Source organism: Vibrio thalassae (assembly GCF_900089835.1).
GTDB lineage: Bacteria > Pseudomonadota > Gammaproteobacteria > Enterobacterales > Vibrionaceae > Vibrio > Vibrio thalassae.
In genome coordinates, this window is the sequence record NZ_OANU01000073.1 from 9810 (window position 1) to 67480 (window position 57671).

A 57671-nucleotide genomic window follows, 5' to 3' on the forward strand; every position below is an offset into this window, starting at 1 on the left:
CAACGACCATTGGGATGATGGTGTTATAAGAGTATGACTTATGCTGTATTTACTCTGCCGCGGAGCGGCTTCGTTCAACAAGCGGGTATGAATCACATGGCTATTGTTGGCAGCCCTCACCTTCACAGAAAAGATTGGTAAAACAACTTTAAGTTGTTAATGGATGAATTTACAACGTAAAAGTTGTTAAGAGGGGTTGGAACAACTGGTAGGTTGTGTGGTGGACAGAATGAAAAGCGTAGAAGAAATTGCAACCTTGCTTACTGGGCAACGCAGAAAGATCGGTATCGAGCAAAAAGACATGTACATGCGGATTGGCATGAAGCAGCAACAATATCAGCGCATTGCAGCGGGCAGTGATGTAAAGCTATCCACTTTGCTTAGGGTATTGGAAGGGCTCGGCTCAAGAACTCGAACGTTATCCGCTGCATATGAATCGAGCGTGGGTGTCGGGTAAGTCTCTGATGCAAATCTCTAGTTAAGCTTAATGATAGTTGAACATTATGCTTGCGCAATCTCGCCTTTAAGGGCGAGTCAAGTAAGAGGTAACTAGTCTTTTTGCTGTAAACACGTTCACCAGGATAGTTTACGAATTCGGGCCTATTGTTCAAAAAGCTGTTCCACCGTTTTCATTGGTAAGAACATACGAATACGTCCATTATATTCACACAGTACTTCAAAGCCGAACTTGGTATAAAACGCTTGAGCAGAATCTGTCAGACAGTCCACAACAATGGCGTATGCCCTCATGTGATGATTCACTTCCCACAAATACTTCAGTGCACGAATTAGACTCACCTTTCCGAGTCCAGAGCCATGAAACTCTTTGTGCACAGCTAATTGAGCCAAAAGAAAAACAGGGATTGGATACCTAGGAAGTGTCTTTGCTCGTTGTACCGGTAATGTTTCTCGGCTGATAGAGCTCGGTGCAACACTATAAAATGAACAAATAGCGAATTTTTGATTTAACAATGGTTGAACACTAGGTAAAACCATTGTTCGGCTAATGCCTGCTTGCATGTGCTTTGCAGCTTGAGTTTTGATAAATGTGTTTAGCTCTTGCTCACCACAGTCAAATGAGTTGCGATCATGCTTTGATTTACTAAGTTCAACAAACTCTTTGCCCCAACTCACTTAATGCCACTCTCATCTGTAAATTTGATCGCTTCAAGCAAAGCTTGATTAGGTGCTTTTGCTTTATTACACGCAGCCATAAACTCGTCAAAGACACTATCTTTAACCATAATACTTTCATGCTCCTCAATAACTGAAGTCGCATCTTCGTCCATAAGCCTCACGACATATTCCGTGAGACTTTTTAAACCAAGTAAAGCCGATGCTTTTTCGGCTTTGGCCTTGATTTCTTCATCAAGACGGATATCTAAACGTGCTGTTGCCATAACCCCCCCTATGTACGGATATATTCCGTAATTTTAGGAAGTATAGTGTAAACTTGAATTACATTCAATTTGTACGGATAGTTTACGGATCGAGATAGAATGTTACGGCTACGGCACAGTAAGTATTCACCAAGCCCTATTGACATAAAAAATCTAAAAAGAAAGCCATGAGCGAAAAAAACTGAAAGCTCTGGTGGTCGCAATTCGATAAGAGCGAAACAAGACCACACAGGGCATCAACGAAAGCTCTCATCACCAAAATGATGAAACGAGCCTTCGTTGGGGTTGGTTAGTGGCCAGTGATGATCTTGTCTATGAACAAATACTCTATTCACGCTCAACCCCTCAGCAGAAAAGGTCATCGATGAAGACTATACAGATATTTTGGTCAGCGACCAGTGTCCAAGCTATTAACTGGATAGCCGCAGACCGTCATCAATTATGCTGGCACATGTGAAGCGAAATCTTCAGCAAATGGCGGATTATAGTGGTGGTGGCCACACCGCTTATATTGGCAAACATCTTTGTTTGCTGACGAACGCCATTTTCCATACTCGACATCGTTTTGAGCAAGGTGAATTGGATGATTCACTGTACTTGCGGCGAATGCACAGGCTACAAAAATTGTTCGATCATTGGTTGAGCAAAGGGACATATGCGATGGTCAAGTGGTATCGGGGGCGATGCAAGTTACTGCTCAAACATAGAGAAAGCTTGTGGGTTTTTCTCAAGAAAACCTCAATCCCCTTAACCAATAATGAAGCTGAGCGATGTATTAGGGGCTTTGTCATTCAAAGGAAAATCAGATTCGGAACGACCTCGGATGCTGGCGATAAATTCCGTAGCCGCATCCATACACTTATCGAAACCTGCACAAATCGCGGTCTATCAGCATGTCAGTGTTGAGTGAGATCATCACGTCAGTCGTTGAGAAGAAACCGTACCCGAATGTTTTTGATCTATAAACTGCACATGCTTCTTCAGGCGTGGTAAGTCAAGATACCTCGGTGAACGTGTACCCTTTCGGCTTCTTATATGAGAAGCCATGGTGATGTAGCCACTTATTCATGCCAGCAACGGTATAACGAATACCAAACTCAGCTTGTACATAAGCCACAATTTGGTGGGTGTGGAAGTACGTTTTCTCTGCCAGATGTTCGATAAGCTGCATAGTTTGCTGAGCAGAAAGTCGGCTCTGGCTACCACCATTTTCAGGCTTAAGCTTTTCAGAGAGAACATAATCACTGAGGTGACGAGCGACCGTCGATTCGTGAATACGAAGAGCTTGAGAAATCATCGTCTGACTCCACCCTTCAGACGCGAGTAAAACCGCTTTGATGCGGTCACGCACTCGACCATCACGAGTTGAATCGTGCATCTCTTCGAGTTGTTGTTTCTGTTGAGGAGTCAGTATTATTTTCATGGTGCGTAGCATGATCCTGCTTTAAGGAAAAATCAAGCATCTTCAATGATAAGGGGTATAAGCTGCATTTTAGCAGCTTAACTTTTTGCAGCCTGAGGTTGATTCTTGAAAGTGCCTATTTGTCAGTTGCTTCTGTATTTTTAAAGTTTGCTCACTGGTGGTCATGATGACTCAAGCTCGCTTAACTCAAATCTCTCTTCAAGAAACGGCGTACTATCACTGCATTTCATGGTGTGTACGCCGTGCTTTTTTATGTAGCGACGATGCCTACTTGGGTCAAAGCTTTGAGCATCGCCGAGTATGGTTTTTTGAGCGTATGCGATTGCTTAGCCAGGTGTTTGCCATTGATGTATGTGCATACGCTATTATGTCCAATCACTACCATTGAGTGCTGCATGTTGATACCACTGCCGCGGAGTCTTGGAGTGATGAAGAGGTGGTTCAGCGTTGGACTACGTTATACAAAGCACCGCTGCTAGTCACTCGTTTTCTCAAGTGGGTTCCCACGGCATCGGCAGTAAAAAGTAGCGCCAGTCATTGACATGATAACAATGCGCAGTGGCTTGATAACGAAAACAGACGCTTTCCTTTTTCGCAGCTGAAGTGGTGACAATTGAACTGGCGCTGTAGCACAGCTGCGAATCTGGGGCGCGCGAGTACTCATACAGAGCTAAAGACAAAGCGCGGCAGTAGGCGAGGTGACGGCGCCATAACGGTTCTTTGTCTGTATTTCGGCTGGCTTTCAACAGTGCGCCGTAGTATTTCAGTAGCGGCAGTTCAGGGTACGCGAGATGCAGGTCAATATCCTCAAAGGTGAGGTTATGTGCGCCACAAAGTGCGGTTGCATAGCGATTGAGTGTCCATCTGAGCCCACAGTGACATTGCGCCTGCCGCCAGTGGGCACGGGCGGCGGCCTCGACCTGCGCTTGACCGTCAAGTGACGTCAAGGCATTGGGGTGCGTGCTGACGATGGTATGGATGGCCGGGTGTTGAACGCCCAGCGCAAAAGCGCGCAACCATTCAAAATTATGCTGTGTATCATAAAGCTCTGCCGCCAGAGTGAACGAAGGAATCATAACGGTGACCCTCCCATTAGAGCATCGAACGCTCGGCCATCTTGACGCGATGCGTTGGCGACATAAGGCGCATACACTTCAAACAGCAGCTTGGTGTTACTGTGGCCTAACATGTGAGAGATGTAGAGTGGGTTTTCATGCGCGGCGATGTGCAAAACGGCCGCGGTATGGCGCGTCTCATATGGGCGGCGACGTTTAAGCCCTGCTTTATCCAGGGTTGGATACCACAGCTTCTCGCTGACATAATGGGTATCGAGACCACTGCCTTTCGGGTGAGGGAACACAAACGCCTCGTCTTCATGGTTGACTTTTGAGCGCTGTCTTAGCATCGCTTGATACACCGCCTCACTCATTCTGAGCTCTCGTCTGGATTTTGGCGTCTTCACATCCCCCATCTCTCCATTGACATAGTTTTGCCTCACACGGATCAATCGATGGTCAAAATCGATGTGCTTCCAATACAGGCCGTGAATTTCGCAGCTGCGAAGCCCCGTCCAAAAACGCACCAGAAAATAGTCGCGCCAATCTGGGTCGACAGCGGCCAAAAACGCCTGCACTTCGTCAATGTTCATCGGGCTGGATTCGGCGCGCTCTTCTTTGAGTGCTTTGTAGCGTCGAAACGGATAATTAAACTGATACTCTTCCGCCCCAAGGCTTAAGATGGCGATCAGGGGCCATAAAATGTGGTTGATCCGTTTATTGGTGAGTGGCGTCTTACCGTCACGCCCGCAGCGACCGCGTAAGTCTTGACGAAAATAATCCACGTGTGAGAGTCGAATGTCACTGATGCGCATATCGCCAAACTCAGCAATCAGATAGCGATCGAGGGTATTACGCACCGTGTTTTGATAACTGGGTTTCCAGTTGGCTTTGCTGCGCTCAAACCATTCATTGGCGTAGTTGGACAAAAACGGATAATGATGATCGGGAAAGCGCTCTCGATGCAGGGTTTCAAATTTGGCAACTTTTTTGCTCTCGGGGAAGTAGTCGCGGTATTGAAACGTGCCCAAATCGATTTCGGCGTTCATTTGCTTAAGCTGCGCTTGGGCGGCTCGAAGATTTTTGGGCGTGGCCAGTAACTGCGTGCCTTCGCGAAAGCGGACACCAAACATGTGCAGATCGAATTGAATGCGCCCATTGGGGCGAATGCGAATGTGAGCCATAGTGGCCTCCATCAGTTAGCGATCTATTCACCGAGCCCTCTGTCTGCCAGAAAGGCCCTGCGGCGCGGCGAAAGCCGGCCATCAAATAGATCTGTCCCTTACCGATGGAATTGGTTAAAATCGTACCATCGGCTGGGTGTGGTTTAAACGTCGTCGCAGCCGGTACGGGGTAGGGAGGTTGCCGCCTTCCTATCCCAACTGCTTGTCCATTTTCCCAATAGGTCGATAAATGCCACCCATTGGTTAAAATCTCACCTATCACTATAGTTAATGCTGTTTATTTGTCCAGTGTTTTTTGGCGCCGCCTTTCGCATTGGTGCGCATCACGACACGCCTTACTTCACCTCTTGTGCGATCGCCTTTGTTGAACGCTCTGACTCGAGCTCTTTCATTGTCACCAGCCTGCTTTTTTCTCACCACTCATTACTCATCATCATAGCCAAGCAAATCCCCTTGCGCTTCGATGGAACACGCGCCGCCGGACTCTCGCTGTTTACGCTCTAGTATCTCTTTGGCTTGTAAAGTATCGGCAAACCTATCCGGCGCTGGCGCCACATCATGAACGCTTTGATAAGGATGATCTTTATTCTTCTCATTATAAAAGCCGAGCTTATAGTCTCCTTGCGGGCTTTTTAGCATTTGAACTTTCACACTATCCATTGAGGTAATGTCTTTGATAGGGATTTTTGAGAGCTCACTTAAGTTAATACGATAGACCGTTGGCTGAGTCACTTTGATGTCTTTGACTTTAAGAAAACGGTTTTCACCGGTTTCTGGCACGAGACTGGCGAGCATCACGCACTGCTTATCAACGTACAGTAAGGCTTCATTACTTTGTTTGAGTAGCGCAATACTTTGGTAGCTTCGAACTTGGTCGTTGAATCCTGCGATTTCAATGATCAACCGCAGCTCTTTTTTATACTTGACGATTTGTCGTTGCTTGTAGGCTTGCAGAGACAGCAAAGAGCTCGAGAGCATGCGATTGCCATCGCTGAAAATCGCACGTTCATCATCGGTATAAATCTGGATCGCCTTAGTGGTTGTTGTCTCACACAGGTGAGCGAGCTGAGCGGCGCTTTCATGATTAAGCATCAAATCACAAGCCGGTTCAATGCGCTCTGGCAGAGCATGGGAGAGTTTTTGTTGATCGCACTCCGTGGTAATTGTGCCTTGTTGTTTATTGATCTCGAAGGCGTCAAAGGGGCGATAGATGTCTGCGATGTCTAAGAGGGTTTTGATATCATCCACTTGAAAGCGGTCATGGGCGTCGGCTTGAGAGAATGCCAGAAAGTCCAGATGCGCCGCAGACGCTTCTTTGGTGCGAATATAGATCAGGGCATCATCAACGGTAAGCGCTCGAAGTGTCGGGTAACGACGGTCTTCATCATAGTTGACCTCCAACTCGCTGCGTTTGTTTGCGTCCGTAAGACTCTTTTTCTTGTTCCAATATTCTTTAAAACTGCTGGCAGACATGGACCACTGCCCTGGTTTTAATTTCCAGGTGTTGTCGACGGGCAGAGTGACCATTTGAGGGTAGTCTTGTGTGCCACCGATTATCTGGCAGTACTCCTTAGTGATGTTACAGGTGAGATAAGCCTTGCTATCTCCTGACTTGATCGGAGCGAGTAAATAGTCAATATCTTGATGGTGATGGGATTCAAATGCGAGTAGTGGCATGGTGTCTCTCCTTAATTGGAATCAATACGTGAAGAAAAATAGTCTGACATGGGGGCAATGAGCCCTTGGGCAAGGATCGGGGTAGTGAGCATGATCACCAGTTTGGTGTCACCGGGGTCAATAATCTCGCGTAACAAACGATCAGAGGCTCGCTTGAACGCGGCTTCGACGAGCTCAAATTTGCCGCTTTTCAGGGTTTTTCGATTTTGGTGCAAAGTCAGAGTGGCTGGGCAGCGCTGAAAGGGGCCTTCATGGAAAAGCCGCTGATACGCGCTTTGTGTTTTTTTATTGCAGCGGCAGGTCCAACTCAACACCACGGTGGCGGGCGTGTTGTGAGAGAGAGTGACACGCACCGGCCCTAAGAGGGTCAGTGCCTTCTTGTCTTCTTTCGTCAACTGTAAATGAGACAGATGGTTTAAAGCATGCCATTGTTGACTCAGTCGCGAGAAATCAAACGGGGCGACTTTAGAGTTGGCGAGAGTGTGGCGATTGAGCAAGCGAAAACGGCCAAGTGATGTGTCGTTAAAAGTGCTCGGTACCCCTTTCGCCCATAAGTGATAAAACGCATTCGGTTCATGTGTCGAGAGGGGAGGTTGAGTGCATGCACCTTGTGAGCCTGCTTTTTTAGCACGTTGAGAGCATGAGCTCTGGGAGGCCTCAAGTGAGGATGCATTCAGCAGGCGAGAAAGCAGCTGAGCGTCGCGTAAGGCGGGTTGATACTGTTTTTTTTCTAACGGCTCGAGCAAGGCGTATTCTGGATCCAGCGTTTCCAGTACGCGAGCCACGTCATTGGAGCCGACGGGAATATCAAGCAAGTAGCGCAACATTGCTCTGTCCGTGGTTAATGAGGGGGAGCGAAGCAAGGGAAGGATCCGCTCCATACCATGGACGTAGTGTTTACGAGTCGTGGCATAGTAGGTGTGTCCGAGCTCTTTACCAATGATGTCCAGTAACGCACCATCATTGAACCAATCAAAGGGATTGCCCTCAATCCAAAAGTAAAACCGTGCCTCGCAGACCTCTTGGCTGAGCATAACGCGAGTGTCATGGTCACACACACCGTCATCGAGATAACGGTTGGGGCACTGATGCGCGAGATGCAGGCCTTGCATTAAAAGAAGATCGGCGCCGCTGTGTCTGAGATGATGAAATCGCACGCCTTTACCAAAATGCGCTTTTAATACTTGCGTCACAGGATAGAGATAGCGCTGCTCGCGTTGAGAGTAGCGTTCATTGAGCCAGCCAAGTAAAGGTACGTCGGGTGGGCATTGGTCTTTTAGCTTTAATAGAATGCGCAACAGTTTGGCGCTTGGGGCGCAGAAATAAGCGTGGACGAGGCGATGTTTTCCGCCTTTGGGGCCACCTTCATCCGTCGTGGTGATGTGAAGATCAAAGCGCTGCTCGTCGACGGTGCAAGGGGCAATGTCACAGAGTCTAAGGCGAAGGACTTCCCCACGACGAAGTGCACCATAAAAGCCAAGCAAGACGGCCACACTGGCAAACAGGCGCTGTAGGGGATCGCCTTTCGCACAGTTGAGAAGGGTGTCGATCGTTTGATGGATCTGTCCAACCTGCAATCGGCAAGGGTCGACCAAAGCGGGAAGGGTCGGTTTTTCAAACTGCGAGAGATCCAAGTGGTCAGTCAGCGCTTGGTGTGCCATGTGTTGGAGAAAGGTATACAAATGAATGGTATTGCTGGTGCCATTGAGGCGTTTGAACTGTTCATGGCCCCAAGCATGAAGTGAGTCAGGTGAGAGCGCTTCCTGGAGACTCAGTGGGGAAAGGCGTTTATAGAAATTGGTGTATCGCTCAATGCTGGCGGCAGGGAGGCGATCTTTTTGAACGCCGCCGTCTTCAAATAAGGACAAGGTACGCGTGTAGAACAGCCATGGGAGGAGATTACCCTCTAAATAATGCGGCGGTGAAGGCTTTTGTGCGCGTTTTCCTCGGTAGTATTTGATGAGCTGAGTATGAGGCCAGATAAGGCGAGTGGACGCACAGGGCTGAGCGGGGTCTATATTTTGTTTTTGCCCAGCGTTCGGTGGCTGAAAAAACAGGTTTGAGTCTGCAAGGGGCGGGGTCGCAGTACGAATGGACGACAGCGTGGCCACATGGCGCATGGGATCGGACAAGTCACGCAGCAGCGGTGCAGGAACGTTATCACGATAATGCCAAACGCATAAGAAGGTTTGATGCCATTGAGCTACCCCTTGTGAGGGGAGGTAATACGGCGCATGTTCACACCAACGGTTGAGCTGCTGGCATAAATACTGGGTGGACAAAGAGACTGAGTCGGAAGATAAAGAGCGGTAAAAGTCGGACAGAACGCGATAGGCAAACAGTGATAAGGGATAACGAGTAAAGCTTGGGTGCTCGGGACTGTCATAGACAGCGATGGGTTTAGGATGAGGCACTTTCAGCGTAAATTGCCCTTCAAAAAAGGCGATAGACGACGGCTCGGATAATACCTTGACCCAATAGGACAGAGGGAGGGGGGCGACGTCTAGGTTCATGACCAAAAGCACCCAGCCGATGTCGTGCCATCGCTCTTGTGTAAACGTTTGTCGTTGCTGCGTGTATAGCGTATGGAGTTGACCGGCGCTGTGACTGTGTTTGAGTATTGACAGCATCCATTGCATCGCACGATCTTCATAGTCGGCTTCTTTCTTTTCGGGTAATTGCCATTCACAGACGGATTTTAAATAAAACAGGACATCATCACGGGCATGAAGAAGCGCGCGTCGTCGCCCACTGGGCACAGTGGCAATACGGGCGTTGAGGGTATTGAGTGCATCAAGGGGTAACTCTCGTGTGGGCAGAGAAAGGGCGCTGATAGCGGTGCATATCCAGTCTAGGTTCGGTATATCGGCGCACTCGACACCGGTTTCTTGGTGGTAGTGGCGAATACGACGCCCGTTAAAATGATCATGCATCGTCTTTCGCCTTCGTATGCGTGAGCGAAGGCAATCGCAAATAGCTGGGGAGCGCGTTTAAAAATCGCGTCAGTTTATGCTGCTTAGCGAGGTAGATGGCATCGCTACCCAGTTGTTCACCATAGGTGGCGTGTCCCATCAGTCGGTCAATGTCGACAGTGGTGAGCTCAGCGTTCGGAGTATTCAGCGCATGTTGAGCAAAAAAATGTCGCAGTTGATAGGGAACCGCGCTGCAATGTGGGTTGGCCTTTGACCACCACGTGTTCATAAATGCTCGAAGTGATCTTGCGCACAGTGGAACACAAAGGTCGGCGTCATTCACTTCAAACCATAAATAAGAATGTTCGGTCATGGTTGGGATGCGAAGCTGAAGTTGATGTTGAAACTGGCTCAGACGCAGCAGTGCATCGCGCAGGTAATCGCAGAGCCAAACCGAGCGATAGCGACCTTTATCGAAGATAATGGCAAAGCGATGATCAAAACAATATTGACGCTCAATTGAAATGGCATGAGTGGGGCGTGCACTGGTCAGCACGATAAACAAAAGCGCCAGTTGATTGGTTAAAAAATTATGGAGTGTTTTGAGCGATTCCAGTGAGTGAGTGGGCCCATTGAGTTTTTGGGCTTGCTGCTCGAGGAGGTGAAAGAAGCGGCGAACCGCTTTCACATCGAGCTGTCTGGAAGAGCCGATGACGACGGGAGGGATCGGCGTATAGTTTTTGGTGGCTTTTGTGAGTTGCAGGTGAAATGACTCGATGAGGGCGGGCTGCTCTAAGTAGGGCTGCAGTTGAGTGCGGTGAGCCAATAACGGCTGCGTATTTCGAGTGACAGGCAGCGCCGGGCTAAGCAGTGGTAGAAAGCAAGCGGGCAAGGCACGCGCGAGTCGGTCTAGATAACGATTTTGCGCCCAAAAGAGATCATAACGGATTTGATTGCTGTTTCGTGTTTGATACGCAAAGGCGCTGTGATGGGAGATGTGTTTCCCTTGAAGGCTGATGTATTTGCTGGTGATGGGCAAGGTGGGATCGCACCGTACCATGGTCTGGAAGTATCGATAAAACGTATCACGCCGCACCAGTGGACAGCCCAGTAGCGCAACTGGGGTGCGCCATTTGGTGTGAAGAAATGCGATAAATTGTGTTTTTTCATTCGCGCAGAGGTGGAGTGAATGGTCACCTGTTTGCATGTGTGACAGTGCCTGGTAAAACCAGGGATTTAAAGCGGTAGGCATGGGTTGCCAGTGCCATTGGAGGCCAGAACGAGTGAGATAAGGCTGAGCGTATTCCACCCAAGAAGGGTTGTTACGCCTCACTCGGCGAAGTCGATGTGGCCCACATGGCTGAGTCCCGCTGACGAAGCAGAGATCCGGCAGATCGCGTTCATGTTGGCACGCTTCGATGTTACCGGTGATCCATAGGTATAAAAACATCAGCAGCGCTCGATCGTAAGCATCAATGCGATCGCTCTGGGTGGGTTTAAATCGCTGTTTGAGTCGGATAAGCGCCGCCACTAATTTGAAAACATGGGAACGAGCATTGGGGGGAACGCTACCGCTGCTTTTCAAGCGATGATGAATTTTAATGATGTCAGACATCGCAAGACTCCTTGTGAGACGCAGGCGTTGTCGTGGTTATGCGTATCGCTGAAGGATTCACATTGGCAAGCTTAGCCAGTGTGGATTTTTTAGGATAAGTGACGTTGAACGGCGAAGGGGTGGTTTTTGCTGCCGCCAGTCGCTGTGCAAGTTGTGACAATGTGGTGGTCTTGACGCGATGATGGAGGGCTGGCCCCGTGAGCATGAGAGTGGGTATTGCTTGCAAAGGATCGTCATAAAGACGCAGTGTGACGTTGAGATGTTGGGCATAAGGATGGCATTTAATGAGCTCAAATAACGGTACGGGCATTAAAAGTTGATAAGGGTCGGTTTGACCGGAGAGCGAGACGGGGAGTATCAAAGCGTCGAGAAGGGTGGCGATCTGCTCATCATGTAATGGAGTCAGAGTGTCGTGGGAACCAAGCTCAAAGCGCTCGCGGCGAAGCAGCAATTTCGTCAAAGGATGATAATCATAACGAAACTGAGAAAGTCGTACCTGTTTGATAGCGGCGATAAGCACACTCCTTGTGGTCGCGGTTTTGGTCAGATCAGAGATATAAATACTGTATATAGTATATTTTGATGCCTTTGTGTCTACATCTTGTGGTTTATTATAGGTGTCAATGGACATATCACGTCAAGAGGTGAGTGGCGAATAATGGAGCAATAACTGTGCTGCCGATCGCATAATCGAACAAAAAACCGTCTTGATAATGAGACTGGCAGGCAAAAGTGGGCATGTGAGGGGGTGTTGAGCACACACTGTGATTATGCCTGCGGGTAGGCCTGGTATCGAAGTGGCATCGACGTGGTGTCGACGATGGGATCGGGAGATGAACCGGTGAGGAAGGGAGCATGAAAACGATGGGGCAAAAAATTGACGCGTACGTGGCGTGGTGTGAGCGTCATCTTGTGCGCATTGCGTATGTCGGCGGGGTGGTGGTGAGCCTCGTGACGGTCCTGCTGAATCTGGGGTAACACCCTATGTGGGAACACCGTGGTCGCGATGACGCCCAGAGGCGCCCCGTTTATTCAATGGGCGGTCACCAAAGCCGGCGCCATTTTTCATGGGAACAAAACACCGAGCATATCCCTTCTTTAATGCCCGATGAGCGACCTTCTGTTCAATCGTCTGATATTAGCAGCGTTGTGATCTTGATAGAGAGTCAGGTTATCGCGGTGTGATAGATTTTTGGACTAAGAACGTTCTTTGTTTTTGCTGAAAAATCGACAAAATTCTCGTTGAAAATGGTGCAAAAATGCATCATTCGAACTCAGGTTTTTGAGTGCTATATGTCGCGATTGGTCATTTTTAGAGCGGGTGTTTTATCTGTTAAATTGGACGTCTAGATGGCTTATTTGAGTGTGTTCCCAATAGTTAAATAAAAGGTGTCTTGATAGTGATATTTGAAGGAAAAATGGGCCTATGGCTTTTCATTGAACGCTTAATACGATTAAGCCAGTGGGTCTCGTAGTGGTGTCGAATACCGTGATGGTACTCAGTACGACAAGTCAATGTAACTGCCGTTTTTTTTGGCGCTTTTTCTTTTCTGGAAGCTGGAAGCGGCAAGAGCGAGCCACTAAGTTGGCCACTGTGCTGAACGCTGTCTCAAATGGTCTTTGTGAGTTGTGATAATGTCTCATGCTGAAATGGATTTCAGATCTCTACAAAAGGTCATGGGTGATCAGGAGTCAATTTAACCTATCCTAATTACGTGTTAATCCAATTAACACGTCACGGACGATATGTTAAAAATTCTAGAAATAATTAACCTATACACTTTAACTGTTAGTTTAGATTACCCACAATGCACTACATGTTAGTTTTTAACTAAAAAATTAACCTATCAAACCAAGTACACTACGCTAGGTAATTGAATGTTTAATCCAGAAGTTCCTTACGATATCCCTCCGCTACCTGTCGATGGTATAGAGACTGTAAAAATCCTGAAGAAAGTGACACCTGCCGCGAGAGCACTATCCGCGTTGAATCAGGTTACTAGGCTTCTCGCCAACCAAAACCTATTGGTTAACCTAATCCCAATATTAGAATCGAAGTCGAGTTCTGAAATTGAAAATATTGTGACTGAGTTGAAGGCTCAGGTCTGATTTAGGTAGTAAATCAGGCTCTATCTGTAACGGAACAAAATCAGGAGCGGACGACTTAGAGGGAAGTTGCTTGCGCCAGTCATTGATCTGGGTGGTGCAGATCCGTAGTGCTTTGGTCACGTGACTGATCGGATATTCTTCAAGCAACTTGAGTGCTAAGCAGCGTAGTTCATCGGGGATGCTGGCATGTTTATTAATAAGAGTTTGTCGCCAGTGCTCAAAGTCAGCAGTGGCCTGAATCAGGTTTTTCTGGTTTTGCATGGTGCCGCAGCCTTCCTTATGTTGGATAAGCACTTAGTAAACCAAAGCTGGCGAGTTAAGTTGAGCTATGCTGCCGTAAGCTCACCATATATTTCGTATCTACCAGCAATAATTCTCGGCTGCTTCGCTCTGAACGATATTTAGTCAACGCTTGTATCATGGTGCGCAACGGGCTACACTTCTTTCTATGATAAAAAGCTTCAAACATAAGGGTCTCAAAAAGTTCTATGAGACTGGCAGTAAAGCTGGGATACAAGCAAAACATGAGCGTAAGCTCAGAGTGCAGTTAGCAGCCATAGATACTGCAACTATCGTTGACGATATTGATTTGCCGGGTTTCAAGTTACACCCATTGAAAGGTGACAGAGATGGTATTTGGTCAATTACAGTTAACGGTAACTGGCGCATTACTTTCGAGTTCGTCGACGGCAATGCATATATCTTGAACTATGAGGATTACCACTAATGAGTATGCATAACCCTCCACATCCAGGTGAGTTCATCCAGGATATTTACATGGAGCCCTTTGGCTATAGTTGCCGCTTTGTTGCAAAGCAGCTTGATGTGTCTCCTTCAACTCTGAACCGAGTGTTGAAAGGGCAAAGTGCGGTGTCTCCTGAAATGGCTTTACGTTTATCTAAAGCACTTGGTCGCACTCCAGAAAGTTGGCTAACGCTGCAAGATAATTACGATCTCTGGCAAGCTAAACAAAATGTAAACTTGGCGAAAGTACACACGATTAATTTTGCTCTGGCGACATAGATGTAGCAAATAAGGATTAAGCGCGGCTAAGTCGGTGCCGAAGAACTGATAGAGCTTGCGAATGAAGTGATAACCGACACGCCAGAAACCGCGTTGAGTTATTACTCGCGGGTGGTGTGTGCCACGATTGAGCGAACCAATAATGGCGCCTACGAACAAGCCCTGCGCTATCTACAATCTCTCGAAAAGAGGTTGGCGTACTCACCAGAGATGACTGCACGCTTCAACGCCGAGGTTTACCGTATCGCGCAATTGTACAAGCGAAAAAGAAACATGTTCGCGCTGTTCAAGCAGCACTATGCACATTGTTAAATGGTGACAGCAGAATCATGATGGTTCAAACTACTATGCCATGTTAGCCCCAATGCGTTTCTATTGTGACGATTTATGAGTAATGACCCCCAACTTGCCCAGATCGAGCTTACCGCTTTACAAACCAATGCCTTACTGGCCATCGTGCTCAGTGTCAGTCGCCGTCGCAGCGATGTCTATCTGTCATACGTCAACCTGACCTCTAAGAATGAGTCGACTATTGAGTTTAATCAGGTCATCAGTGAGCTTCATTCTCTTGGTTTGGTTCGATTGGTTAACGGCGAGAGGGAGGGCTTTATTCATTTTAGTGCGCAGGGCCTGAGCTTTTCGATTGTGGTTTGTGAGCAAGAAAGTTATCGAGTGGAAAGGCGTATCGAGTTAGCGGTGCGTGCGCCCGGAGCTCATTATGCACGTTTTATTGCCTCCGGTTTTTCTCGTAATCATTACTACAGCCTCCAAACTAACTCAGAACTGAAGGAGCAGAGCGTTAATGATGGCCTACTGCTACTCAGTCAAAGCTCGCTGTTGTGGCGGCTAGTCCAAACTGTCGAGGTCGCCACTGGGTATGGTGACTACTTTCTGCAAACGTGGCTGGACTTAATTGCCGGCGCACACTGTCCAAGCGTCTACCAATCGCTCACAGCGGCGCTTCCGAATCATGTTAAAGCTAGGCTGCCGGTCCATGTTGTGGGGGATGCCCCGCTGTTTTCTAACAAACCGAAAGACGCGGCGCATTTTTTAAGCAAGCTTGATGTGGGGTATTTAGAAACCCGGGCTCAGCGTTTTTCGATTAATCATCATACGCGCCCTAGCTTATCTTCGTTGATTGATCTTTTTATTGTTCGAAACTTGCAGCCCGAACAAGCGAGTGAGCTGGTGGCTCAATATCAGGCGCTGCCATTGGCTGAGCGATATGCGCTTGGTTTTTACTCATGGGAGAGAGAGCTTCAGTATCTTTTGATGAGCGATGATGAGCTCGCCGAGCTGTTTTTCGATGCCAATATGTGGCTTGAGTCGTTGGTGGCTGATGAAAAAGTAAAGTGGGGGCGATTAGTCTTAGAGCTGCTACAAATGTGTCGAGTTAACGATAGGCCTGAGTTGTCGGCGTTTTTTGAGCAGTTGGCAGCGCATGCATTGACACAGCATATCCTCGCATTGACGCCAACGTTTAACCTGATGCGTATGGGACAGCTGCTTTTAAGGCACCTTACCAACCTGGAGTTAATGATTGATAAGCCAGATAGTTGGGATTTGTGGGTAAGAGATGTTGAAAACTTATTTAATGTCGAGATGCTGGTTGGTGATGAACGCGTAGCTTGGGTGCTCAACGACGATAACAGCGTCTGTGCAAAAATGCAGAAAAAAGGCAAAAAAGGTTGGAGCCGAGGCCGGCAGGTGACGCTTCAAAACCTTAAATACAGCCACTCAGAGCTGCTCTCGGAAAGCGACATTGCGTTAATTGCCTATTTCGAGCGAGATCCCTACGGCTGGCGTGATCAGTATGTGTTATCCAAGGCATCGTTAAGCCTGCTATCTCGGGCAAACAATGTCTTGGATCAGCAAGGTCTTCCAGTGTCTATCGTGCCAGAGCCTTCTTTGCTGGTGGTGGGGGAGTGTGATGGCTTGCTTAGTCTCGAGTGCTTCCCCGAGAGAGAGCGTTCGGAGTTAGAGGTGCTTAAAGAGAGAGCTCCGGGGATCTTAACTTTTGACGCGACCTCCGACAAGGTAAAGCGCTTCTTCACTCTATCTGAAACCATGCCATCGGTGCCGGCAGGGTATGTGGATAATTTGATCCCACTGCTTGGTAGCGATATTGATTGGTATAGCTCGTCTGAGCAAAAGGGCAATATTGATGTTGGTGTATGGGATAAGCGTCCGCACCTGTGGTTGAACTTAGTGGACGGTCAGCTTGAGCTATCGATTGAGCATCAGTCTCTGAAAGGGACGGTACGTGTGCCGTCGGCAAGCGGAGAGCGCTGGGTTCACCAAGATGGGAAGACATGGTTTGAGCGCGATCTTGAGCAAGAGAAGGCACAGTTGGCAAGTCTGTGTAAGGCGTTAGGTATTAAAAATCGCAAGGTGATCAGCTCGGTTGTGATCTCTGAAGATCTCGCTGAGCTGCTGATCGCTATTGATGCATTGGATGATGTGCCTGTGCACTGGCATGCTCATAGCAGGCAAGTGAAGACCATTAATGCCCAAGATGTGGATCTCGAAATCAACCAAAAAGGTGATTGGTTTGGTCTTTCTGCTGAGGTGGTGCTTGATGGTGGCTTGGTCTTGGATCTGCAGCGTCTATTGGAGTCACGGCGTACGGGCTATATTGAAATCAAAGAACAAAACTTGACGCTGCTTGTTAATGAGGCACTGCGTAAGCAACTGGCGCTCCTTGATAGCGTGCTCAATGATGAGCTTGAGGTAAACAGCAAGATGGCGTATCCACTACAGAAGTTAGTGGAAACCATGTCAATCAGCAGTGACCAAGGTTGGCAAGCGCTTGAGCGGGAGTGGGCGAAGCCTATTGAGTTAGCTCCTCAATGCTTGGAGGTACTGCGTGATTATCAACGCACCAGTGTCCACTGGGCGATTCACCTGTTAACCCACGGTTTTGGGGCTTGCCTAGCCGATGACATGGGCCTAGGTAAAACCCTTCAAGCGCTGAAGATCATCGAGCATTTTAGTTCATTAGGGCCAAGTTTAGTGGTATGCCCTAAATCGGTGCTGCTCAACTGGCAGCAAGAAAGTGCGCGTTTTACGCCGGCATTATCGATCCTTGATTTGGAGGCCTGTGATGATCGCCCTCAGATGCTGGCACAAGCAAAGGCGGGCGAGGTTGTGGTGATGAGCTATGGCATGGTGACTCGCCTAGCGAAAGAGCTTGCCGAGGTTGAATGGCAGAGTGTGGTGCTTGATGAGGCGCATCAAATCAAGAACCCTAACGCGCAGCGTACCAAGGTGTTAGTCAATCTCAATGCAGAGCGCCGTCTTACTCTATCGGGTACGCCGGTGGAAAACCATCTGGTTGAACTTTGGAGTCAGTTTTCGTTCCTAAACCCAGGCTTACTAGGGGCGCTCAAACAGTTTAAGGCTAAGTATGGTCAGGCTTCAAAGAATGCTGAGGATATGCTCAGACTGCGGGCGCTCGTTAGCCCATTTATTATGCGCCGCGTGAAAAAAGAGGTGTTGACGGAATTACCTGAAAAAACCGAGCTGATACATCATATCGAGCTGAGCGCGAAAGAGCGCAGTGCCTATGAGGCAGTGCGACAAGATTCTCTGCGTATCAGTGAGACGCTCAATGGTGGCACAACGATTAAGTTGTTTGCGGCATTGACGCGCTTGCGTCAGGTATGCTGCGACCCACATTTGGTGTTTGATACCATGTCAGAAACAAGTAGCAAACTCAAAGAAGCGCTGCATATAGTACATGAAGCGCTTGAAGGTGGGCACAAGGTATTAATCTTCAGCCAGTTCGTGCAGTTACTGAAGCGATTTGCCGCTCTACTCGAGGCCGAAGCGTTGGCGTTCAGTTATTTGGACGGTCAGTCAAGTACCAAGCAGCGTAAACAGGCCATTGAGGACTTTAAGTCGGACAAGCATGCGCTTTTCCTTATTAGTCTTAAGGCGGGTGGCTCTGGGCTTAACTTAACTGAGGCTGACACCGTTATCCACCTCGACCCTTGGTGGAACCCTGCTGTGGAAGATCAAGCCAGTGATCGAGCTTACCGCATGGGGCAAACCAATCCGGTAACGGTATATCGCCTTGTTGCAACGAACACCATCGAGGAGAAGATCATTCAACTGCATGAGGATAAAAGAGACTTGGCAGATAAGGTGTTGTCTGGTCAGTCTGAAGCCAGCCACCTCAAACCAGAGGTGCTGTTGGACCTGCTTAGCAGTGACTAAGATCCACTTTTAAGCGAGCGCTGTTGGGGGGGGAAGTGCGATGGTAACGCAACACAAACAGAACAAAAAGCAGACGAAAGCACAAAAGAAAGCGCGGGCAGCGGCCAAGCGCGAGCGCCAAAGGAAGTACCGAATGGTTATGATCAATGGCAAACAAAAACGTGTCAAGCGAGAGCCGACGATTGATGGGATGTCTGTTGATGAGTTTATTTTAGCAAATGCCAACGCCATCTTTTTGCATGAGATGGGCGCTTGGGAGCTGATGAGGGACAATAACTCAAGCTTTGTGGCGGAGCTCGATGATGTCATTGATGAAGACAAGCTGTTTCAAGACCCTCCTTGTTAACTCAAGAGCGTCACTCGTCTCCATATCCTTTTTATGTAAACGCGACTCTTTGAGTGCCTCCTCACTCGCAAATTGAACTTTGCCTCACGCCAATGGCGGTGCTGCTTCTTATGCTCAACAACGCCACAGAGCAGGAGGCAGCATGCTATTCATCACTAACCGCACACCTAACCAGTCTGCGCGTTCTAGGAAGAACAGGTCCGTTTATTTTTTTGAAGAACCCTTTTTTATCCAATGGACTGCCTAGTGGCACTTTTCCAGAAACAAGAGCGGGTATTACTTCCTTATAAACAAAAAGAAGCCCTCGGCGAGGGCTTGAAAAACACTCAGAAGTTTTGTGCTCTTAGTTGCAGAAGTAAGAGACAAAATTGATAATATAGTCAATAGTATCTTGTGTCATATAGTGTTTTGGAAGCTGGGGTGGAAATCACATTTTTATTTCGCTTGAAAGCGTAACAATAAGAGGAACACAACCCTTTGTAGACAGGGCTGTGTTTTAAGTAACGGACTTTTCTGTTAAATCAAAGCACATTCGTCTCAATCACAGCTTCCTTTCCCTGTATCTTCCGTATGAAGCGCGTGATTTTCCACGCATAAGACAGACACAATGCATAGCCAATAAAACAGGCAATAAACATATAGAACATCACGGGCTCTGAGATCTGCTTAATCTCACCGTAGATACCGAAACCCGTAAGCATAGAAGCAAGCAGACATATGACAGCAAGCGTCTGTCTTGAACTTAACCCTAGACGTTGGAAGATATGATGAAGATGTTCACGATCGGGTTTGAATGGTGAGTCACCACGTTTCACTCTACGGATCATAATCGCTGCCATATCCATCAGTGGCAACGCAATTAACCAAAGCGCAGTTACAGGCCTCATTAATGGTTCACTGGCGTCTTGACTCGCGCTAAGCAACAGCCAAATGACGGTAAAACCAATCATCATACTGCCCGCATCGCCCATAAAGACTTTGCGCTGTGGCCCCAACAATCCCAGATTCATCGCGATGTAAGGGAGTATTGCTGTGATAAACACAATACAGAGTAACGTTAAGGTAGCGTGATCGTTACTATGGAGTAGCCAACCTAACGCTCCGAGGGTGACAATTGAAAGCCCACCTAACAGACCATCAATACCATCCACCATGTTGAACGCATTGATAGCACCAATCACGGCCAGAATAGTAATTAATACGGCGAATCCCCCTAAATCCACATGTCCTGAGCCAAACATATCGCCTAATGTAGCGAGCTCTAAACCTGCAAAATGCATCATCGCAAGTGAGAGCAAGGCTTGAACGATCATACGACTCTTGAAGCTAATATCGTATTTGTCATCCAATGCACCAAGCAAGGTCAGCAACGAGATGGAAGCAAGAAATAACCCAGAATCTTTCAGATCGTGTTCAAAGAGGCTGAGGGTGAGAGTGACGGTGATGCAAATGGAAATCCCACCGACTAGAGGGATCGCGCCGCAATGGCGTTTTCGAGCGTTAGGTTTATCGACTAGACCGATATGCCTTGCGATTCGTCGGTTCACAAGTAGCGTGCAGAACGACAAGATGAACACGAAAGATAATAAATACAACATGAAGAGCCACTGACAAACTAAGTGAGAAAATAGGATTTTTTTATTGAGTTATTGTTAAAAATTCTACCGTAAATTTGACCGTCTATGAAGCGAGAAAAAGCGGATGGATCTCTCTTTTTGTTAAATTGCCTTGATAATCACTAGCGGTGAAGAGTACCAACCAGTGCGGCGCAGCCCACATTATTGCGGAGTAGATGTTATTAAAGCGTTCGTATTACTTGTATTGAACAGGCTCGAGAGCCTTTTTGCCACGTTGCTCTTTTTTGAGTAAACGTAAGTAGGCGGTAAGGTGCCAAACTTTACTGAGCAGCACGTAATAAACAGCGAAACAAAGAAGAAATCCATAGAACATGGCAGGCTCTGAAATATTGTGGATCTCTCCATAAACACCAAAAAGTGCACAGCATGCCGCAATAGCGCATATGATCAAAAGTGTTTGTTTACGATCAAATCCGATGCGTTGCAAAATATGATGCAAGTGCTCTCTATCTGGAGTCATGGGAGACACGCCACGTTTCATGCGTCTCGCCATTATCGCCACCATGTCCATCAATGGAACGGCGATGAGCCAAAGCACAGTGACTGGCCTAATGGTTTCGTAAGCTGTCCATTTATACCAAAACAGAGTGTCCGTTGTGTTTGAGCCTGGTTGGCTTATCGTGAATAACAACCAAATCGCTACAAACCCGAGCACCATACTTCCAGCATCACCCATGAACACCTTTCTCGCGTTACCTAGCCAACCCAGATTCATGGCAATATAAGGCAGTAGCGCGGCGATCATGGCGCCGCAAAATAGTGCGTGTAGTGGGTTGTTAACTAAGGTAAATAAAACACCTAGGCTAGCAAAGGTAATGCAGGCTATGCAGCCAAGTAACCCATCCATGCCATCCATCATATTAAACGCGTTGATTGCGCCAATCACAGCAACAATGGTGATGGGCAACGCTAACCACCCCAGTTCCGTGTAACCAAAACCAAACGCATTGCCGAAACTTAACAGCTTAATATCGGTCGAGAACACGACCAACGCCGTAAGGCAGGATTGAACAGAAAGGCGCAGTTTGCTGGATAAGTCGTACTTGTCATCAATTACCCCCATGATAAGGACGACCAGTATCGAAGCGATGAGAACGGACTCATATGGAAGGCTCTCTGATGAAGTGAGCAGATAACCCAATATGGCGAGAGTGACAGCAATACCCCCAACGAGCGGTACTAGCCCCGAGTGACGTTTTCTTGCATTTGGCGCATCGACTAGGCCGACGTGTTTGGCTACTTTGGTGAACACGAAGAGAAAAAGCAGCGCTGAGGCACTGACGCTAAAAAGTTCCAACATAATACCAACATCCATTGTTGTGTTTTTCGCTACCCAATTGACATTGCTTTTTGGTAGGGGGGGGTACGAGATTTAGAGCGCACCCAGGAAGTTGTAGTACGGAAAATCTAGGGTAAATATGACCTTGTCACAAGAGAACAATGGACAATGGGATGCTTTAGCAGACCTAAGCTACCGACATATTTATAATGTTTAAAAATAAAATCAGGGAGTTATGGAACCGTATGCTTTTTTGGCTGATTTTGTAAAGACGTGATCTTGATCAGCCTTTCTGTTCTGGAACGAATTGAGAACAGCCGACCCGCCTACGTGGTGTGACCTTGAGATTGGCCACAGGTGGGTTTAGTTCGAGATGAATCATTGCAGATTAATTATTTTGTCGGAAATGGTCATAATTTTGTAATGTTGAAGAGCGTCAAACTTTCGTCATAACGATGATATCAAGAGAAAGATGCATGGTTAAACGATAACTTTTTTACTAAACAATGCGCGGATAAGTGGAAATTTGTAGTGAAAAAAAGCCATATGAATACTTTTCACTCATAAAAAAACAGTCGATAGAGCAACTTAGTAGCATAAATGCTTTTACGCTCAACCTGATGTCAGTGGTAGTCGTTAGCCGTGCAACCTTCTTTTCCCTCATACAATAAACCGCCTGTGCCGTTAGTTTCCAGTCTAATGGAGGCTGAATTTCTCATCTTTGGTTTGTCAGGTATGCTATCGCAGTTGAACTTGGTTTCCTATATACTCTTCGCAAATTATCTTTGTGGTGCTACGTCATAAGGACTTATCTCATAACATAAAGGCTTAGCTTTTGAGGGCTTGACTCAAGGGCGGTAGCGTATTCAATTTTAAGGAATATTTGATGAAACTACTTGTTACTGGTGGCGCAGGGTTTATTGGCTCTGCGGTCGTTCGTCATATTATCAACGACACTTCAGATGAGGTTGTTAATGTCGACTCCCTAACTTACGCAGGTAACCTGGAGTCGCTTGAGGATATTCAATCCAATGAGCGCTATGCGTTTGAGCAGGTTGATATTTGTGATCGAGCAGCATTGGATCGAATTTTTGCAGAGCATCAACCTGATGCTATTATGCACCTAGCCGCTGAGTCTCACGTTGACCGCTCTATCGATGGTCCTGCTGCGTTTATTGAAACCAACATTGTTGGTACCTACACGTTATTGGAAGCGTCACGTGCTTACTGGAATACGCTAAATCAAGATAAGAAAGAAACCTTCCGTTTCCACCATATCTCGACCGACGAAGTGTATGGCGATTTAGAAGGTACTGACGACTTATTTACAGAAGAGACATCGTACGAGCCGTCATCGCCATACTCGGCTTCAAAAGCATCGAGTGATCATCTGGTTAGAGCATGGCTAAGAACGTATGGTCTGCCAACAATTGTAACAAATTGCTCTAACAACTACGGCCCGTATCATTTCCCTGAAAAACTTATCCCATTAATGATCTTGAATGCGTTAGATGGAAAATCACTGCCTGTTTATGGTGATGGAATGCAGATCCGCGATTGGCTATTTGTAGAAGACCATGCAAGAGCGCTCTACAAAGTAGTCACTGAGGGCAAAATTGGTGAAACCTATAATATTGGTGGTCACAATGAGAAGGCGAATATCGAAGTCGTTAAGACTATTTGTTCTCTGCTCGAAGAACTGGTTCCAAATAAACCAGCGGGTGTTAACGCTTATGAGGAACTAATCACTTACGTGACAGACCGACCAGGACACGATGTCCGTTATGCTATTGATGCATCAAAAATTGAACGCGAGTTGGGCTGGAAACCAGAAGAAACGTTTGAGACTGGCATCCGGAAAACGGTGGAATGGTACCTGAACAATAAACAGTGGTGGAGCCGTGTATTGGATGGTTCATACAGTCTTGAGCGTTTAGGAGCAGAGAAATAAGATGAAAGGTATTATTTTAGCTGGTGGCTCCGGTACTCGTCTCTACCCACTGACTCGTGGTGTATCAAAGCAACTCTTGCCTGTATACGACAAACCGATGGTGTTCTATCCAATATCAACACTTATGTTAGCGGGCATTCGCGATATCCTCATTATCACTACTCCAGAAGACCAAGAAGGCTTTAAGCGCCTGCTTGGAGATGGAAGTGATTTTGGTATTAATCTGGAGTTTGCGGTTCAACCTAGCCCAGATGGTTTAGCTCAAGCCTTTATAATTGGTGAAGAGTTTATTGGCAATGATTCAGTATGCTTGGTCCTTGGAGACAACATCTTCTACGGCCAAGCGTTCAGTAAGCAATTGCAAAATGCTCGAGAGTTGACAGCCAAAGGGCTTGCAACAGTATTTGGCTATAAAGTAAAAGACCCTGAACGATTTGGTGTTGTCGAATTCGATGCTGAGATGAAAGCGATTTCGATAGAAGAAAAGCCAGTTGAACCAAAATCTGATTATGCTGTTACAGGTTTATACTTTTACGATAATCGTGTAGTTGAAATGGCTAAGCAAGTTAAGCCATCAGAGCGTGGAGAGCTAGAGATTACCACGTTAAATGAGATGTACCTAAATGATGGCTCTTTGAATGTTGAACTACTTGGACGTGGTTTTGCTTGGTTAGATACGGGGACTCATGAAAGCCTTCATGAAGCGTCCTCTTTTGTTCAGACAATTGAGCATGTTCAAGGTCTAAAAGTAGCTTGTCTCGAAGAGATCGCTTGGCAGAATCAGTGGCTTCCTGATGAACAGCTGATAGAAATAGCGAAACCTATGCTTAAAAATGAATATGGTCAGTATTTAAACCGTCTTGTCACGGAAAAGAAAAAGAGAGCAGCCAAATAATGAAGATCTTAATTACGGGCTGTCACGGACAGGTCGGATACTGTCTAGTTCAACGTCTAAACAAACGAACAGGTGTTGAGGTTATTGCTTATGACCGAGAAGATTTAGATATTACGAATTCAGAGCAAGTCAGTACGATTATTGCTCAGCTAAAACCCAGTGTCATTATTAATGCTGCAGCTCATACTGCTGTAGACAAAGCTGAAACTGATATCGACCAGAGTTATGCCATTAATTATGAAGGTCCTCTTTATTTAGCCAAAGCGGCAAAAGCAATCGATGCGTTACTGCTACATATTTCGACTGACTATGTCTTTGATGGTACTAAGCAAGATCCTTACAACGAAAATGATGTTACAGGTCCCCAAGGCGTTTATGGAAAGAGTAAGTTAGCTGGAGAGCAGGCGGTAGAAGAGCATTGCTCCCTTTATGCAATTTTGCGTACCGCTTGGGTATTTGGGGAAGTTGGAAACAACTTCGTCAAGACTATGTTGAAACTTGGAGCGGATAGACCAGAATTGGGTATTATTGGAGATCAGTTTGGTGGTCCAACTTACGCAGGTGATATTGCAGATGCGCTTATCGTCATGATGGACAAGTTTGCTGAATCCAATAGCGATCTTTCAGGTGTCTACCACTTTTCGGGTGCTCCTCATGTTAGTTGGTATGAATTTGCTTGTGAGATCTTTTCGCAAGTACAAGTTCACAATGTCTTGAAGAGTGTTCCAAAAGTAAACGAGATAACAGCAGAACAATACCCACTTCCTGCACCAAGACCTGCCAACTCGCGATTAGATTGCAGCAAAATAGAGTCTGTATTCGGAGTAACACCGAGTGATTGGAAATTCGCATTGACCAATATTGCGGAATACAAACAATGAAAGTAATTGATACTAAAATCCCAGATGTAAAAATCATAGAACCACAAGTATTTGGCGATGAACGTGGTTTTTTTATGGAAACATGGCAACAAAAGAAATTTGAACAGCTAGTAACTGGAGGGGAACCAACAGTCTTTGTTCAAGATAATCACTCTAAATCAAAGAAAGGAATATTAAGAGGCTTACATTACCAAACAAAAAATACTCAAGGTAAATTGGTAAGAGTTGTATCAGGAGAAGTTTTCGATGTCGCAGTTGATATACGCAAAAATTCGTTGACATATGGCCAGTGGGTAGGGGTTATTCTGTCAGAGACGAATAAACGTCAGCTATGGGTCCCAGCAGGTTTTGCTCATGGTTTCTACGTCACGAGTGAATCAGCTGAATTTGTTTACAAATGTACTGATTATTACAACCCTGATTATGAAAATACAATTATATGGAATGATGCTAGTCTTGATATTCAATGGCCAATAGAGGGTGAAATTCAACTTTCTGAAAAAGATAAGAATGGAATATCTTTCTTTAACGTGGAGCCCCTTTAATGCAGGAATTTCCCATTTCTATTAAAAGTATTGCCAGTAGTTTTATCGCGAATCGAAACTTAATAATTACGTCAATTAAACGTGAAATCGTTGGACGTTACAAGGGCTCCTTATTAGGTATACTATGGTCGTTTGTTAATCCTATCTTTATGCTTTTAGTTTACACATTTGTGTTTAGCGTGGTTTTTAAAGCTAAGTGGGGTGATGGAGGAGGTGAAAGTAAAGCTGAATTTGCACTGATACTATTCTGTGGCCTTATTGTTTTTAATATATTTTCTGAGGCTATATCCAAAGCACCTACCTCAATATTAATTAACCCAAACTATGTGAAGAAAGTAGTATATCCACTAGAAGCTTTAGCGTGGGTTAATACAGGTTCTTCATTATTTCATGGTATAGTAAGTTTTCTGGTGTGGATGCTTGCCTATATTGCATTGTACGGAATACCTAGTGCTACAATATTGTTAGTTCCTATTGTAATACTACCTTTATTACTAATGGTTCAGGGCTTGACTTGGTTTCTAAGCGCAATAGGAACTTACATTAGGGATGTTAATCAACTGGTTTCTATCTTAATAACAACTATGTTATTTATGTCTCCTATTTTTTATCCGATATCTGCTTTGCCTGAAATATACCAAAAAATTCTATATCTAAACCCCCTCACTATCATTATTGAACAAGTTAGAGCTGTTGCTTTTTATGGCGAGTTTCCTAATTACAAACTAGTCATTGGGTATACTTTTTGCTCAAGTATAGTTTGCTATGTAGGTTATTTTTGTTTCCAAAAATCAAGAAAGGGGTTTTCTGATGTCCTCTAACCCAGTAATAAGTGTAGAGAAAGTCAGCAAGTGCTATCACGTATATGATAAACCTAGTTCCAGGCTTAAGCAGTTAGTGATTCCTAAGTTCAAAAAACTGCTAAATCAAGACTGTCAGCAATATTATAGTGAATTTTCAGCGTTAAGTGACATTGACTTTAATATATATCGAGGTGAAACAGTAGGGATCATTGGAAGAAATGGCTCTGGAAAATCGACCTTGCTTCAAATGATCTGTGGTACATTATGGCCAACGAGTGGAGAAATTAAAGTTCAGGGAAGAGTTGCTGCCCTACTTGAATTAGGGTCTGGTTTTAACCCTGAGTTCACTGGTCATGATAACATTTTTATGAATGCAACTATCTTGGGATTGACTAAACAAGATATTTTAGAAAGATATGATGATATCGTCAAATTTGCTGATATTGGAGACTTTATTCATCAGCCAGTGAAGAGCTATTCCAGTGGTATGATGGTAAGGTTAGCTTTTGCCGTTATTGCTCATGTTGATGCTGATATATTAGTGATAGATGAAGCTCTTGCTGTAGGAGATGCATTTTTCACACAAAAATGTATGCGTTTCTTAAGAAAATTCATGCAAACAGGAACCATTCTGTTTGTTAGTCATGATACAGCTGCAGTTAAGAGTCTTTGCGACCGTGTAATTTGGATTAATCAAGGTAAGCTTGTTGAGGACGGCTCTCCTAAGGAAGTTTGTGAAAGATATCATCAGAAGTTGTATGATGAACAGCAAGTTACTGAAGTTAAAAATGATGATATATATTCTACATCGGAATCGAAAATCGATGTGGAGTACTATGATCAAAGAGATGACTTTATTAACAGTAGTAACCTTAGAAATGACTTAAAGATATTTGAGTTTGATGAAAATGCAGATTCATTTGGTACTGGTGGAGCTAAAATTATTAATGTAGCTTTAATCGATACAAATACTAGACCTTTGTCTTGGTGTGTAGGAGGAGAAAAGGTTTCTTTGAAAATAGAAATGCTAGCGCTATCGAATATTAAAAGCCCAATTGTAGGCTTTTTTGTTAATAATCAATTCGGCCAAGCTATTTTTGGGGAAAATACCTATATTTCTTGTATTGACAAGAGTTATAACTATCAGAACGGTGATCGCTTTCTTGCTGAATTTAGTTTTCATATGCCAAGGCTACCTGCCGGTGATTATAGTATTACTATTGGCCTAGCAGATGGTACACAACAAGAGCATGTTCAACTTCAGTGGATGCACGATGCGCTAATTTTTAAAGCAGATTCGTCTAGTGTATCAACAGGTATAGTAGCTATACCAATGCAGAATATAGAACTAAAAGATTTTGAGGAATAATGATGTATTTTAATAAAGACTTAGCAGCAACAACGAAATTTAAGCCTAGATCACTTCAATCCCCATCTGCCTGGATGGGACATATTCCTTTTGCTTCCTGGCTTGTGAAACAGATGTCGCCGAAGTTATATGTAGAGTTGGGGACTCATTCAGGCAACTCATATTTCTCAATATGCCAAACGATAGTTGAATCAAATAAAGAAACGGTTTGTTATGCAGTAGATACATGGCAAGGTGATGAGCATGCCGGTAATTATGATGAATCTGTGTACAATTATGTAAGTAAACACAATAAAGATCACTACTCTAAGTTCTCATACTTATTAAGAACGACTTTTGATGAAGCAGCAAATAACTTTGCGGATAAATCGATAGATCTTTTACACATCGACGGTCTACATACTTACGAAGCTGTCAAACATGACTTTGAAACTTGGTTACCTAAGCTTGCACCAGGAGCTATCATTTTATTTCATGATACGGTTGTTAGGGAACGTGAGTTTGGTGTTTGGAAGCTATGGGGTGAGTTAACAAAACAGTACCCTAATAATATTGAGTTTGTTCACTCACATGGTTTAGGAGTTCTTCAGATTCCTTTTGATGATGGTAGCTATAGCTTTGATTGGTTGAACTCTAACTCCAAAGAGGTTCAAGAGACCTTAGTCGATTTCTTTGGTGGTCTTGGCACAAGTACTATAGCAAATTATGAGAAACAGATTTTAGAAGCTGAAAGAGAAGATTTATTAGAAAAAATCAGTTCTCAATATGCAGATCTTAATCATTTGAAAAGTGAACTGGAATCTGTCTATAACTCTCGGTCGTGGAAAATTACAAGACCAATGAGAGCTATAAAATAAGCATACTAAATGCTAATAACTTACCATTATATAGGCTAATTAATGTGTTAAAAATAAAGAAGAAGATTAAGAGCAAGATTAATGGATTTGCTAGCTACATAATGTCAATTATCAGCAAAAATTATTTTTCTATGATTAGATTAATTAGACCTCACTATACTAGGACTTGTAATAAGTATCCTGTAGTGAAGGTTATCTTAAAACCGTTAGTATATGTAAATTTGCTAATTAGATCACTAATTTATAGGAAAAAGGCAAAGTATAGCTCAATCCATTGTAGTCACAATAACTACTTTATAAAAGAAAATAATACCGATGAGATATTTGAGCCATTAGTTTCTATTATCGTTCCTAATTATAATCATGAGCCATATCTCAGGGAAAGACTGGAAAGTATATATAAACAAACATACAAAAATTATGAGGTCATACTACTAGATGATGTATCGACAGATAGAAGTAGAGAGATACTAAGTGAATATGCAGAAATTCATAGTGATAAAACTAGGCTTGTAGTTAATGAAAGTAATTCAGGGAGTGTTTTTAAACAATGGAATAAAGGTTTACTACTTGCAAGAGGAGAGCTTATTTGGATTGCAGAAAGTGATGACTTTTGTTCCTATGATTTTGTAGCGAGCTTGGTATCTACGTTCGAGGATGAGTCAGTAATGCTCGCTTTTTCTAATACAATTTTTGTAAGAAATGAAGAGGAAATTTGGAGTCTTAATGAGTATCTCTTCGATATAGATACTATTAATGTGGAAAATGATTTTGTACTTCCCTCACAATACTTGTTTGAAAATGGTTTTACTAGAAAGAATATCATACCTAATGTAAGTAGTGCTATGTTTAGAAAACCGCATAAGTTAACTCTTTTAGAGGACGAGTCTTGGCGTCAAATGAAGGTATGTGGAGACTGGGTATTTTATGCAGAGATAGCTAAGGGAGGATGTATTGCATATCAAACGGCACCAACTAATTATTATAGGCAACATGATGGCAACATTTCAGTGACATCACATAAACTTAGAAAATTCTATGAAGAACATTACGTTGTTCTTACTAGGATTCTAAATATATATACGGTATCTGATGATGAAATATCAGCGCATATTTCTTCTATTACCTCGCATTTTAAGTCGATAAATACTGATATAAAACTGGAAGATATTGAAGCTATCTATGAAGATAAAGTATTTTTACAAGAAGTTCGGAACAACAAAAAGCCAAAAATATTGATGGTAGGGTACGCGTTTGTTTCCGGTGGTGGCGAGACTTTTCCCATACAACTTGCAAACTTGTTTAAAAACAATGGATTCACTGTTACTTTCCTAAACTGCAACGAAGCAAAAACTAATCCTGGTATTCGAAAGCTACTATCTCCGGATATACCAGTTGTCAATAATATATTCGAAATAAACGGCATAGTAAGAGACTTTGATATTGATGTCATCCATAGTCACCATGCTTGGGTTGATATGAATATTATTGATCTATTAGATTCTACTTCAATCAAAAATAACAAGAAAGCGAAGCATGTTGTATCTATGCATGGCATGTATGAAATGCTTGACGACAATGTGAAGGACAAGATTGTTCTTCGACTTCATGACAAGGCACATAGATTGGTATATGCCGCAGAAAAAAATCTTCAACCACTAGTAGAGTTAGGCCTACAAGAAAGTAAAAAACTAGTGAAGGTAGAGAACGCACTACAAGATCTACCTATTAATACAATAGAAAGGCATAGCCTTGGCATACCTGAAAGCGCTTTTGTGCTATGTTTGGTCTCTAGGGCGATACCGGATAAAGGTTGGCAAGAAGCAGTCGATGCCGTTACGGTAGCAATTAAAAACAGTCCAAAAGAAATTTACCTATTGATGATAGGAGATGGACCAGAGAAAGATAGATTAAGTAAAGTTACTCTTCATCCAAACATACGTTTGCTTGGATTTGCGAATAATATCAGAGATTACTTTTCTATGGCAGATATCGGCTTTCTACCAAGTAAATTCAAAGGTGAAAGCTACCCATTAGTTATAATCGATTGTATAAGAACGGGTACTCCTATGCTTGCATCCAATATAGGAGAAATTAAGAATATGCTCTCTAGCAGAAACGGAGATTTTTTTGCAGGAGAATTGTTTGAATTAGATAATTGGCAGATTAATACTGGTGAATTGGCTAATTTGATTTTAAGTGTTGCTAATAGTGAAAAAGATTACTCTGTAGCTGTCGCTGATATAAAAGATAAGTTTAGCCCCAATGTTCTATTTGAAAGGATGCAAGATATATATATTAGCGAAGAGGTTGACTCATGAAAAATGTCTTAATTGTTGGTGGGGGAGGGTTTATAGGTCGGCATTTGGTTATGTACCTTTTTCAAATCGGTGACTATAAACTAAAAGTACTTGATATTCGCAAGCCAGACTGGTTACCTCGTGATGTTGAATTTATTGAAGGTAGTTTTCTTGACCAGAGCAATCCTGCAGTAAAATCATCATTTTTGGAGGTTGATGTCGTATATCACTTAGCATCAACAACAATACCTCAGACATCGAATAGTGATATAGTTTTCGATATAGAGAGTAACTTGATAGGTAGTCTGGCTCTTTTAAATTATGCTGTCGAAGCAGGTGTTAGCAAATTCATTTTTACTTCATCTGGAGGGACGATATATGGACCATCAAATGACCCGATTGTGGATGAGTTTCATGAAACGAATCCAAATTGCTCTTACGGAATAGTGAAGTTGGCGATAGAAAAATACCTATCACTATATTCAAACCTTCATGGATTGAGCACGTATTCACTAAGGATTTCTAATCCTTATGGTAAATACCAATCAATAGAAAAAATGCAGGGAGCCATACCTATATTTTGTCATAGAATTATGAATGATAAATCTATTGAAATATGGGGTGATGGCAGTATTGAAAGGGATTTTATATATACCTCAGATTTGGTTTCTGCTATGGAAAAAGTAATGCATTTACAAAGTAGAAATGAGGTAATTAATATTGGTTCTATGGCGTCAGTCAGTCTCAATGAAATAATTAAGACGATCGAAAAGGTTAGCGGAAAGAAAGCTATAGTCAAGTATTTACCTTCTAGGAAAGTAGATATACCTAGAGTGTGCCTTTCTAATGATTATGCAAAAAAAACCTTAGGTTGGAGTCCTACAGTGAGTCTGATCCAAGGGCTCTCTGAAGTGTTAGAAGAATATCATATTAAGGAATATTGGATTTAACATGAATTTTAATATTAGTGAAAATAAATGGTTTACTTCCACTGCGGCCTTGTTCTTTTTAGCTTGTTTGTGCATTGCATATGCCACATTTTATGCTTTGTATTACGCGGATCAACCATTATTAGACTTCTACAGTTTTAGACAAACACAGACTGCTTTGACATCTTATTGGCTAATCAAAAACGGAATTATCAATTTTTATGAAACTCCTGTTGGTGGTTATCCTTGGTCGATACCATTTGAATTCCCTATTTATCAGGCTATTGTAGCTCTTTTTTCAAATTCAACAGGTGTTGGTCTTGATACGAGCGGAAGGTTGATTTCTTATTTATTTTTGTTATTAATACTACCTTATACTAACTCTATCTTTAAAAAATTAGATATTGATAGCAGGGTGTCTTTAGTCTTTTCTGCACTCTTAGTAACATCTCCTATCTATTTGTATTGGTCAAGGACTTATATGATAGAGACTGCTGCACTTTTTTTCACGATTGCTGCAATTAACTACTTTGTTAATATATGTGTTAATGGTAGAGGATATGCTAAATTTATATTTTTTATCACATTAGGATTGTTACAGAAATCTACTACGCCATCACCTTTATTTATCGCAATTGGTCTTTGTTTTCTAGTTTATTTAATAGCTCTAGGACGACAAAGTGGATTTTCTTCGGTTTTATCTGATGTCTATGTCAAGAGAGTTTTACGTGCTAGTTTGATGTTAGTGGTACCAATTCTAATCACAGTTCTATGGGTTTCTTATACGGACCAAATAAAAAACCTATCTGTATTTGGTTCTCAGATTACATCTTCGTCGTTATCAAATTGGAACTGGGGAACACTGTCTCAACGTTTTTCATATGAGTTTAATAATCTGGTTTTGTTATCTAGGATTACAAAGCACAATTTTTTTCTAGGATTAGGTTGGATAGTCACTCTATGCGCTATATTTTATAACTGGCGCCGTAATCGCAAAGTTACAGTATTGATTTTAGTCTCGATTTTATTTGGTCTTGCTCCAATTTATACTTATACAAACTTGCACTATGTCCACGACTACTATCAAACAGCTAACGTTATATATTTATTAGCTGCGGTATCCATTTCAGTTGTCTATTTGCCTATTGGTAATAAGTGGATGCTTGCTGTTACGATTGTACTTATCCTAGTTAATATCATATTGTTCCAAACTTCCGAGCTGTCTACAATGATGAAACGGAATTTTACCGACAAAACAGAAACTCAACTAGCAATTGCTAAAGTAATAAAGGAACGTACAGAAAAAGACGCCCAGATTGTTATTTTTGGTGATGATTGGAGCTCGGTATATCCTTATTATTCTGAGAGAAAAGGTTTTGCTGTTCCAAAGTGGTATAAGGATTACAATAAGATTTCTGTTAATCCTGAGCTTGGTGCTCAACCAGGCAAACTTGGGGCCGTAGTTTACTGTCCAAGAGTCGATTTACCTAAATTGAGTGATTTGACGAGCTGGTCCGATAACCAAAACTGGGAACATTTACCTATATATGGTTGTGATTTATTTATTCCTTACGTTAATAAATAGATCTTTAGGACGGCATAGGAAATTGATAACTATGCTGTTGTTTTAGTAGCAGCTAAATTTCTCTTTCATGGTTGCTTATATTTACAGTAATTTTAAATTTTGGCTAATGTAATGGAAAAGTTGAAACCGCTTGTAGTTGACCTAGACGGAACATTAATAAAGAGTGACCTTTTGATAGAGTCATTGTTTCTTTTTCTAAAGAGTAACATATTTAATTTTTTGGTCTTTATAAGGTATTTATTTAAAGGAAAAAGCCAGTTAAAGTCAAAAATAGCCAGCGTAGTTGATATTGATGTGTCAGTGCTGCCTTATAATAATGACGTTTTGGATTATATAGTTCTAGAAAGAAAAAAAGGTCGGAAAATAATTTTAGCGACAGCGTCTAATATTAGATATGCTAATCAAATTTCTGATTTTACGAAGGCTTTTGATTTAGTTCTCGCTAGTGATAAAGAAATAAATCTTGCTTCTAAAGTTAAAGCTAAACGGCTAGTCGAACAATTCGGTGAAAAGGGTTTCGATTATATAGGTAATTCAGAAGCCGATATCCAAGTATGGGAGAAGGCGAGTGAAGCTATCGTTGTAAATCCAGACAGAGGTGTTTTAGAAAAAGCTCGTCGTATAGCTAACGTTTCAAAAATTATCGACACACGTCCTTCTTTTTTAAGAACACTCGTCAAAGCACTACGTGTACATCAGTGGGCGAAGAATGTGCTAATTTTCGTCCCATTAGCAGCGTCTCACTATCTAATGAACTTCGAGATGCTAACAACGGTTTTATTCGCCTTCTTAATCTTTAGTCTCTGTGCATCAACGGTTTATTTGCTTAACGATCTTCTAGATCTAGAAGATGATAGACATCACAAAACTAAATGCAATAGACCTTTTGCTTCGGGAGATTTGGATGTAAGGTTTGGAATCTTTGCTGTTCCTTTGATCTTGTTAGCTGTGTTTGTTTTATCAATAGTATTACTTCCGCCAAACTTCTTTTTTGTGCTGCTATCGTACTATTTATTAACACTGGCGTACTCTTTTAAACTTAAAAAGATGGTAATGGTTGATGTAATTACTCTCGCGATGTTATATACGGTTAGAATTGTCGCAGGTGGTGTGGTTCTTGGATTAGAATTAACTTTTTGGTTGCTCGCGTTTTCTATGTTTATATTCTTGAGTTTAGCAATGGTCAAACGTTACGCCGAGTTGTACGAAGCGAAGCAACTTGGTTTGACTAAAACAAGAGGCAGGGGATACCAACCTTCTGACCTTGAGTTATTGTCGTCATTAGGAACTGCATCAGGGTACCTTTCCGTATTGGTTTTATCCCTTTATATTAACGAGCCTTTGACCGCTTCTATGTATCACTATCCAACGCTAATCTGGGCTGCTTGTCCCTTACTCCTTTTTTGGATTAGTAGGACATGGATTGTTACACATCGTGGGCTTATGAATGATGACCCTGTAGTTTTTGCTTTGAAAGATAGGGTGAGTCAAATAGTTGGCGTATTGTTTATTTTAGTGTTTTGGATGGCTATATAATGAAAATTGGCTCTTGGGGTCGCTTCCCCTATAGTAAGAATAGTGTTCAACCGATAGACTGGTTGACTCAAATACCGACGGTGATTGATAGTTTTGACGAAACTTATCTCCCATTTGGTAATGGTCGAAGTTATGGGGATAGCTGCCTATCAGAAAATGGGAACGCTTTCGGAGTGAGAAACTCAAATCGTTTCTTGTCAGTCGATTGGGAAACAGGAATCATACGGGCTGAAGCGGGAGTTCTTCTGAGTGAAATATTAGAGCTGTCGGTACCAAGAGGATGGTTTTTAGCTTCGACGCCCGGAACCAAGCTTATTACTCTAGGTGGAGCTGTAGCTAATGATGTCCATGGAAAAAATCATCATGTGGCAGGTACATTTGGTTTACATGTAAGAAAGTTTGGTCTTTACCGATCAGAACAGGGTTTAGTTGAATGTTCTGCAAGTAAGAATAAAGAACTATTTAATGCCACAGTCGGTGGTTTGGGCTTGACTGGAATTATTCTTTGGGTGGAACTGCAATTGAGGCCCATTTCCTCCAGTATGATAGACAGTCAGAATATTAAGTTTTCAAACCTTGATGATTTTTTTAGTTTATCAAGAGAGATCGATGAGAAATTTGATTATACAGTCGCTTGGGTGGATTGTGTATCGAAAGGATCTAATCTTGGGCGTGGAATTTATATGGTCGGCAATCATATGGAGAGAGGAACGTTAGAGTTACCGAAAAGTACAAAGCTTAGTGTTCCAGTCGACCTCCCTTTTTCTTTAGTGAATCCACTAACTTTGAAGGCATTTAATGCTTTTTACTATAATAAACAGTTAAGTAAAAAGGTTAACAAGTTGGTTAGTTACGAGCCATTCTTTTATCCATTAGACTCAATAACAGAGTGGAATCGTATTTATGGAAAATCAGGGTTTCAACAATACCAATGCGTTATTCCCGAAAACAACGCTCAGGATGCAATGAAAGAAATCCTAACTACAATTTCGACAAAAGGTTTTGGTTCCTTTTTAGCGGTACTAAAAAGATGTGGAGATATTAATTCTCCTGGAATTCTCTCATTTCCTATGGAAGGTGCAACCTTAGCGCTTGATTTTCCGCAAGTTAAAGGAAAAACTAATCAGTTGTTTGACCAATTAGACAGCATAGTTTCTCAAGCTGGCGGTCGATTGTATCCCGCAAAAGATGCTCACATGAGTGGTGAATTTTTTAGGGATTCTTATTCTAACTGGGAAATTGTTGAAGGATTTCGCGATCCTAGAATAATGTCTAAATTTTGGCATAGAGTAACAAGATAATGAAGAATATATTAATTATTGGCGCTACATCAGGTATGGCTTTAGCGGTAGCGAGGAAGTATGCTCAAAGAAGAAACCGATTATTTCTGGTAGCGCGAGATGGTAAAAAATTAACCACAATTGCGAGTGATTTGACTGCGCGTGGTGCGGAGAAGGTAGCTACTTTTGAGTTAGACGTTAACGATTTGGCAAATCATGAAACTATGCTCGACAGTGTGCACAAATCAATTGGCGATATAGATATTGCACTGATCGCTCATGGTACTCTACCGGAACAGAAAAAGTGTGAGGGAGATGTAAATCTCTTGGTCAAAGAGTTCAATACAAACACGGTAAGTACACTTGCTTTACTTACTTTGATCTCAAATAAGATGGAGGCTCGACAGAGAGGGACTATTGCTGTTATTACGTCGGTCGCAGGTGATCGAGGTCGAGCATCAAATTATGTATACGGTTCAAGCAAAGCAGCAGTAAGTACCTTCATAAGTGGACTTCGTGTGCGGATGAAACAGTCTAATGTAAGCGTATTAGATATTAGACCAGGGTTTGTAGCAACTCCAATGACACAGTCTCTAGATTTACCAGAGCGGTTAACTGCGTCGACAGATACAGTGGCAAAAGATATTGTTAAGGCAATTGAATATGGGAAAAGTATCATTTATACGCCCTTCTTTTGGCGTTACATAATGTTGTGTATTAAGACTTTGCCTTTGTTTTTATTCAATAAATTGAAGCTATAGTTATTAGGTTTATATTGCATGAATATGAATAAATATTATTAATTAGCTATCCTTTCTCTTGGCCTGACAGCTAAGTGGCTAGTTATTTATTTGGATAATGTAATTTTGTTTAGTTTTTAGAAATGAGCTTATAGAGGATGTAAATGAAAATTGTATTGCCTGGTGGCGCTGGTTTAGTTGGTCAGAACCTTATAGTTAGGCTCAAAAATAAGGGTTTTACCGAGCTTGTTGTTATAGATAAACATAAAGAAAATCTTGAAGTTTTAAAGAAAAATCATCCTGATATTCAGGCGGAGTTTGCTGATCTTGCTCAGGAAGGTGATTGGGAAAGACACTTCGAAAAAGCTGATAGTGTGATAATGCTTCAAGCTCAAATAGGCGCTAAAGAAAAAGAATTATTCATCCGTAACAATGTAGTTTCAACAAATAACGTAATTAAGGCAATAAAGAAATATCATGTTGATCATACGGTACATATAAGCTCATCTGTCGTTGAATCTATTGCAGATGACGACTATACAAATACTAAAAAAGAGCAGGAGAATCTAGTACTAGATAGTGGTATTAACTGTATTGTCTTAAGACCGACCTTGATGTTTGGTTGGTTTGACAGAAAACACTTAGGATGGTTATCTAGATTTATGGAAAAGGTACCGGTTTTTCCTATTCCTGGAAATGGAAGATATATGAGACAACCTCTTTATGTTGGTGATTTTGCTAATATAATAATCAGTTGTATTGAAATGAAAAGGATTGGTGGAGTATACAATATTTCTGGTTTGGAGAAGGTTGACTATATAGATATAATTCGTACTATTAAACGTGCAATAAAATCTAAAGCAATAATACTAAAGATTCCTTTTTCTCTTTTTTCTGTCTTACTTAAAATATGGGCCGTATTCGACAAAAACCCACCGTTTACTGTTGAGCAATTAAATGCTTTAGTTGCTTGTGATGAATTTGAAGTAATGGACTGGGAAGGAGAGTTTAATGTCTCAGCGACGCCATTTGAAGCAGCAGTCATTGAAACCTTTTCTGACGAAAAATACAGTAAAATTAAATTGGAATTTTAAATGAGTGTAAAAAAAGTAGCAGTGCTAGGTGCAGGTCCAATGGGATTGGCCGTTGCTTACCAATTAGCAAAAGATGGCCATGATGTTACAGTATTTGAAGCTGATGACCGAGTGGGAGGAATGACAGCGTCATTCAACTTTGAAGGTTTGGATATAGAAAGGTATTATCACTTTATATGTGCAAACGACCATCCTCATTTTGAGATGATTTCCGAAATGGGGTTAAATGATAAGTTGAAATGGACAAAGACTAAGATGGGCTTCTATTATGAAGGAGAGCTGTTTCCTTGGGGGAATCCAATTTCATTGCTCAGGTTTCCAAAGCTTGGACTCGTCTCTAAACTCCGATACGGAATACATGCATTCTTATCTACAAAACGTTCAGATTGGACGCGGTTAGATGATGTATCAGCTACAACTTGGATTAAGAAATGGATTGGTAGTGAAGCCTATGATGTTTTGTGGAAAAGTTTGTTTGATCTAAAGTTTTATAACTATTCAAATAATCTTTCAGCCGCTTGGATTTGGACTAGAATTAAACGCATTGGCAACTCCAGATACAATATGATGGAGGAGAAATTAGGGTATCTAGAAGGTGGCTCTGAAGTTTTGTTAAATGCGATGAAAGACAGAATTGAGTCACTTGGAGGGAAAGTAATACTTTCATCAAAGGTTGACAAGGTAAATATTGATAGAGGTCGAGTCAATGGCTTAGAGGTTGGTGGCAAAATACTAGATTTTGATAATGTAGTGAGTACGGTTCCTGCACCTTATATACCTAATCTTATCCCTGATCTTCCTGAGGAAGAACGGTCAAAGTTTGAAGAGCTGAAAAATATCGCGGTAGTGTGTTTGATCGTTAAATTGAAAAAATCAGTAACAGAGAACTTTTGGTTAAATATCAATGATAAAAGAATGGATATACCAGGGATCGTAGAGTATTCTAGACTAAATCCCCTTAAGGATCATATTGTTTATGTCCCCTATTATATGCCAGCTGAAAACGATAAATATTCAGAGCCGGACAGTAGCTTCATCAATAAAGTTAAGTCTTATCTAAAAATCATCAATCCTGAATTATCTGATGACGATTTTATCGATATTCACGTTAATAGATATCGCTATGCACAACCTATTTGTGAACCAGGATTTTTAGAAAAGCTGCCTCCTGTAAACTTAGCGGTAGAAGGACTCTACGTCGCCGATACTTCTTATTACTATCCGGAGGATCGTGGAGTATCTGAAGGTATTCGATTTGGTAAAAAAATAGCCAAGATGGTTGGAACTGAATAAATGCCTAATATCTATGCTTCGAGACAATTTGTTATGTTTCTTTGCACTGGAGGTTTTGCTGCGGCTGTCAATTTTGGCAGTCGCATTTTCTTCAGTCAATATGTTAGCTTTTCGACTGCAATTGTACTAGCGTACTTAATGGGAATGGTTACTGCGTTTGCCTTAGCAAGAGTATTCGTATTTACGGATTCCAAAAATTCGGTCGTTCGCTCAGCATTCTATTTTACTCTTATCAATATAGCAGCAATTGCTCAGACTTGGATCGTAAGTATGCTTCTTGCATACTATATTCTTCCATTTTTCAACATATCGAAATATATTCATGAAATTTCCCATTTAATTGGTGTGTTAGTGCCAGTTTTTACAAGTTTTATTGGTCACAAGAGCCTATCTTTTAGAGAATAGTTAAATGAAAAAAAAGCTAACTAATAAGAAGAGCTTTATCTATGCTTTTATATTTATTTCATTATTTTATATATCAGTTATTTTGGTTCTTGAACAACAGTTTAGACTGGAATTGCTCAAAAAGATCAATTATCAGAATATAGTAGTAGTTGTCCTATTGTTTTTGGTTAGCATTTTTGTTAGATATTTTAGATGGCATTTGATAATGAAAAACAATGGAGAAGATCATTGTTTTTTTAGAGGGTTGTTTTTTTATGTTTCTGGTTTTGCTTTCACTGCTTCTCCGGGGAAAATAGGAGAGCTTTCGAGAGTTATTCACTATCGGGCTATCGGTGTATCATCCGATGTGGTTATATCTAGCTTTATAATAGAGCGTTTCTTTGATTTAATAGTAGTCTTGGTATTAGCATCAGTATTATTAGTAAATTTTTCGAGCCTTAAGTTAGTTGCAGTCGTAATAATTTTTATGATAACTGTAGTGGTATTGTTAGCCAACAATCTTACTTTGACTAAATCGATATGCAGGTTTTTTGTTAATAAGAACTACTTTAATACTAGAAGACTATTTTTACTGGTGTATAAGGTTTTTTGTAATGTTAACTATGGCCTTGAAACTAAAAGTTTTCTTGTATATATGTTGTTAGGAACAATGGCTTGGTGTTCTACATCATTTATTCTGGTCTATTTATCTTATATATTTGATATACAAGTAAACGGATTAGATTTGATGGCAGTTTACCCAGCAGCTATGTTGTCAGGAGCAGTATCATTTATTCCTGGAGGAGTAGGTGCAACTGAAGCGGTGATAGTGATAATATTGAATCATTGGGGGGTTTCTCTTACTGTTGCCACTACTATCGCGTTAATCGTAAGGTTTTCTACTTTATGGTTAGCAATGTTTGTAGGGATCATATGCACGATTATATCGAGCCTATTTCTTAAACAAGATAATATTTGAAGACACTTTACTAAAAAGTACATTATTTGAATGTCTTGGTTTTAAATAACTGTGACGATAGTTAATTGCCAATTAATAAAGTTAGTTACTGAAAAAGTATCTATAGGTACTTCTTATATAATAAAATTGCTCTTTTGAAAATAGTGACTTATTGCTATGTTGTGCGAAATGTACGGCTTTGAATTGAGGGTAGTAAACTACATTTATATTTAGCTCCTTTGCTCGTCTGCAAATGTCCACATCTTCGAAATACATGAAATACTTTTCATCAAATCCGTTAAGATTTTTGTATAAATCGTTTCGAAAAAGAAGAAATGATCCTGCGGCCCAATCTACGATAGTTGGGCTAAATACTTGGCTTTTATCATAAAAATCGGAGCGTTTTATCTTTAAAAGGCTTTTTAAAGGATTTAGCAAAGAGGGGAAATATCTTATTGAATAGTCATGCTGTTTAAAATTACGGTCCTTATATAGATTTATCGTAGATATTAGTGTGTTATCTTTTATAACTTTAAACATCAGATTTTTTACCGTAGAAAGCGTTATCTCAATATCAGGGTTGAGTACAAGGAAATAGTCAGTGCTTTGTAGTCCGAAGTTTCTAACAACATAGTCGAAAACTTCATTATTGTTTTCTCCGAATCCCTTACGAACAACTCCTTCAATTAAAAGTATACCGAATGATTTGCAATATCCTGTCAGTTCCTTGCTAGGTTTTGTGTTTGATTTTATGATTACAGTATATTCGCTAGCTAAAGATTGTAACGTGGAGTTATTAATAATCATATTGTCGTGATTATGGTTCACTACTGAAATAAACAATGTCACTTTTTTTCTCTAATTTTGTGGTGAGTAACCTGTCGGCGCTTTCAACAAGATTTCTTTTATACAATTCTCATCAAACTCATGACAGCAAATATCTAGTTTTTTAAGTAGAACACTCATATCCTCCCACTTAAGCATATATTCTTTGGCGGTCATGATTTTCTTATGGCCTGTACCTTCAACGTTGTCACCTATTAATAATTCTTCATAAAGCTTCTCTCCAGGCCTTAAACCAGTGAAGTGGATTTCTATATCACCATCTTGTCCACATGCTTCGATATGTTCCTTCATACCCATAAGATGGATCATTCGCTTTGCTAGATCGAGTATCTGTACTGGCTCTCCCATATCCAGAACAAAAACTTGCCCATTATGACCCATAGCTCCCGCTTGAATAACTAGTTGAGCCGCTTCTGGAATCAACATAAAGTAACGAATAATATCTGGGTGGGTTACCGTAACAGGCCCGCCCTTGCGAATTTGTTGTTTAAAAAGTGGTACGACAGACCCGGATGAGCCTAGTACATTGCCAAAGCGCACCATAGTGAAGGTGGTATCACGCTGTTTGTCAGCGAGTGCTTGTAGGACCAATTCAGCCATACGCTTTGTTGCTCCCATAACGTTTGTTGGTCTTACCGCTTTATCAGTAGAGATCAGGGTAAAATTTCGCACATTGCAGTTAATCGCTGCTTGAGCGCAATATAAGGTACCAAATACGTTGTTACGCACCCCTTCAACAATATTACTCTCGACAAGTGGTACATGTTTATAGGCAGCTGCGTGAAAAACGGTATGTACCTCGTTAGCTAACATGGTTTTTTCTAAACGATTCTGGCGTTGGACTGACCCTAATACTGGAATAATAGCTACATCGAGGTGTAAACGTTCTTTGATATTATTTAGCTCTTGATCAATCTTATACAAGTTATATTCGTTAAGCTCAAATATAACCAATGAGCGTGGTTTAAGGCGAAGAATTTGGCGGCAAAGTTCTGATCCAATTGATCCGCCAGCACCTGTCACCATTACGTTTTCACCTTCAATGTTACGAGCCATAAGTGCCATGTCTGGCTCAACGGCTTCACGGCCCAGAAGGTCGGCGACATCTAAATCCTTAATTTCTGTCGATTCCGCTTTCCCCGTCGCAATATCTTCCACTGATGGTACTGACAAGATCTCTACCGGCCAGTGCGATACCTTCTCGAGTAATCTTAGTCGCTCGCCTTTCCCTATATTATTCACAGCTAATAATACTTTTACTGGGCTATATAACCCCTTCAAATCGTCAAATTCAGAGCTATGGTAAACACGCACACCGTAAAATATCTGCCCAACTTTTTCTCGGTCATCGTCAAGAAGGGCAACTGGATGAAATTCAGCACCCTGAATAAGAGCGCTTGCAAGATCTCGACCTGCTGAGCCTGCTCCGTAGATGAACACGTTTGGCTTTTTCCTCTTGTAAACTTGATAGTACACAGAACGAATGAGTACCCTTGGTCCACCAAGCGTTAGAATGGCCAATCCCGCATAGATAAAGGGAACACTTCTTGGAATAAAGGTATGGAAAAAAAATCCTGACAGGGCAAGCGTTGTTGCTGATAGAAAGACAGCAAAGAAAATGTTACTGAGCGCGGGCAGCATCATATAGCGCAAGACTGCGCGGTACATACCTAAATTTATAAAGCAAACGATGGTAACAATAATCGTGCTAATAAGACTGAGGACTTCAGGAGTATGCAACTCAAACACATATACATTAAGGCGTAAGGCGATGGCTAGATACAAAGAAAGTGCAATAGCAAAAACATCATAAGTTATTGTTATTGAACGTTTTAACTTTCTATCGGCAGAGAGGAGAAAATTTAAAGGCGTTTGAAATAGCATGATAAACCTAGCCGCTACGAGTATATAATTATGGTTTTCTGTATTCTACCTGTTGTCACTCAAACTAGCTAGAGAGTAACTGTTAAGCCCTGATTCAGAAGTACGAAGTGATTCAAAAAAGTAAGTGGCGGTTGTTTAGGTTAGAAGTGAGCTAAGTAATTTGCTTGTTTTAAGGCATAATACACAGCTAAAGCAGACAAGGAGCGGGATAGGTGTGAACAATATCGCGGTAACGGGAGCTTCGGGTTTTTTAGGAGAGGCTTTAGTAACAACGTTAAAGCAATCTCCGAAGTATCACCCCATAGCAATGAAACGAGTTAAGTGTGCAACAGACGAAATCGAGATTGATTTATCAGTCCCTTTTGAAGTCGAAGAGGCTTTGCGTGAACAACAAATAGAAGTAGTCGTGCACTGCGCAGCTCGAGCGCACATTCTGAATGATACCGCTCAAAGTCCGATTGACGAGTATAGGGCAGTGAACACTTATGCGACCATAAGACTTGCTCAACAAGCCGCGGCCGCAGGTGTAAAGCGATTCATATTCATCAGCACTGCTAAAGTGAATGGCGAACGCAGTGACTTGGGTTGTGCGTTGACTGAGTTTGTCAGCAAGGCTCCTAGCGACCCATATGCAATGAGTAAACATGAGGCGGAGATTGAATTAGTTCGACTTGCTGAAAAGACGGGGATGGAAGTCGTCATTTTGCGTCCACCTCTGGTTTATGGCGCAGGAGTTAAAGCGAACTTTGCGGCTCTCATGAAATTGAGCCGGACGGCGCTTCCATTGCCGTTCGGAGCCATTAACAATAAACGAAGCCTAATCTCGTTAGATAATCTTATTGATATTATTTGTTGTTGTCTTGAGCACCCTTCAGCAGCCAATCAGACATTTTTGGTCTCGGACGATGATGATGTCTCTACTACTGAGCTGATAACAGAGTTGGCTAATGCCTATGAAAATCGCATCAAGCTGCTCCCTATTCCCACCGCTATTTTAGGTGGTTTGCTTAAAGTACTAGGGAAGAAGAATATTGCTGAACGAATGTTTGGTAGCCTTCAGTTTGACATCAGCCATGCAAAGCAGACGTTGAACTGGACTCCTCCATATTCTTTTAAGCAAGGCATATTAAAATTAGTAAAGGATAGCGAAGCGCAATGAACACACCTTTAACACGACTTTTAGATTTTGTATTTGCAATAACAGGGCTATGCCTCTTATGGCCAGTGATGCTTGTTGTCTATCTTGTTGGCCGAATGGATAGCGATTCTCCGATTTTCAGCCAGACGCGAGTTGGTAAAGAAGGAAAAGCTTTTACCTTGTACAAATTTCGAACGATGGTGGTATCAACACAATCGGTAGCGACGCATATGGTAGATGCTCAATTGGTCACTAAGTTGGGGTCTATTCTTCGAAAAACTAAGCTTGATGAGTTGCCTCAACTGGTTAATGTGCTTAAAGGTGAAATGAGTTTTGTAGGTCCTAGGCCTTGTTTGTTTAATCAAGAAGAACTCATTGAAGAGAGACGCGAGTTAGGTGTGGATAAAGTACTGCCAGGCATTACTGGGTTGGCTCAGGTAAATGGCATCGATATGTCTGAGCCGAAAAAGTTAGCGCAAGTAGATGCGAGAATGATAAGCAACCACTCACTATCTCAGTACTTTAGGCTAATTATCGCGACAGCCATAGGTAAGGGTGCTGGAGATCGTATACGTTAGCCAAGTGCGCCTAAATAACAAGTGAGACAAAGTGTTACTTGATTGCTTAGCGCTCGCTGTCAATAATACAAGGCTAGAGAAACTGGTGATTTGACTAAGTGTGTCCACATAAATTATGACGCCTTAGATAACCAGCTAAAATGATAATCAATTTGTAAGATGAAACTATGAAAATAGCGGTTGCAGGAACAGGCTATGTTGGCCTATCAAATGCGATGTTGCTGGCTCAGAATCATGAGGTAGTAGCGGTAGATATTAACGCAGAAAAGGTTGAGATGCTGTGCAATAGGCAATCGCCGATTGTTGATAGTGAAATTGAAGCGTTTTTGAAGCGTGATGACTTAAACTTTACGGCTACTCTGGACAAAGAGTTAGCGTATTCTGGTGCGGACTATGTGATTGTTTCTACACCGACAGATTATGACCCACAAACCAACTATTTTAATACCAGCTCGGTTGAAGCGGTGATTAAAGATGTGATGGCGATTAACCCTGATGCGGTCATTGTTATCAAGTCCACCGTACCGGTTGGTTACAGTGCGCGTATTTGTGAAGAGCTGGGTACCGAGAACGTGTTCTTCTCTCCAGAGTTTTTACGTGAGGGGAGCGCCCTTTACGACAACCTCAATCCGTCTCGTATTATTATTGGTGAGCGCAGTGAACGTGCAAAAGTGTTCGCTGACCTATTGGTGGAAGGGGCTCAAAAAGAGAATATTGATGTGTTGTTTACTGATTCAACTGAAGCTGAAGCGGTGAAATTGTTCTCAAACACCTACCTCGCAATGCGCGTGGCCTACTTCAATGAGTTAGATTCTTATGCTGAAGCGCATGGATTGGATACACGCCAAATCATCGAAGGTGTGGCGCTAGATCCACGTATTGGTGGTCACTACTGCAATCCATCATTTGGCTATGGTGGTTACTGTTTACCCAAAGATACTAAGCAGTTGCTTGCTAATTACCAAGAAGTACCAAATAACATTATTGGTGCAATCGTTGATGCGAACCGTACTCGTAAAGACTTTATTGCTGAATCTATCTTAAAGCGTGAGCCTAAAGTGGTTGGCGTGTATCGACTCATCATGAAGTCGGGCTCGGATAACTTCCGAGCATCCAGTATTCAGGGCATTATGAAGCGTCTGAAAGCAAAAGGTATTGAAGTTATTGTTTATGAGCCAGTGCTGAAAGAAGAGCACTTCTTCCACTCACGCGTGATTCAAGATGTTGATGCGTTTAAGCAAGAAGCCGATTTGATTATTTCAAACCGTATGTTGCCAGAGTTGGCTGATGTCGCTGACAAAGTGTATACGCGTGACTTGTTTGGTAATGACTAGAGACTAATAACTTGAAATAGGCCGTCATTTTTACGGAAGTGAGGGTCTTCTGAAGCGTATGACTGTTTTGAATAGTCGTAGGTGTGAAAGTGTTCAAATTGCCGCATGATGAATTTAGATGTTGGCTGTGAGGAGGCACTTGCTGCGCGAGATTTCCTTTTTCAAGGAAATGACGGTTGGAGTCGTTATCTTCACGGAGGTGGCGACCTTGTGAAGTGTACAACGCGCTTTGGGAGATCCCCTTTTTCAAGGGGATGACGGATTGCTGCGGATGACGGCTTGCTTGGGAGTGACGGATTATTTGAGAATAATGGATTGTTTCTAAAGAGATAGCGTGTTGCGTCTCTTGTGACGTTTATTCTTCAACCGCCTCTTCATCCTCAAAGTTCATATCGAGAGGCTCAGGAGAGAGAATCACTCCAGTATTGTCCGCGTACACGTAATCTTCAGGTAAGAAGGTCACGCCGCCAAAATTAACTGGCACATCAACTTCACCAACTTCGGATTGCGCAGCGCCAACAGGGATAGAAGCTAGTGCTTGAATACCAAGGTTCATGTCTTCCAACTCATCCACTTCGCGCACGCAGCCATAAACGATGAGACCTTCCCATTCGTTATCTTCTGCCAATTGGGCAATTTCGGCATCAATCAGGGCTTTACGTAGTGAACCGCCCCCATCGATAAGAAGAACGCGGCCCACGCCGTCTTGTTCTAAGATCTCACGGATAACCCCGTTGTCTTCAAAACATTTAACCGAAGTGATTTGACCTGCAAATGAGGCTCGGCCGCCAAAGTTACTAAACATTGGTTCAACAACGTCTACCTGGTCTAGGTAGATATCACATAGGGCTGAAGTACTGTATTCCATGGCGACTCTTCTTTGTCATTTACAAAAGGTATAAATCGAGTATATCGGTTGAATAGGTCAATGCAATGACAAGGCTCAATTAAGTCATCAGAGTTTGAGCTATAACCACTCCCGAAAATAAGATATTAGTGACTAATGAACACTTAACCACAATCGGCATCATAGGGGCAATCTGTGCTGGTCGGGTTGCTTGCCAGACCGCTCTGCCATGTTTTATCACAACAATTAAACTGATGACAAATGGAAGGCTAATCCACAGTGGTGATTGTTGTAAAACGAGATAACAAGCGAATGCAATCACTGCGCATAGTAACAGAGTGAAATGGTAGATTTTTGCTTTGTGCTCTCCGAGTCTCACCGCCACAGTGTGCTTGCCACAGGCGCTGTCATTCTCAATGTCGCGCATATTGTTGACGTTGAGCACGGCAACCGCGAGCAATCCACAGCCGACCGCGGGTAAGAAGAGTAGGGAATCGATATGACCAGTATGCAAGAAATAGGTACCGGATACGCCGAGTAGACCAAAGAAAATAAAAACGGAAATATCACCCAACCCAGCATAACCATAAGGTTTATTACCAACGGTGTAGGCAATCGCTGCGATAATGGCTAAGACACCCAGCCCAATAAACGTGATGATGCTTTGTGCTGAATCGAGCGCATGAAACACCAAGCCTAATCCGGCGACGATGGTCAATACGATATTTAAAACGATGGCCTTCTTCATGTCTTGTTGGGACACTGCACCCGACTGTATTGCGCGTGTTGGGCCCAAACGATTGTCGTTGTCCGTGCCTTTGACTGCGTCACCATAATCATTGGCTAAGTTGGAGAGAATCTGTAGTAACATCGCGGTAACTAGAGCGAGAAAGGCGACACTCCAAGACATACTACCAGTTGAGAAGGCAAGTGCGCTGCCTGTAATGATAGACACTAAAGCGAGTGGGAGTGTTTTAGGTCTGGCTGCGTCGAGCCAAATGCGGACTGATTGATTCATCGTAGACTTATGCTTTAACAATTTGGTTTAAGTATACGGGAAAAGTATGCATGGCTAAATACGCATTATCTTTAAGGGCATAGTATGGGATTAGTATGATAAATCGAAATACGTGAAGTGCGCTGAAAAGAGACTTTGGATAAATGTCTAGCATGGTGGGATGGAATGATGTCAAACTGATAAGGGAATATCTGATGACGAAACAACCGTGTGTTTACATTACCGCTTCCAAGGGGAGTGGGGTTATCTATATTGGGGTAACGTCAAATCTACAACAGCGCATTTGGAAGCACCGGAATGGCGTAACTGATGGGTTTGTGAAGAAATATAATGTCTATCACCTTGTACATTATGAGTTGTTTGATTGTATGGAAGACGCTATTGCCCGTGAGAAGCAGATTAAGCACTGGAATCGCTCGTGGAAGAATGAACTTGTGACTAGTCATAACCCTTATTGGCGAGACTTGACGCCAGATTTGTGGTGAATAGTGTTCAATTTTCAGCTTGATGAGTTTAGATGTTGGCTGTAATGGAGGCACTTGTTGTACGAGATTTCCTTTTTCAAGGAAATGACGGTTAACGTCGTCATCTTCACGACAGTGAAGATCTTCTAAAGCGCGTGACTCTTCTGAATAGTCGCAAGCGTGGATCAGTTTATGACTAACAATAAAAAAACGGCGCTTCAAAAGCACCGTTCGATCACTCTTACATCAAGTCGTCAAAGAATAAAACGACTCAAATCTTCGTCTTCGACAAACTCGCCAAGTTTTGACTTCACGTAACCTGAATCAATCGTCAGTTTTGAACCCGGCTTATCCGTTGCATCGAATGAAATCTCATCCATCAAGCGCTCCATAACTGTATGCAGGCGGCGAGCACCAATGTTCTCGGTCGTCTCGTTTACTGTCCAAGCGGCGTCTGCAATTTGCTGAATGCCGTCTTCAGTAAACTCTACGTCTACCTCTTCAGTTTTCATCAAGGCAATGTACTGTTCGGTGAGTGATGCTTTTGGCTCGGTCAAGATACGTTTAAAGTCATCACTGCTAAGGGCTTCCAGTTCAACACGAATTGGCAGACGACCTTGCAGCTCTGGGATCAAGTCCGATGGTTTTGCTAGTTGGAATGCGCCAGAGGTGATAAACAGGATATGGTCAGTTTTAACCATGCCGTGCTTGGTTGACACTGTGCTGCCTTCGATAAGAGGCAGTAAATCACGCTGCACACCTTCACGAGACACATCAGGACCTGAGGCTTCACCGCGTTTACAGATTTTATCGATCTCATCGATAAACACGATACCGTTGTTCTCAACGTTGTAGATCGCTTGCTCTTTGAGCTCTTCTTGGTTTACCAGTTTTGCGGCTTCTTCTTCAGTAAGTGCTTTGAAAGCATCTTTGATTTTCAGCTTGCGCTTTTTCTTGGTATCGCCACCTAGATTTTGGAACATGCTTTGCAGCTGGTTGGTCATTTCTTCCATGCCAGGAGGCGCCATGATTTCAACGCCCATTTGTGGTGCTGCAGTTTCGATATCGATCTCTTTATCGTCTAATTTACCTTCGCGCAGTTTCTTGCGGAAAATTTGACGAGTATTGGACGAGCCTTCTTCTTTCTGTTCGTTTTGACCCCAAGCATCTCGAGCTGGTGGTAAAAGGGCATCAAGAATACGCTCTTCGGCTTGCTCTTCGGCACGGAAAGTGACTTTTTCCATTGCCTGTTGATGAGTCATCTTAATTGCTACATCAGTCAGATCGCGAATGATGGTTTCCACTTCTTTGCCTACGTAGCCCACTTCGGTGAACTTAGTGGCTTCCACTTTGATGAAAGGCGCATTGGCAAGCTTGGCTAAGCGGCGAGCGATTTCTGTTTTACCGACACCGGTAGGGCCGATCATGAGAATGTTTTTAGGTGATACTTCCGCACGCAAACTTTCTTCAAGTTGCATACGGCGCCAGCGGTTGCGAAGAGCGATCGCCACAGAGCGCTTCGCTTTATCTTGACCAATAATATGGCGGTTTAGCTCGTGAACAATCTCACGTGGAGTCATCTCAGACATAATCAATTCCTTACAAAATTTCAGACACTATTTTGATTTTTTGGATGCTACTGCGCATCGCTTTCTAGTTCTTCAACAGTGTGATAATGGTTAGTGAATACGCAGATGTCGCCTGCAATTTTAAGGGATTTTTCCGCGATTTCACGGGCATCTAAATCGGTGTTTTCTAGTAACGCGATAGCGGCTGCTTGAGCGAAATTACCACCAGAACCAATAGCAATTAGGTCATTTTCTGGTTGAACGACATCACCATTACCTGTGATGATTAATGATGCGGTCTCATCAGCGACGGCAAGTAAGGCTTCTAGTTTGCGCAGAGCACGATCGCTGCGCCAGTCTTTGGCTAATTCAACCGCAGCTTTGGTCAGGTGACCTTGGTGCATTTGTAGTTTGCTTTCAAAGCGCTCAAACAGAGTAAACGCGTCAGCCGTGCCGCCAGCAAAGCCCGCTAGTACTTTGTTGTTGTATAGTCTACGAACTTTACGAGCATTCCCTTTCATTACGGTGTTGCCTAGGGATACTTGTCCATCACCAGCGATCACGACTTTGTTATTTCGGCGTACAGATACAATAGTAGTCACGACGTTTGCCTCACATTGGTTTTAATTCGGGTATGAATGGGATATGTGGACGCGAGGAATGTAATTCAAGGGAGGTAAGAGCGATACTGGAAAAAGATGGTCTTAGGCCCTAGGCAAGTGTTTGACTTAGGGGGCGAGAAAAATAGCCTCTACAAGAACCACAAAATATCATCACAGTATATCGTCATCTCCTTGAAAAAGGAGATCTCCCAGAGCGCCTAGCAAACTCGATTGATTTAAGTGAGTCAAGCGCTTCAGGAGATCTTCACTTTCGTGAAGATGACGGAGTGGGTGTGAAGATGACGGAATCGATGTAAAAGCATCGAATGGTAAGATGCTACTGCGAGTCCTTCCAAATCGCACACGGCTCTATTTTTGCACGTTGCAACTTGTGTTTATCTCGTTCAGCGTCGCGCTTAAGTGAGTAAGGGCCGAGCACCACTCGGAACCAACTGCTGCCTTCTTTCTTACGAATCGAGCTTGAGAGTCCCTGAAAAGCAATATCCAGCTTACGCGCTTCAGCTTGGGCGAGGGTTTTATACGCGCCACACTGCATGATGTAAGGGATTTTAGAAACCACTTGTTCTTTCGCTTGCACTTCTATTTCGCGTTTAGGCAGCGTTTCAACGTAGTCCCACTTTTCTTCTGGTGGCGGTGGAATGGGCTTCGCGGGCTTAGGCTTAGGTTTGGCGATCGGCACCGTTTCAGCTGGCATCGGTTGTTCTGGCTCTGGATCATTACTTAAGGTGTAAAGACCATAACCAAAAACGCCGGCAAGCACGATTGCCAAAAGGCCACTACGCCATGGTTTCTTACCAGAAGGTTTCTTTTTTGCTGGTCGGCGACTGGTACCTTTACCACGCCTTACATAGTCACGGTTTGCCACGAAGATAGGTTCTAATTGAATGAATTAACTGACCTCATGGTAAATACCACAAGGTCAAGTTGCAAGTCAGTATCGTGCTAACTATAGGATTCTTGGAGGAGCAGCACTGTTGCGGATCACAAGTTCGGTATCCAGTAGTCTTGAACCCGCGCTAACATCGACACCTTTCAGTACTTCAAGCATCATATACATGGCTTGGCGACCAATCTCATAGCGAGGTTGTGAGACCGTCGTTAGAGGCGGATCGCAATACTGTGCAAACTGAATATCATCAAAGCCAACCACTGATAAGTCTTGCGGTACTCGCAGTCCTAATTTTTTCGCCTCTTGCATGGCGCCAATGGCCATAATGTCGTTGTGGCAAAAGATGGCTGTCGGCGGTTCTGGTAGAGCCAGAAGATTGCGAATCAAACGCGCGCCAGCTTCAAAGGTGAAATCGCCTTTCACGGTATAAGCGGGGTTCATCTGCAATCCGGCTCTGCGCAGAGCTTGTTGATACCCTTGTTGTCTGAAGCGACATAAAAACGCCGTATCCGGTCCCGCGATTTGTGCAATCCTTCTATGCCCCAACTGCGACAAATAGTTTACGGCTTCAAATGCAGAGGTAAGGTTGTCGATATGCACGGTAGGAAGCTCAAGTTCAGGGGCAAACTCACAAGCCATGACGATAGGGGGGAGGTTTTTCTGTTCAGGCTTACTGATATCAAAAGGTAAGTCGGTGCCAAGTAACAGCATGCCATCTGCTTGCTTAGTGAACACCAAGTTTACAAATGATGTTTCGCGCTTTTTTGATTGGCCGCTGTCTCCCAGCAGCACCAAATACCCATGTTCCATCGCTGCATCTTCGATACCTCGAATGATCTCCGAAAAATACGGATCACAGATGTCTGGCACGATAGTAACAATGGTCTTGGATTCATTCCTACGTAAGTTACGCGCCAGAGAGTTAGGAGAATAGCCAGCTTCGAGAACCGCATCTTCGACTCGCTTTCGAGTGGACGATGAGACCTTCTCGGGGTTCATCAGTGCTCTAGATACCGTAGCCGTTGAGACGCCTGCAAGCTGGGCAACATCCTTCATTGTCGCCATAAACGTGAGTCCTCTTATTTTCAGTGTGACTAAATTAGACTGCGATTTATTATGTTTTGTTATGCAATCTAGCGGGTTATAACTTGGTTAAATGTTTCATTTGTCTAATAAATAGCGCGAATGAAACGTTGGCTTTAATGATGAACTATTAATAAATATTATTCATTTATCTAGGGAAAGTTACGGGCCTATTAACATATTTTGCATTGCAATTGTGAAGCTTATCACAACCAGAGCTAGTTATAGTTTTGAAATTAATCACTTCTTAGCGTTTAACTGAGATCTTGTGGCTCGATATCCATTGACCAGCGAACTTTCTTTGCGAGTGGTAATTGCGCGATCACAGGTTTAGCACTGGTGATGATTTTTTGCATCAATGGTCGTGTAGGCACTTGAAGCATCAATTGCCACCTCGCTTTCCCTGCACGCTTAGCAATAGGTGCTGGTGTAGGACCTAACACCATCGAATGATGATCAAATAACGGATGCGCCTCAAGTGAATGTCTCACTTGACGCAAAAACGCCTCAACGTCATTGCTGTTGTTAGCTTCGGCACGAATCAAAGTTAGGAAGCTAAACGGTGGCAGCATAGCCAATTTACGCTCTTCAATCACGGTTTCTGCAAAATGACGATAGTCTTTATGCAGTAGTGATTGCAGCAGAGGATGGTCAGGGTGGTGCGTTTGCAGCAGCACTTCACCGGGCTTACTCGCTCGGCCTGCGCGGCCGGCCACTTGGATGAAGAGCTGTGCCAGTCTTTCCGACGCTCTGAAATCGCTGCTGTATAGCGAGCCGTCCACATCTAATAATGCTACTAAGGTCACGTTCGGGAAGTGGTGACCTTTGGCGAGCATTTGCGTACCAATCAGTATTTGGTATTCATTCCTTTTAATCGCCTCAAGCGCACTCTCAAGGCTGCCTTTACGACGAGTGCTGTCTCTATCAATTCGAATGGTATTAAAATCAGGGAACAGACTTTCAAGCTGTGCTTCAAGCTGCTCGGTACCCACACCAACGGTGACAAGCTGATTGGAGCCACAACTTTCGCACTGATGAATCGTGGGTCGCTGTGAACCACAGTGGTGGCAGCGAATCTCATTACTAGATTGATGGTAGGTGTAGTAGGCGTCGCAGCGACGGCACTCAGCGGTCCATCCGCATTCATGACACATCAACGCTGGGCTGAAACCTCGACGGTTAAGAAACAGCATTACCTGATTGCCCAGTTCTAAGTGGCGACGTATCTCAGCAATAAGGGGAGCGGACAAGCCCGCTTCTAAGTATTGCCCTTTGACATCGATAACCTTGTTGGTCGTTGGCACTGCAAGACCTGCGCGTTGGCTCAAAATCAGATGGTGATACTTACCACTCAGCGCGTTTTGCAGAGTTTCTATCGATGGTGTTGCAGAACCAAGTACAATTGGAATCAGTTCTTTATTGGCACGCATGACGGCGACGTCACGCGCGTGGTAACGTAGGCTGTCTTGCTGCTTATATGATGTGTCGTGTTCTTCATCGACAATAATAATGCCGAGATCAGCAAATGGTGTGAGTAACGCCGAGCGTGTGCCAATAACAATCCCTGCGACTTTATCACGAGCACTCAACCATGCATTCAACCGTTCGGTATCGTTAAGCCCAGAGTGAATTACTTCAATAGGCACGTTGAAACGCTTTTTAAAGCGGTTAATGGTTTGTGGTGTTAAACCAATCTCTGGCACTAAGACAAGCGCTTGCTGGCCGCGCTCAAGTACTGGTGCGATCATTTGCAGATAAACTTCGGTTTTCCCCGAACCTGTCACCCCTTCTAGCAGGTAGCAGCCGAATTCGGTTTGGCTATTTACTGACGCGATCGCTACAGCTTGTTCAGCATTCAGCCTCAGCTCTGTCGGTGGGTTGGTCATCGTTTCTGGCCAACGTGGAGTAGGGGCTAGCTTCTCATGCGATTCAATCCAGCCTTTCTCAGTCAGTGTTTTTAAGACACTAGAGCTGACTTCATTATCAATGAACGCCTGATGAGCACAAGGGCCAGACTCCAGCATATGCATGACTTTTGCTTGTTGCACAGCTCGTCCAAACCCAGCCATGAGCTGATTCTTGCCTGCTTCTGTAATACGCCACTCAACGGTGGCAGCAAACTCTGCAGGCTTTCCTTTGCGCAATGACGAGGGTAGAGCGTTGTTTAACGTGTCGCCCAATGGGTGTTGATAGTATTGGCTACACCAAGAGATGAGATCGAACAGTGGCTTTGGCCAGACAGGGCTGGTATCAAGTGCCGCTTTGATGGGCTTGAGCTGATCAATGGGGAAGTCAGATTGATGGCTGAATTGAGTAACGATACCGACTAAGGTTTGGCGTCCAAAAGGCACAGATACTCGGCCACCCACCACTGGGAAGAGGTGCGTTGGGACCAGATAATCGAACTGTTTATCCAGTGGCACAGGCAGTGCAACACGAGCAACATTTGGGCGCATAGTAGAGTCGATATTGTTCAGAGAAAGGGTCATTCTACCTAGCTAATTCGTTTAGGAGAAACCGTTAATTGAAGAAACTCAGTCAATCCATCTAAAGGTGGCGAAAAAAGTGGCAATTTTAGTTGATCCTAAAGGCACTATTCATTACTATACTGCGCCTTGATGGTATGGCTTGTTCTACATTTAATGCAGTAATAGCGATACCATAAGTCTTTTATTAAACTACGTGTGGTGTCCGGCTCAGAATCGGATGGCGACACGGCCTAAACTTTGAGGTTTCCCCATGAAAGCTGGTATCCACCCAGAATACAAAGCAGTAACAGCAACTTGCTCTTGCGGCAACACATTCGAATTCAACTCTACTCTAGGTAAAGATTCTATCCACCTAGACGTATGTGACAAGTGCCACCCATTCTACACTGGTAAGCAACGTATCGTTGATACAGGCGGCCGTGTTGATCGCTTCAACAAGCGTTTCGGTGCTCTATCTAGCAAGAAGTAATCTTACTTTTGCAGATTCTAGAAAAGGACGCTTCGGCGTCCTTTTTGTTTTGAAGCAAAAATAAAACAATTCTGTATACAATCCATTCAAAATTCTAACTATCTAGCGTAGTATTAATACATCAGAGTGACGAACTGCTGTCACTACGACTATGCGTCAGTACCCCCGTTCGTGTTGTCCACTCTGCTAAGTCTGCAACCCTTTAGAAGCAAAGTTAACAAATACAAAGCGGTTTAGACTCACACATTCAGTCTTTAATACTCGTAGAATAAGCAGGATTGTAACCATGTCCGATGACCAACAAAACGACGAATTTCGCCAACAAGCGCTTGATTATCATGCCAACCCCGTCCCTGGAAAAATTGAAATTGCTCTGACTAAGTCTGCTGACTCAGCGGCTGACCTCGCCCTTGCATACAGCCCCGGTGTGGCTGAGCCAGTGCGTGAAATCGCACAAAACTCTGAAAATGTTTATAAGTACACTGCCAAAGGTAACATGGTGGCGGTCATTTCTAATGGTACGGCGATTTTGGGACTAGGTAATTTAGGTCCACTGGCGTCGAAACCGGTTATGGAAGGTAAGGCACTGTTGTTTAAGCGTTTTGCTGGTCTAGACTCTATCGATATCGAAGTGAAACATCGCACGATTGATGAGTTTGTTGATACGGTAGCCAATATCTCTGATACCTTCGGTGGTATTAACCTAGAAGATATTAAAGCCCCAGATTGCTTTGAGATTGAACGTCGCCTGATTGAACGCTGTGATGTTCCGGTGTTTCACGACGACCAGCACGGTACTGCGATTGTAACCGCTGCAGGTATGCTGAACGCGATTGAACTACAAGGAAAAGATCTGAAAGAAGCGCGCATTGTGTGCCTTGGCGCTGGTGCGGCAGCTATCGCGTGTATGGAGCTACTGATTAAATGTGGCGCGATGCGTGAGAAGATCTACATGCTTGATCGTAAAGGGGTGATTCACACTCGCCGCGACGATTTGAACGAGTATAAAGAGCTGTTTGCCAACAACACCGACATGCGAACTTTGGAAGATGTCATTGAAGGGGCGGATCTGTTCCTAGGTGTATCGGGCCCTGACTTACTTGAACCAGAAGCTTTGAAACTGATGGCGGATAAGCCCATTGTGTTTGCCTGCTCAAACCCAG

The 57671-nt window shown here is 43.1% G+C and carries 50 protein-coding genes and 2 pseudogenes (1 of these 52 only partly in view); 31 read left to right on the top strand and 21 right to left on the bottom strand.

The genetic code is table 11. The features are described from left to right. Positions 1-229: 229 nt before the first annotated feature. On the top strand, positions 230-457 hold the full coding sequence (locus VTH8203_RS17050; RefSeq protein ID WP_244181245.1) for a helix-turn-helix domain-containing protein: 228 nt from the start codon (positions 230-232) through the stop codon (positions 455-457). Between the two features lie 143 nt (positions 458-600). Here the strand turns inward: VTH8203_RS17050 and VTH8203_RS17055 are convergent, their stop codons facing one another. Together VTH8203_RS17055 and VTH8203_RS17060 are read right to left on the bottom strand one after the other, a co-directional pair. Beyond that, positions 601-1134 carry a GNAT family N-acetyltransferase gene (locus tag VTH8203_RS17055; protein ID WP_096994742.1) on the bottom strand — a complete coding sequence of 178 codons (534 nt, stop codon included), beginning with the start codon at positions 1132-1134 and terminating at the stop codon, positions 601-603. Further along, the gene (locus VTH8203_RS17060) at positions 1131-1400 is read right to left on the bottom strand and encodes a type II toxin-antitoxin system TacA family antitoxin (protein ID WP_096994743.1); all 270 of its coding nucleotides are present in this window, start codon (positions 1398-1400) and stop codon (positions 1131-1133) included. The genes VTH8203_RS17055 and VTH8203_RS17060 overlap by 4 nt, the downstream gene beginning before the upstream one ends. A gap of 235 nt (positions 1401-1635) precedes the next feature. Here VTH8203_RS17060 and VTH8203_RS25145 point away from each other — a divergent pair. Next, positions 1636-2365: pseudogene (locus tag VTH8203_RS25145) on the top strand (IS66 family transposase); the annotation flags it as partial. A 53-nt stretch (positions 2366-2418) separates the two neighbouring features. Here VTH8203_RS25145 and VTH8203_RS17070 read toward each other — a convergent pair. The 7 genes and pseudogenes from VTH8203_RS17070 to VTH8203_RS17105 all read right to left on the bottom strand — a co-directional run. Next, positions 2419-2823, bottom strand: a pseudogene (locus tag VTH8203_RS17070) (helix-turn-helix domain-containing protein); the annotation flags it as partial. 491 nt (positions 2824-3314) lie between these two features. Continuing rightward, positions 3315-3899, bottom strand: a complete 585-nt coding sequence (locus VTH8203_RS17080; RefSeq protein WP_096994745.1) for a hypothetical protein — start codon at positions 3897-3899, stop codon at positions 3315-3317. After that, entirely contained in the window at positions 3896-5062 is a 1167-nt protein-coding gene (locus VTH8203_RS17085) for a site-specific integrase (protein ID WP_096994746.1), read from the bottom strand. The genes VTH8203_RS17080 and VTH8203_RS17085 overlap by 4 nt, the downstream gene beginning before the upstream one ends. Positions 5063-5485: 423 nt before the next feature. Beyond that, positions 5486-6739, bottom strand: a complete 1254-nt coding sequence (locus VTH8203_RS17090; protein ID WP_096994747.1) for a hypothetical protein — start codon at positions 6737-6739, stop codon at positions 5486-5488. Positions 6740-6750: 11 nt separating this feature from the next. After that, complete coding sequence (locus VTH8203_RS17095; protein ID WP_096994748.1) at positions 6751-9672, bottom strand: site-specific integrase; 2922 nt, start codon at positions 9670-9672, stop codon at positions 6751-6753. Continuing rightward, positions 9665-11266 (bottom strand): site-specific integrase, encoded by a 1602-nt coding sequence (locus tag VTH8203_RS17100; RefSeq protein WP_096994749.1) that lies wholly within the window; start codon positions 11264-11266, stop codon positions 9665-9667. Before VTH8203_RS17100 ends, VTH8203_RS17095 begins: the two co-directional genes overlap by 8 nt. Next, the gene (locus VTH8203_RS17105; RefSeq protein WP_158296177.1) at positions 11259-11897 is read right to left on the bottom strand and encodes a hypothetical protein; all 639 of its coding nucleotides are present in this window, start codon (positions 11895-11897) and stop codon (positions 11259-11261) included. The genes VTH8203_RS17100 and VTH8203_RS17105 overlap by 8 nt, the downstream gene beginning before the upstream one ends. Before the next feature lie 224 nt (positions 11898-12121). On the opposite strand from VTH8203_RS17105, the gene VTH8203_RS25370 reads away from it, so the two are divergent. Together VTH8203_RS25370 and VTH8203_RS25560 are read left to right on the top strand one after the other, a co-directional pair. Further along, positions 12122-12244: a hypothetical protein gene (locus VTH8203_RS25370; RefSeq protein ID WP_279627181.1), complete on the top strand. Its 123-nt coding sequence runs from the start codon at positions 12122-12124 to the stop codon at positions 12242-12244. Positions 12245-13144: 900 nt separating this feature from the next. Continuing rightward, the gene (locus VTH8203_RS25560) at positions 13145-13375 is read left to right on the top strand and encodes a Fic/DOC family N-terminal domain-containing protein (RefSeq protein ID WP_096994751.1); all 231 of its coding nucleotides are present in this window, start codon (positions 13145-13147) and stop codon (positions 13373-13375) included. On the opposite strand, the gene VTH8203_RS17115 is transcribed toward VTH8203_RS25560, so the two are convergent. Beyond that, on the bottom strand, positions 13313-13669 hold the full coding sequence (locus tag VTH8203_RS17115; RefSeq protein ID WP_244181246.1) for a hypothetical protein: 357 nt from the start codon (positions 13667-13669) through the stop codon (positions 13313-13315). The two genes, VTH8203_RS25560 and VTH8203_RS17115, sit on opposite strands and share 63 nt — an antisense overlap. A gap of 154 nt (positions 13670-13823) precedes the next feature. Between VTH8203_RS17115 and VTH8203_RS17120 the strand changes: the two genes are divergently transcribed. The 4 genes from VTH8203_RS17120 (at position 13824) to VTH8203_RS17140 (ending at position 18962) form a co-directional block, all read left to right on the top strand. After that, the gene (locus VTH8203_RS17120) at positions 13824-14102 is read left to right on the top strand and encodes a type II toxin-antitoxin system RelE/ParE family toxin (RefSeq protein ID WP_096994753.1); all 279 of its coding nucleotides are present in this window, start codon (positions 13824-13826) and stop codon (positions 14100-14102) included. Further along, the gene (locus VTH8203_RS17125) at positions 14102-14398 is read left to right on the top strand and encodes a HigA family addiction module antitoxin (RefSeq protein WP_096994754.1); all 297 of its coding nucleotides are present in this window, start codon (positions 14102-14104) and stop codon (positions 14396-14398) included. The genes VTH8203_RS17120 and VTH8203_RS17125 overlap by 1 nt, the downstream gene beginning before the upstream one ends. Before the next feature lie 387 nt (positions 14399-14785). Next, positions 14786-18616: a DEAD/DEAH box helicase gene (locus VTH8203_RS17135; RefSeq protein WP_096994756.1), complete on the top strand. Its 3831-nt coding sequence runs from the start codon at positions 14786-14788 to the stop codon at positions 18614-18616. Positions 18617-18656: 40 nt separating this feature from the next. Continuing rightward, positions 18657-18962 (top strand): hypothetical protein, encoded by a 306-nt coding sequence (locus tag VTH8203_RS17140; RefSeq protein ID WP_096994757.1) that lies wholly within the window; start codon positions 18657-18659, stop codon positions 18960-18962. A 521-nt stretch (positions 18963-19483) separates the two neighbouring features. Here the strand turns inward: VTH8203_RS17140 and wecA (VTH8203_RS17145) are convergent. Together wecA (VTH8203_RS17145) and wecA (VTH8203_RS17150) are read right to left on the bottom strand one after the other, a co-directional pair. Beyond that, positions 19484-20560, bottom strand: a complete 1077-nt coding sequence (wecA, locus tag VTH8203_RS17145) for a UDP-N-acetylglucosamine--undecaprenyl-phosphate N-acetylglucosaminephosphotransferase (protein WP_096994758.1) — start codon at positions 20558-20560, stop codon at positions 19484-19486. Positions 20561-20774: 214 nt separating this feature from the next. Continuing rightward, positions 20775-21902: a UDP-N-acetylglucosamine--undecaprenyl-phosphate N-acetylglucosaminephosphotransferase gene (wecA, locus tag VTH8203_RS17150; protein WP_370739251.1), complete on the bottom strand. Its 1128-nt coding sequence runs from the start codon at positions 21900-21902 to the stop codon at positions 20775-20777. A gap of 862 nt (positions 21903-22764) precedes the next feature. Here wecA (VTH8203_RS17150) and rfbB point away from each other — a divergent pair. The 17 genes from rfbB (at position 22765) to VTH8203_RS17235 (ending at position 41299) form a co-directional block, all read left to right on the top strand. Continuing rightward, positions 22765-23829 (top strand): dTDP-glucose 4,6-dehydratase, encoded by a 1065-nt coding sequence (rfbB, locus tag VTH8203_RS17155; protein WP_096994760.1) that lies wholly within the window; start codon positions 22765-22767, stop codon positions 23827-23829. 1 nt (position 23830) lies between these two features. Further along, a complete protein-coding gene (rfbA, locus tag VTH8203_RS17160) occupies positions 23831-24724 on the top strand; it encodes a glucose-1-phosphate thymidylyltransferase RfbA (RefSeq protein WP_096994761.1) in 894 nt (297 codons plus the stop codon). Beyond that, positions 24724-25605 carry a dTDP-4-dehydrorhamnose reductase gene (rfbD, locus tag VTH8203_RS17165; RefSeq protein WP_096994762.1) on the top strand — a complete coding sequence of 294 codons (882 nt, stop codon included), beginning with the start codon at positions 24724-24726 and terminating at the stop codon, positions 25603-25605. Before rfbA ends, rfbD begins: the two co-directional genes overlap by 1 nt. Then, entirely contained in the window at positions 25602-26150 is a 549-nt protein-coding gene (gene rfbC / locus VTH8203_RS17170) for a dTDP-4-dehydrorhamnose 3,5-epimerase (RefSeq protein WP_096994763.1), read from the top strand. The genes rfbD and rfbC overlap by 4 nt, the downstream gene beginning before the upstream one ends. Next, the gene (locus tag VTH8203_RS17175; RefSeq protein WP_096994764.1) at positions 26150-26971 is read left to right on the top strand and encodes an ABC transporter permease; all 822 of its coding nucleotides are present in this window, start codon (positions 26150-26152) and stop codon (positions 26969-26971) included. Before rfbC ends, VTH8203_RS17175 begins: the two co-directional genes overlap by 1 nt. Further along, positions 26961-28322 (top strand): ABC transporter ATP-binding protein, encoded by a 1362-nt coding sequence (locus VTH8203_RS17180; RefSeq protein WP_096994765.1) that lies wholly within the window; start codon positions 26961-26963, stop codon positions 28320-28322. The genes VTH8203_RS17175 and VTH8203_RS17180 overlap by 11 nt, the downstream gene beginning before the upstream one ends. Continuing rightward, complete coding sequence (locus VTH8203_RS17185; RefSeq protein WP_096994766.1) at positions 28322-29179, top strand: class I SAM-dependent methyltransferase; 858 nt, start codon at positions 28322-28324, stop codon at positions 29177-29179. The genes VTH8203_RS17180 and VTH8203_RS17185 overlap by 1 nt, the downstream gene beginning before the upstream one ends. Before the next feature lie 185 nt (positions 29180-29364). Continuing rightward, the gene (locus VTH8203_RS17190; protein ID WP_158296179.1) at positions 29365-31500 is read left to right on the top strand and encodes a glycosyltransferase; all 2136 of its coding nucleotides are present in this window, start codon (positions 29365-29367) and stop codon (positions 31498-31500) included. Continuing rightward, positions 31497-32429 carry an NAD-dependent epimerase/dehydratase family protein gene (locus VTH8203_RS17195; protein ID WP_096994768.1) on the top strand — a complete coding sequence of 311 codons (933 nt, stop codon included), beginning with the start codon at positions 31497-31499 and terminating at the stop codon, positions 32427-32429. The genes VTH8203_RS17190 and VTH8203_RS17195 overlap by 4 nt, the downstream gene beginning before the upstream one ends. A 1-nt stretch (position 32430) precedes the next feature. After that, on the top strand, positions 32431-33993 hold the full coding sequence (locus VTH8203_RS17200; RefSeq protein ID WP_096994769.1) for a glycosyltransferase family protein: 1563 nt from the start codon (positions 32431-32433) through the stop codon (positions 33991-33993). Between the two features lie 111 nt (positions 33994-34104). Further along, positions 34105-35529 (top strand): UbiA family prenyltransferase, encoded by a 1425-nt coding sequence (locus VTH8203_RS17205; protein ID WP_096994770.1) that lies wholly within the window; start codon positions 34105-34107, stop codon positions 35527-35529. Then, a complete protein-coding gene (locus VTH8203_RS17210; protein ID WP_096994771.1) occupies positions 35529-36830 on the top strand; it encodes an FAD-binding oxidoreductase in 1302 nt (433 codons plus the stop codon). The genes VTH8203_RS17205 and VTH8203_RS17210 overlap by 1 nt, the downstream gene beginning before the upstream one ends. Next, a complete protein-coding gene (locus VTH8203_RS17215) occupies positions 36830-37570 on the top strand; it encodes an SDR family oxidoreductase (RefSeq protein ID WP_096994772.1) in 741 nt (246 codons plus the stop codon). The genes VTH8203_RS17210 and VTH8203_RS17215 overlap by 1 nt, the downstream gene beginning before the upstream one ends. Before the next feature lie 143 nt (positions 37571-37713). Next, the gene (locus VTH8203_RS17220; RefSeq protein ID WP_096994773.1) at positions 37714-38643 is read left to right on the top strand and encodes an NAD-dependent epimerase/dehydratase family protein; all 930 of its coding nucleotides are present in this window, start codon (positions 37714-37716) and stop codon (positions 38641-38643) included. Next, positions 38644-39936 (top strand): NAD(P)/FAD-dependent oxidoreductase, encoded by a 1293-nt coding sequence (locus tag VTH8203_RS17225; RefSeq protein WP_096994774.1) that lies wholly within the window; start codon positions 38644-38646, stop codon positions 39934-39936. Next, positions 39937-40341: a GtrA family protein gene (locus tag VTH8203_RS17230; protein ID WP_096994775.1), complete on the top strand. Its 405-nt coding sequence runs from the start codon at positions 39937-39939 to the stop codon at positions 40339-40341. It begins immediately after the preceding gene. Positions 40342-40345: 4 nt separating this feature from the next. Continuing rightward, positions 40346-41299, top strand: a complete 954-nt coding sequence (locus tag VTH8203_RS17235) for a lysylphosphatidylglycerol synthase transmembrane domain-containing protein (protein WP_096994776.1) — start codon at positions 40346-40348, stop codon at positions 41297-41299. Positions 41300-41380: 81 nt separating this feature from the next. On the opposite strand, the gene VTH8203_RS17240 is transcribed toward VTH8203_RS17235, so the two are convergent. Continuing rightward, entirely contained in the window at positions 41381-42127 is a 747-nt protein-coding gene (locus VTH8203_RS17240) for a glycosyltransferase (protein ID WP_096994777.1), read from the bottom strand. 9 nt (positions 42128-42136) lie between these two features. After that, on the bottom strand, positions 42137-44008 hold the full coding sequence (locus VTH8203_RS17245) for a polysaccharide biosynthesis protein (RefSeq protein WP_096994778.1): 1872 nt from the start codon (positions 44006-44008) through the stop codon (positions 42137-42139). A 214-nt stretch (positions 44009-44222) separates the two neighbouring features. On the opposite strand from VTH8203_RS17245, the gene VTH8203_RS17250 reads away from it, so the two are divergent. From VTH8203_RS17250 to VTH8203_RS17260, 3 genes are all read left to right on the top strand, one after another. Continuing rightward, positions 44223-45167, top strand: coding sequence for a UDP-glucose 4-epimerase family protein (locus VTH8203_RS17250; protein ID WP_244181248.1), 945 nt, complete (start codon positions 44223-44225; stop codon positions 45165-45167). Continuing rightward, positions 45164-45724, top strand: coding sequence for a sugar transferase (locus tag VTH8203_RS17255; protein ID WP_096994779.1), 561 nt, complete (start codon positions 45164-45166; stop codon positions 45722-45724). Before VTH8203_RS17250 ends, VTH8203_RS17255 begins: the two co-directional genes overlap by 4 nt. Before the next feature lie 167 nt (positions 45725-45891). Beyond that, positions 45892-47058 (top strand): nucleotide sugar dehydrogenase, encoded by a 1167-nt coding sequence (locus VTH8203_RS17260; RefSeq protein ID WP_096994780.1) that lies wholly within the window; start codon positions 45892-45894, stop codon positions 47056-47058. Between the two features lie 355 nt (positions 47059-47413). Here VTH8203_RS17260 and rraA read toward each other — a convergent pair whose 3' ends face one another. After that, positions 47414-47926 (bottom strand): ribonuclease E activity regulator RraA, encoded by a 513-nt coding sequence (gene rraA, locus VTH8203_RS17265; RefSeq protein ID WP_096994781.1) that lies wholly within the window; start codon positions 47924-47926, stop codon positions 47414-47416. A 79-nt stretch (positions 47927-48005) separates the two neighbouring features. After that, positions 48006-48923, bottom strand: a complete 918-nt coding sequence (locus VTH8203_RS17270; RefSeq protein ID WP_096994782.1) for a 1,4-dihydroxy-2-naphthoate polyprenyltransferase — start codon at positions 48921-48923, stop codon at positions 48006-48008. 194 nt (positions 48924-49117) lie between these two features. On the opposite strand from VTH8203_RS17270, the gene VTH8203_RS17275 reads away from it, so the two are divergent. After that, positions 49118-49408: a GIY-YIG nuclease family protein gene (locus VTH8203_RS17275; RefSeq protein WP_096994838.1), complete on the top strand. Its 291-nt coding sequence runs from the start codon at positions 49118-49120 to the stop codon at positions 49406-49408. Positions 49409-49641: 233 nt separating this feature from the next. On the opposite strand, the gene hslU is transcribed toward VTH8203_RS17275, so the two are convergent. The 5 genes from hslU to priA all read right to left on the bottom strand — a co-directional run bounded on the left by hslU (position 49642) and on the right by priA (position 56006). Then, positions 49642-50976 carry an ATP-dependent protease ATPase subunit HslU gene (gene hslU, locus VTH8203_RS17280; RefSeq protein ID WP_096994783.1) on the bottom strand — a complete coding sequence of 445 codons (1335 nt, stop codon included), beginning with the start codon at positions 50974-50976 and terminating at the stop codon, positions 49642-49644. 47 nt (positions 50977-51023) lie between these two features. Continuing rightward, a complete protein-coding gene (hslV, locus tag VTH8203_RS17285; protein WP_096994784.1) occupies positions 51024-51557 on the bottom strand; it encodes an ATP-dependent protease subunit HslV in 534 nt (177 codons plus the stop codon). Positions 51558-51894: 337 nt separating this feature from the next. Next, complete coding sequence (locus tag VTH8203_RS17290; RefSeq protein ID WP_096994785.1) at positions 51895-52443, bottom strand: SPOR domain-containing protein; 549 nt, start codon at positions 52441-52443, stop codon at positions 51895-51897. A gap of 81 nt (positions 52444-52524) precedes the next feature. Beyond that, positions 52525-53532, bottom strand: coding sequence for a DNA-binding transcriptional regulator CytR (gene cytR / locus VTH8203_RS17295; RefSeq protein ID WP_096994786.1), 1008 nt, complete (start codon positions 53530-53532; stop codon positions 52525-52527). Positions 53533-53804: 272 nt separating this feature from the next. Further along, positions 53805-56006 (bottom strand): primosomal protein N', encoded by a 2202-nt coding sequence (priA, locus tag VTH8203_RS17300; RefSeq protein ID WP_096994839.1) that lies wholly within the window; start codon positions 56004-56006, stop codon positions 53805-53807. 283 nt (positions 56007-56289) lie between these two features. On the opposite strand from priA, the gene rpmE reads away from it, so the two are divergent. Further along, a complete protein-coding gene (rpmE, locus tag VTH8203_RS17305) occupies positions 56290-56508 on the top strand; it encodes a 50S ribosomal protein L31 (protein WP_006071169.1) in 219 nt (72 codons plus the stop codon). 286 nt (positions 56509-56794) lie between these two features. Further along, positions 56795-57671, top strand: partial view of a malic enzyme-like NAD(P)-binding protein gene (locus tag VTH8203_RS17310; protein ID WP_096994787.1) — the 5' portion only. 383 nt of this gene lie beyond the right edge of the window; the window shows 877 of its 1260 coding nt (coding positions 1-877); its start codon is at positions 56795-56797; the stop codon falls past the right edge of the window.

Excerpts from the sequence above, each read along its gene's own strand:
- VTH8203_RS17050 (WP_244181245.1), top strand. The coding sequence starts at position 230 with ATGAAAAGCGTAGAAGAAATTGCAACCTTGCTTACTGGGCAACGCAGA.
- VTH8203_RS17060 (WP_096994743.1), bottom strand. The coding sequence starts at position 1,400 with ATGGCAACAGCACGTTTAGATATCCGTCTTGATGAAGAAATCAAGGCC.
- VTH8203_RS17080 (WP_096994745.1), bottom strand. The coding sequence starts at position 3,899 with ATGATTCCTTCGTTCACTCTGGCGGCAGAGCTTTATGATACACAGCAT.
- VTH8203_RS17085 (WP_096994746.1), bottom strand. The coding sequence starts at position 5,062 with ATGGCTCACATTCGCATTCGCCCCAATGGGCGCATTCAATTCGATCTG.
- VTH8203_RS17090 (WP_096994747.1), bottom strand. The coding sequence starts at position 6,739 with ATGCCACTACTCGCATTTGAATCCCATCACCATCAAGATATTGACTAT.
- VTH8203_RS17095 (WP_096994748.1), bottom strand. The coding sequence starts at position 9,672 with ATGCATGATCATTTTAACGGGCGTCGTATTCGCCACTACCACCAAGAA.
- VTH8203_RS17100 (WP_096994749.1), bottom strand. The coding sequence starts at position 11,266 with ATGTCTGACATCATTAAAATTCATCATCGCTTGAAAAGCAGCGGTAGC.
- VTH8203_RS17105 (WP_158296177.1), bottom strand. The coding sequence starts at position 11,897 with ATGTCCATTGACACCTATAATAAACCACAAGATGTAGACACAAAGGCA.
- VTH8203_RS25370 (WP_279627181.1), top strand. The coding sequence starts at position 12,122 with ATGAAAACGATGGGGCAAAAAATTGACGCGTACGTGGCGTGGTGTGAG.
- VTH8203_RS25560 (WP_096994751.1), top strand. The coding sequence starts at position 13,145 with ATGTTTAATCCAGAAGTTCCTTACGATATCCCTCCGCTACCTGTCGAT.
- VTH8203_RS17120 (WP_096994753.1), top strand. The coding sequence starts at position 13,824 with ATGATAAAAAGCTTCAAACATAAGGGTCTCAAAAAGTTCTATGAGACT.
- VTH8203_RS17125 (WP_096994754.1), top strand. The coding sequence starts at position 14,102 with ATGAGTATGCATAACCCTCCACATCCAGGTGAGTTCATCCAGGATATT.
- VTH8203_RS17135 (WP_096994756.1), top strand. The coding sequence starts at position 14,786 with ATGAGTAATGACCCCCAACTTGCCCAGATCGAGCTTACCGCTTTACAA.
- VTH8203_RS17140 (WP_096994757.1), top strand. The coding sequence starts at position 18,657 with ATGGTAACGCAACACAAACAGAACAAAAAGCAGACGAAAGCACAAAAG.
- wecA (WP_096994758.1), bottom strand. The coding sequence starts at position 20,560 with ATGTTGTATTTATTATCTTTCGTGTTCATCTTGTCGTTCTGCACGCTA.
- rfbB (WP_096994760.1), top strand. The coding sequence starts at position 22,765 with ATGAAACTACTTGTTACTGGTGGCGCAGGGTTTATTGGCTCTGCGGTC.
- rfbA (WP_096994761.1), top strand. The coding sequence starts at position 23,831 with ATGAAAGGTATTATTTTAGCTGGTGGCTCCGGTACTCGTCTCTACCCA.
- rfbD (WP_096994762.1), top strand. The coding sequence starts at position 24,724 with ATGAAGATCTTAATTACGGGCTGTCACGGACAGGTCGGATACTGTCTA.
- rfbC (WP_096994763.1), top strand. The coding sequence starts at position 25,602 with ATGAAAGTAATTGATACTAAAATCCCAGATGTAAAAATCATAGAACCA.
- VTH8203_RS17175 (WP_096994764.1), top strand. The coding sequence starts at position 26,150 with ATGCAGGAATTTCCCATTTCTATTAAAAGTATTGCCAGTAGTTTTATC.
- VTH8203_RS17180 (WP_096994765.1), top strand. The coding sequence starts at position 26,961 with ATGTCCTCTAACCCAGTAATAAGTGTAGAGAAAGTCAGCAAGTGCTAT.
- VTH8203_RS17185 (WP_096994766.1), top strand. The coding sequence starts at position 28,322 with ATGATGTATTTTAATAAAGACTTAGCAGCAACAACGAAATTTAAGCCT.
- VTH8203_RS17195 (WP_096994768.1), top strand. The coding sequence starts at position 31,497 with ATGAAAAATGTCTTAATTGTTGGTGGGGGAGGGTTTATAGGTCGGCAT.
- VTH8203_RS17200 (WP_096994769.1), top strand. The coding sequence starts at position 32,431 with ATGAATTTTAATATTAGTGAAAATAAATGGTTTACTTCCACTGCGGCC.
- VTH8203_RS17205 (WP_096994770.1), top strand. The coding sequence starts at position 34,105 with ATGGAAAAGTTGAAACCGCTTGTAGTTGACCTAGACGGAACATTAATA.
- VTH8203_RS17210 (WP_096994771.1), top strand. The coding sequence starts at position 35,529 with ATGAAAATTGGCTCTTGGGGTCGCTTCCCCTATAGTAAGAATAGTGTT.
- VTH8203_RS17215 (WP_096994772.1), top strand. The coding sequence starts at position 36,830 with ATGAAGAATATATTAATTATTGGCGCTACATCAGGTATGGCTTTAGCG.
- VTH8203_RS17220 (WP_096994773.1), top strand. The coding sequence starts at position 37,714 with ATGAAAATTGTATTGCCTGGTGGCGCTGGTTTAGTTGGTCAGAACCTT.
- VTH8203_RS17225 (WP_096994774.1), top strand. The coding sequence starts at position 38,644 with ATGAGTGTAAAAAAAGTAGCAGTGCTAGGTGCAGGTCCAATGGGATTG.
- VTH8203_RS17230 (WP_096994775.1), top strand. The coding sequence starts at position 39,937 with ATGCCTAATATCTATGCTTCGAGACAATTTGTTATGTTTCTTTGCACT.
- VTH8203_RS17235 (WP_096994776.1), top strand. The coding sequence starts at position 40,346 with ATGAAAAAAAAGCTAACTAATAAGAAGAGCTTTATCTATGCTTTTATA.
- VTH8203_RS17245 (WP_096994778.1), bottom strand. The coding sequence starts at position 44,008 with ATGCTATTTCAAACGCCTTTAAATTTTCTCCTCTCTGCCGATAGAAAG.
- VTH8203_RS17255 (WP_096994779.1), top strand. The coding sequence starts at position 45,164 with ATGAACACACCTTTAACACGACTTTTAGATTTTGTATTTGCAATAACA.
- VTH8203_RS17260 (WP_096994780.1), top strand. The coding sequence starts at position 45,892 with ATGAAAATAGCGGTTGCAGGAACAGGCTATGTTGGCCTATCAAATGCG.
- rraA (WP_096994781.1), bottom strand. The coding sequence starts at position 47,926 with ATGGAATACAGTACTTCAGCCCTATGTGATATCTACCTAGACCAGGTA.
- VTH8203_RS17270 (WP_096994782.1), bottom strand. The coding sequence starts at position 48,923 with ATGAATCAATCAGTCCGCATTTGGCTCGACGCAGCCAGACCTAAAACA.
- VTH8203_RS17275 (WP_096994838.1), top strand. The coding sequence starts at position 49,118 with ATGACGAAACAACCGTGTGTTTACATTACCGCTTCCAAGGGGAGTGGG.
- hslU (WP_096994783.1), bottom strand. The coding sequence starts at position 50,976 with ATGTCTGAGATGACTCCACGTGAGATTGTTCACGAGCTAAACCGCCAT.
- cytR (WP_096994786.1), bottom strand. The coding sequence starts at position 53,532 with ATGGCGACAATGAAGGATGTTGCCCAGCTTGCAGGCGTCTCAACGGCT.
- priA (WP_096994839.1), bottom strand. The coding sequence starts at position 56,006 with ATGCGCCCAAATGTTGCTCGTGTTGCACTGCCTGTGCCACTGGATAAA.
- rpmE (WP_006071169.1), top strand. The coding sequence starts at position 56,290 with ATGAAAGCTGGTATCCACCCAGAATACAAAGCAGTAACAGCAACTTGC.